We start from the raw sequence: 56,403 nt of genomic DNA on the forward strand, positions 1-56,403 counted from the left end.
GGCATATTTCCAAGTTCCTTCCATGATCATGTTCGGACGATTCGGTTCAGTCAACAAGCCCCGGCCCATATGGATGAAATCGCATAGGCCCTGCGCTAGGGCGCCTTCAGCCAGTTCTGGATCATAAGTCCGGCCGCCGGAAATCAGGGGAAGGGTAATGGCCGGAACACCGCGGCCTTCCAGATTTGGGCGGTCTTCATTTTCCGCAATCGTTGCTTTGCGGATCATTCCGGCTAATGGGAAAGTCATGCCTTTCGCCTGGCCGCCGGCGGGAATATCTTTCAGCGTTGCGACATCGCTCCAGTCGCAGGCGATGACTTCAATCGCATCGGCTCCGGCCTGCTGGACTAAATAACAGTTCAGCAAGCCGTCCATAACGCTGACGCCGCCGTTTAAGCCGCCGTCAACAACATTCATTTTGATCAGCACTGGGAAATCCGCACCGCACCGGGCTTTGATTTTGCGGATAATATTGCACGCGAAGCGGGCGCGGTTGAAAGCATTTCCACCGTATTCGTCAGTCCTTAAATTCGCCGTGGCTGAGAAAAACTGCGCGACTAAATAGTAACCGGCGCCATGCACTTCGACAGCGTCATAGCCAGCCTGCTTTGCCCGATAGGCCGCATCGGCAAATTTATCTTCCAGAGCCACGATTTCATCGTGCTCAAAGGCCCGCGGCGTTTCTCCGGTCAGACCGGTCAGAAAGCTGTACGGCATGGCAACGGCAGAAGGGGCAACCGCCGGCTGATGAAGCTGATGCAGGACATCCAGATTTGCCCCGCGGCCAGCATGGCTGAGCTGTATCGCGCATTTTGAACCATATTTGTGAATCACATCGGTGATCCGGCGGAATCCCGGAATATACTTGTCGTCGCTGAGGGCAATGTATTGCGCGGTATTGATGCCTAACGGAGGATCGACACAGGTGACTTCGGTAATGATCAGGCCGGTGCCGCCTTTGGCGTTTTCGGCATACCGGTTGACGATGGCGTCGGTGACAAACCCGTCTTTTCCGGCGTCGGTGCCCATAGGCGGCAGAACGATGCGGTTTTTCAGTCCAAGCGAACCGATCTTGCCGGGGGAGGTGAGGATAGGGAATAAATTGGACATAAGAATAATTCTCCTTTCTGTGAATGTGATTCACATTTTGTAATTTCATTATATCGTCTTGTGCATAGATTATCAAGATAAATGTGAATTTAGTTCACATTTGATTTCTGAAATCTTCGCAGCGGTTGACACGCAGAATTCGCTGAGCTATAGTTAAGCTCAGAAAAGAGGGATAGTATGCCGCGATCTGCCCGTTACAGCACGACGCACCAGCAGCTGAAAGAACAGGCGCTGGCGTTGTTTTTGGAAAAAGGCTACGAACAGACAGGAATTCAGGAAATAACGGAACGAGCTGGTGTGGCTGTCGGTTCCTTTTACCGTCATTTTTCGTGCAAGGAGGAAATCTTTGTCGAGATCTGGGATGAATACGCGGCCAATAATATTCGCCAGACTTTAGAAAAAGTTTCACATATAGATAATCTGAAAGCTTTTCTGGATATCTTAATGAGCGAAAATGAGAAGTTTGCCCAGGATCCGATCACGGCAGCGTTATACTCCACACAGACTTCGCTGATCAGTTCGCATCGGGTTGAAAGCTTTCCGCAGATCGCAGAATGGTCGATGCGCTATCGGATTGAGATTCAGCGGCAGATTCAGCGCCATCTCCCTTCGCAAAGTGAGCAGGAAGCCGTAACTCAAGCTAATATTGTCCACTGTCTGCTTAACAGCTACGCCATGCGCTATGCGGATCGGCTGCAGCGGTTTACTTATCATGCCCGGCCATTTCGTCAGATTTTATATGCGATGCTACAGCTGGACGAGGATTCGGAAACCTGATTTTTAAACAGGAAGGATCTAAGAACTGGGAAATTTGAAAAAATTTTCCTTTTATGATCCTTTTTTCGTGTTTTTCCTGCATTCGCTGGTTGAAAACGCAGGGGGAATGTGATAATCTAAACATGCTTGTGAATCATCACAGCTAGAGGTGCGGAGATTAAGAGTACGCAGACTGAGGCCGAAAGCCATAGACGTCTGATGGAAAGGATGATCCGCCGAAGCCGTTTTGTCGCAGAAACGGCTGGGGGCCTATCAAACAGGTAGGTCACTGTCTTTGTAAAAAATGCCATTTTACAAAGGAGCACTATCTTAAGGCATATAGGGATGAATGATGATTTCCATTGATCTTTACATGTTTTAGGATGTAAAGATTTTTTTTATTCAAGGAGGAAATTGTATGCGCAGAAAAACTGCCAAATCATTCAAAATGCCCCATACCTACGTTATTATCTTCGGCATGGTGCTGCTTACAGCCCTGTTGGCCAACGTTGTTCCGGCCGGGGAATTTACCCGTGTGCTGGATGAAGCCAGCGGAAAAATGGTCGTTGTTGCCGATTCTTTTCATTATCTGCCGAAAACCGGCTGCAGCTTATTTGAAATTTTCACTTCGATTCAGTTAGGCTTTATTGACGGGGCTCAGATTATTTTCTTCATCGTCTTTGCCTATGCGTTTGTTTATATGCTGTTGAAGAATGGAACTTTTGACGCCGTGGTCGGCGCGGTTCTGCGTAAGATTGGAACGCGCGTGCATCTTCTGATTCCGATCTGCATGATCGCGTTTGGCGTTTTGGGTTCAACGATTGGTCTGTTTGAAGAAACCTATGGACTGCTTCCAATTTTCATTTCCATTGCGATTGCCTTGGGCTTTGACGCCATCGTCGGCGGTTCGATTGTCTACATTGCGGTGGCCGTTGGCTTTGCGGCGGCGACGATCAATCCGTTTACGATCGGCATTGCGCAGGAAGTTTCCCAGGTTCCGCTGTTTTCCGGCTTAGGTTATCGGGTACTCTGCTTTCTTGTTTTCATGGGAATCTCAATTCTTTATGTCTGGCGGTATGCGGAAAAAGTCAGAAAGCACCCGGAAACATCCATTTTAGCGGGCGAACAGCTGAACTTCCGCGAAGTGGGCACGAAGGAAGAACTGATGAAGCGAGACTTCACAATGACGCAGAAAATTTCCGGTTTATGCTTTATCTTCACGGTTGTGATGCTATTGATCGGTACGATCCAGCTGGGATGGTATATCAATGAAATCGCCGCTCTGTTTATTATTATGATGATCGTGATCGGTTTAATCTCCCGTTTTACGCCAAGTCAGATTGCGCAGTATTTTATTGAAGCGGCGAAGGATATGATGTTTGGGGCGCTGATCGTTGGTTTAAGCCGGGCAATTCCCGTTATTATGGACAATGCGCATATCATTGACACGATTGTCTACTGGCTTTCAACGGGATTGGCGCAGTTTCAGGGGATTGCCAGCGCACTAGGCATGTTGTTTGTGCAGAATATCATTAATTTCTTTATTCCGTCCGGCGGCGGACAGGCCGTGGTCACGATGCCGATTTTGGCGCCGGTATCCGAAATGGTTGGGTTAAGCCGCCAGATTGCTGTGCTGGCTTTCCAGTTCGGCGATGGCTTCTCGAATATTTTCTGGCCGACTTCGGTCTTCATGATGTGCGGCATTATGGGACTGCCGGTCAACAAGTGGTATAAGTTTGTAACGCCGCTGTTCGGTTTGTTATTTGCCGCAGAAATTGTTCTGCTGATCGGCGCTGTTCTGATCGGCTATTAACAACAGGAGGTGCACTCAATGGAAATGAATTTAGATGTTCTGCGCGAAGCGCTTTACGCTAGGGAAAATGAGATGGCTGCCCAGTTTGAAGCGGTGCGGGAAGCAATCTACGCCCATCCGGAACTGGGATGTGAAGAAGTCTGGTCGGCTGATTATCTGTGTGAGCTGATGCGCGGCTATGGCTTTGCGGTTACGCGGCCGTATGGTGGGCTGGACACTGCATTTCGGGCTGAACTGAACTGTGGGGAAGGTCCGAAGATTGCTTTTTTGGCAGAATATGACGCGCTGCCGGGCTATGGCCCTGACCATGATCAGAAGGCGCATGCCTGCGGGCATAACTGGATCGCGGCCTCGACGCTGGGCGCTGCGGTGCTGTTAGCGCAGTTTAAGGAGCAGTTCAGCGGTTCGATTGTGCTGATCGGAACCCCTGCCGAGGAAACGCTGGGGGGAAAATGCGATCTGGTAGAAGCCGGCTGCTTTGATGATATCGATGCGGTCTTTCAGATGCACTTGGGGGCTGAAAACAATATTCATGTCGTTTCGCTGGCCATGGATTCGCTGCAGTTTGATTTTGTCGGCAAGGCCGCGCATGCGGCAGCTTATCCGCATTTGGGCATCAATGCACTGGATGCCGTGCAGCTGACTTTTGCGGGGATCAATGCCCTGCGTCAGCACATGCCCAACGATGCGCGGGTGCATGGGATTGTGACCAACGGCGGAGCAGCCGCTAACATCGTACCGGAAACGGCATCCTGTCAGTTTTATATCCGGGCTAAGACCCGCGAAACGCTGGAAACCTTAACTGAGCGGATCATCAACTGTGCCAAAGGCGCGGCGCTGATGACAGGGGCGTCCCTGAATGTTCACAATTTTGAGAATTCCTATGATGATCTGGTTTACAGCGAACCGCTGCGGAAGCTGTTAAAAGAAAATCTGGAAGCGCTGGGGGTAACGAACTTTGTTCCTGAATCCAATGAAGCTTCCGGCTCCACCGATATCGGCAACGTTTCCCATGTCTGCCCAACGGTTTACTGTGAAATTGAAACCGGTGCCTGTCCGCCGGTCTATGCTCACAATGAAGATTTTCTGGCTTTTGTGCATGGCGTCAATGCCGATTCGTCGCTGCATACGGCGATCAAAGCGATGGCGTACAGTGCTCTGCAGGTTTATCGCCAGCCGCAGCTGCTGAAAGAATCAGCTTTGCCGCGTTAAACCGGACGAACCTTAGATGAAAAAAGACTGCCTTGATTTTGCATCAGGGCAGTTTTCTTGTTTTGATAATGCTGCAAGTCAAACTCTTACTGTCATTGGATACGAACTCTTTCTATACCTCCTTTTGATTCCTGATCCACCTTCAGCAGCAAGAAAAAGAAGCAGATTGGGCAGGCAGAAGCTTGTGTTTGGTCTGCCGGATGTTTATAATCTTTTTAGAGTCGTCAGACTTCAAGGAGGACGAGAAATATGAAGCGAATTGTGACCATTCAGGATATATCCTGCGTCGGGAAATGCTCGCTGACGGTGGCGCTGCCGATCCTTTCCGCGATGGGTGTGGAAACGGCGATCATTCCGACAGCAGTGCTGTCGACCCATACGATGTTTCAGAACTATACGTTTCATGACCTAACGGATGAAATTCAGCCGATTGCTCAGCATTGGAAGCAGGAAAAGCTGGATTTTGCGGCGATTTATACAGGCTATCTGGGATCGAAACGCCAAATCGAGCTGATTTCTGATTTTTTTGATCAGTTTAAAACGGAAGAGAATCTGATTTTTGTCGATCCGGTGATGGCGGATAATGGCAGGCTGTATCCGTTGTTTGATCTGGACTTTGCCCATCAGATGGCCCGACTGTGTGCCAAGGCGGATATCATTGTTCCAAATTTAACCGAAGCTTGTTTTCTGACCGGAACAGAATATCGGGAGGATTATGATGAAGCTTATATCGAGGCTTTGCTTAACAAGCTGGCGGCGTTGGGAACCCAACGGGCGGTAGTGTTAACGGGCATCGCTTTCCAGCCGGGAAAAAACGGCGTTGTTGGTCTGGACATTCAAACCGGGGAAAGAATCGCGTATGTTCATGATCGCATCCCGGTCAGCTACCATGGTACCGGTGATATTTTCTCCAGCACGACTGTCGGTGCATTGACCTTGGGAAAAAGTCTGCAGGAAGCGCTTGAGATTGCGGCGGATTACACCGTATCCTGTATACGCGAAACGATGGAGCATGATCAGCAGAAAAAGTATGGCGTTAATTTTGAATTGATGCTGCCGCAGTTAATCCATCGGCTGGGTCATTAGGTTCACTTTCCCGAACGTCTGTCCCGGAAGGCGGGCCTGAAAGGTCAATCAACAGTAAAAAAAACTTGAAAATCAGCGGTTGGATCGGTAAAATTACATTGACTGGAAAAGGCCGTTGTGCTATTATTATCACGTTGTATGCCCCTCTGATGGCTGCAACCGCTCATAACAGGGCTTTAAGACAAAAGCTTGTCCCCTGCGTTGGCGAGTCTCTTTCAGAAATACATGAATAAATGAACGGAGGTGCAAGTCATGTACGCAGTAATTGAAACAGGCGGAAAGCAGCTGCGCGTTGAAGTCGGCCAGTCTATTTTCGTAGAAAAGCTGGACGTTCAGCCGGGTGAAGAAGTTGTCTTCAACACCGTTGTGCTTTATGCCAACAGAACAACAAAAATCGGTACGCCGTATGTCAAAGGTGCTAAGGTAACCTGCAAAGTTGAGAAACAGGGTAAGGAAAAGAAGATCACGGTCTTCAAGTACAAAGCCAAGGACGGTTCTTCTCACCGCAAACAGGGTCACAGACAGCCGTATACGAAGCTGACCGTTGAAGCCATCGAAGCTTAAGACTTTATGATTCGGATCAAGATGACTGAACGTCAGGGAAAGGTGGAAACCTTGCTGGCGGAGGGTCATGCAGGCTACGCCGAAATGGGACAGGATCTTGTCTGTGCCGGCGTCAGCTGCATTACGATCGGAACCAATAATGCTCTGGATGAATTGGCTCCCGGGACGTTTCAAACGGAAACACGGGAAGGGTTTTTGAAAATTCGGGTTTTAAATCCCGAGGATCCGAAGACTCAGCTGATTCTCCGAACAGCCTGGATTCAGCTGCAAACCATTGCAGAGAGTTATCCAGAATTTATAAAACTTAAAAAACAGGAGGTGTAAGCCATGAAGTTAGTATTGAACATTCAGTTGTTCGCTTCCAAAAAGGGTGTCGGTTCTACAAAGAACGGCCGTGATTCTCAATCGAAAAGACTGGGAGCTAAGAAAGCGGACGGACAGTTTGCGACAGCGGGTTCAATCTTATACCGTCAGCGCGGCACAAAGATTCATCCGGGTGTGAATGTCGGACGCGGCGGCGATGATACCTTATTCGCAAAAGTCGACGGAACTGTAAAATTTGAACGCGTAGGCAAGGATAAGAAGAGAGTTTCTGTTTATCCTGCAGCGTAAGTCAACAAAATCCCCGGTTGGGGATTTTTGTTTGAGGCATAACGATCAAGGTTATTCTAAGAAGAAAGGAGGCGTTTTCCATGTTTATAGATCGTGTTAAAATGAAATTGAAAGCCGGTAACGGCGGCAACGGCTTAGTTGCTTTCCGGCGTGAGAAATATGTTCCGTTAGGAGGGCCAGCTGGCGGAGATGGCGGAGATGGCGGCGATATTATTTTTGAAGCTGACAGCAACAAATCAACATTGCTGGATCTGCGCTATTCCAAACAGCTCGTAGCCGGCAACGGAGGGGTTGGAAAACCCAAGAAGATGCACGGCGCGGATGGCGACGATGTGATCGTCAAGGTGCCGTTAGGAACGCTGGTCAAGGATCTGGCGACAGGCGGACTGATCGCCGATTTAACCAAACCCGGACAGCAGGCGGTCATTGCCAAAGGCGGCAAAGGCGGCCGGGGCAACTGGCATTTTGCTTCAGCCCGCAATTCGGCGCCGGAGTATTGTGAGCAGGGAGAAAATGGCGAAGCCAAAGAAATTCAGGTGGAATTGAAACTGTTGGCGGATGTAGGACTGGTGGGTTTTCCTTCCGTAGGGAAATCAACCTTGTTATCAGTCGTTTCCAAAGCCCGTCCGGAAATTGCGGATTATCCGTTTACGACGATTACGCCGAATCTGGGAATGGTTCAGGTTCCTGACGGCCGTTCGTTTGTCATGGCCGATCTGCCGGGTCTGATCGAGGGCGCCAGTGAAGGCAAAGGACTGGGACATCAGTTTCTGCGGCATATTGAACGCTGCCGGGTTATCGTTCACGTCGTGGACATGGGCGCCAACGACGGTCGGGATCCGTTGGAGGATTACCGGATCATCAACAAGGAATTAGAACAATATGAGCTGCGGTTAATGGAACGGCCGCAGATTGTATTGGCGAATAAGATGGATCTGGAGGGTGCGGAAGACAACCTAAAACGATTTAAAGAAGCCTATCCTCAAGTGCCTGTCTATCCGGTCATTACTTTGATCGCAGAGGGTCTGGATGAAGTGCTTTACAAAGTTGCTGATTTGCTGGAAACAACGCCGGAATTCCCAATGACCGGCGAAACGGAAACGGAGGAGGGCGTCTTGTATAAATTCGTACCGAAGGCTCCGGATTTCACCGTTACCAATTTGGGCAACCATCAGTGGCGTTTGGAAGGCCCGAAGGTCGAAAAGCTGTTCAAGATGACGGACTTTGAAGTGGAATCCCAGGTGTACCGCTTTGCCCAGTCGCTGCGCAAGCTGGGGGTCGATGAAGCCCTGCGGCAGAAAGGGGCAGAAGACGGCGATCTGGTATTTATTCAGGATTACCAATTTGCTTTTGTTGAATAATCAATCAGAGGTGCATTGCGCCTCTTTTCCTTTGATCAGAGAGGAGCTGAGTTGATGACGATTTTACGGCTGGCACAGAAAACAGATTTGCGGGCGTTATTAACCCTGTATACATATTTAGGCGACAATCCAATCCCCCAGGATCGGGATAAGCTGGCGCGATGTTGGCAAACGCTTCTCAGCGATGAGCGGACCTCGATCATCCTCGCTCAAACGGCAGATCAGGTGGTTTCGACATGCACGCTGACCGTGATTTTGAATTTGACGCATGATCTGCGTCCTTATGGATTCATCGAAAACGTTGTCACCTTGCCGGCATATCGCAAACAGGGGCTGGCAGGGCAATGTTTGGCGGAAGCCGTGCGGATAGCTCAAGCTCAGAATTGTTATAAAGTTGTGTTAACGACCGGTTCAAAAAGGCCTGAAACGTTGAATTTTTATCGGAACGCCGGATTTAATGATTCGGATAAGACCGCTTTTGTTCGCTGGCTGTAAAACGTTCTGAGTTTTTGATTAGGTCCGGTTTCCAATTCACGTAAAGAAGAAGGCTTTCCGGCATTCTTCCAGGACGTTTTTAATGGAAAAGCTTGGCGGCCGGAAGCTTGATCTTGGCTTTGGATTGCTGCTTGAGTACGTAGGATCTAAAAAGGCAGAATTAGGACAGCGGGGGAATTGCAGCGCCGATGGATAAACGTATGGTGTGCGGCATGAAATTATGGTAAAATAAACGGCAGGTGATAACATGATAGCAATGATTAAGGGAACGGTATTTGCCGTGGGTTTGGATTGGATCATCATCGAGAACCAGGGCATCGGATATAAAGTGTTCTTTTCCCGCCCGGAAACGGTAAGATTAAACCAGGAAGTCCGCGTTTTTACATATCAGCACGTCCGTGAAGATGAATTCAGCTTGTTTGGGTTTTTATCTATGGATGAACAGGATCTTTTCGTCAAGTTGATCTCAGTAAAGGGATTGGGACCGAAGACGGCGATGAATATGTTGGCGGCGGCTACCTACCAGCAGATGGTGCAGATGATTGAACAGGGCGATGTTGCGGCGCTGAAGAAAATGCCGGGAATCGGGGCCAAGACAGCCTCGCAGATCATCCTTGATCTCAAAGGCAAGCTTGTCCGGGAAGAAACGAACGAGGGGACTGCCAGCCAGGCGATCGAAGATGCATTGGAAGCGCTCAAAGCTCTGGGATACAAACAGAACGAATTAAGCGGCTTGTCTAAAATCATGCGCGAGCATCCGGATAAGACGACCGACGAATATGTAAAGCTAGGTCTGCAGCATCTGCTGCAGCGGAAAAGAGGAGGATAACGGATGGATGAGGAACGGCTGCTTTCCGCCTTGCCGGAAGCTGGGGAAGATGAATCATCACTGCGCCCGCAGCGGCTGGCAGACTATATCGGCCAGACCGGTTTAAAAGAGAATTTAAAAGTCTTTATCCAGGCCGCTTTGCAGCGCAATGAAACGTTGGATCATGTTCTGCTGTACGGGCCTCCGGGATTAGGCAAAACGACCTTGGCTTACATTCTGGCCAATGAAATGGGCGGCAAGGTCCGTACGGCCAGCGGCCCCAGTATTGAACGCAGCGGGGATCTGGCTGCGATTTTATCGACGCTGGAACCGGGCGACGTCCTGTTTATTGATGAAATTCACCGGCTGCCGAAAATGGTGGAAGAAGTGCTGTATCCGGCGATGGAAGATTTCTGCATTGATATCGTAGTCGGCAAGGATTCCGGCGTGCGTTCCATCCGTTTGGATTTGCCGCCGTTCACCTTAGTCGGAGCTACGACACGAGCCGGAGATCTGACCGCTCCGCTGCGCGATCGGTTTGGGATCGTCAATAAGCTGGAATATTATGATGAAGATCAGCTTTCCCAGATTGTATCGCGGACTTCCCGTGTGCTCAATGTGGAAGCGGCGCCGGAAGCAGTGCGGGAGATTGCCAAGCGTTCGCGCGGGACACCGCGAATTGCCAACCGGCTGCTCAGACGGGTGCGCGATTTTGCGCAGGTTCTCAATCATGGCGTGATCTCGCTGGAGGTCGCCCAAACCGCTCTGGATCGGCTGCGCGTCGATTCCCTGGGACTGGATGATGTGGATATTCGCTATCTGCGGGGCATTATCGAACGTTTCCGCGGCGGACCGGTCGGTCTGGAAGCGCTGGCTTCCAGCATTTCAGAAGAGCCGATGACGCTGGAAGACGTATATGAGCCATATTTGATTCAAATCGGGTTTATCAATCGGACTTCCCGGGGTCGGGTTGCCACGCCGAAAGCCTATGAACATTTAAAAATCGCTTATCATGATCAGCTGTTTGATCTGTAAGCGAACAAATTAGAATTAAGCTGCAAGCGAAAAAGAAAATGAAAAGGGTGCTGATCTATTGAAATCAGCACCCCTTTTCATTTTGTGGATGGAAGTTCGCTTTGTGCAGACATCCTTTGTTCCTTTATTTCTGCAGCCTGTTGGCTTATCCGGCCGGACTGGCCTGCAGCTTGCTGACGCAATGCAGACGATCTTCACCCCGGCAATAGCGCAGGGCATTTTCCTCGCTTAAAATTACCGGCATGCGGTCGTGAATGGATTCCAGTTCAGGCAAAGCAGGGCGGGTCATGATGACAAAATGCGGACCATCCGCTTCTTCATGATAGAAGCCAGCCATGCACAGCAGAGTCTGGTCCGGCATCGTAAACAACATTTTCCTGCGGCTGGGCTTTTCCCATTCATAGTAGCCGCTGGCACAGATGACACAGCGGCGATGGCGCAGACTTTCGCCGAACATCCGCGAGCGCGGTGCTGTTTCAGAGCGGGCGTTGATCACCAGCCTTTTTTGCGTCGGATGGGAAAACCCCCAGCGCATCGGGGTCGGCGTCAGTTCATCTGCCTGTTCTGACAGAAAGCAGACCGGCGTGAGCTGAGAGGGAAAAACCTCGCCCAAGCTCAGTTCTGAAAGCTGTTCTTCGCCGAGCTGCATTTCAAGCAGCGCCAGCAGCGAACGAATCCGCGCATTGTTCTGATCAAAAAATAAATAACGTCCGCACATGATTTCATCCTCATTTCTCAATAAACCAGCGATTTTCGCAAAAGTACAGGTACCGTCGCTGCCCCTGGGAAAACAGACAGGTGTAGCGCAGGCCGGCGCCGCCGCTTTTCAGGGAAGCCGCAGGACAACGCTGAACGATCTTCTCTATCTTATATTTTAACCCATTTTCCCAAAGAATAAACAACGGGATAAAGCTGCCGTCCTCTTCCCAGTTCCCATTGACTCGTACATACTGCTTTTCCATGAAAATATCGCTCCTCTCTGTTTCTTATTTTACTTGAAAACTATTCAATATCAAGACTTACATGAACAAATTTAAAGGATAAACCTGGAATACTTGAAAAAAGTTCCGATAAGCCGTTGAAAAAACAGGAAGATTCCGTTACAATGAATCCAAGGTGGTGATTCCGATGTATTTTAAGGAAAATCTGAGATATCTCAGAAAAAAGTATCATATTACACAGAATGACCTGGCAGAAAAATTCGGTTATAAATCATTTACAACCATTCAGAAATGGGAAGACGGCACTTCGATGCCGAAGATGAGCATCCTGCAGCAGCTGGCGGATTTCTTCAATCTGACGATTGAGCGGCTGATCAATCAGGATCTGACGCGCGATGAAATGTCCGGCGTGCGGGTGCCGGTTTTGGGCAGTGTCAAAGCGGGATATGATCACTTTGCGGAACAGATCGTTGAAGATTACGAATGGGTCAGTCCGGATGAAGCGAGGGGCGGCGAGTATTTTTATCTGGACGTTGTCGGGGATTCGATGAAGAATGCCCGGATTGAGGAAGGCGACCGCGTTTATATCCACCGGCAGAATTCTGTCGATAACGGTCAGATCGCGGTGGTGCTGCTGGAAAATGATGAAGTGACGCTGAAGCGGGTCTTTTATAAAGACGGAGATATGATTCTGCAGCCGGAAAATGACGCGTATGAACCGATTGTCGTACCGTTAAAGGACGTCATGGACCGCAGAGTACAGATTTTGGGCCGGCTGGTGCACAATAAAATCCGCTATTGAGGAATGGGAAAAGCCAAGAGGCAAACATGAAGATCGTTCGGTTCTGGATGAACTGGGCGGTCTTTTCAATTGAGCTTGTGTTGCAATGACAGCGGTTTCAAGGTAAACTTATACAAGAAACGAAGGTGGAAAGAATGGAAAAATATATTCTGGCGATCGACCAGGGAACGACCAGCACCCGGGCGATTTTATTTGATCATGCGTGTCAGATCCGTGCTCAGGCGCAGAAAGAATTCACGCAGTATTTTCCCAAGCCCGGCTGGGTTGAACATGATGCGACAGAAATCTGGCTGAGTGTTCTGGCAGTGATGGCCGAGATCGTCATGGCCAGCGGCATTGATCCGGCGCAGGTGGAAGGGATCGGCATTACCAATCAGCGTGAAACAACGGTTGTCTGGGATAAGCAGACCGGTCTGCCGATTTATCATGCGATCGTATGGCAGTCACGCCAAACGGATAAAATCTGTGATCAGCTGAAAGCGGAAGGCTTAGAAGAGTGGATCCGGGCGAAGACCGGGCTGGTGATCGATCCGTATTTTTCAGCGACAAAAGTGAAGTGGATTCTTGATCATGTGCCGGGGGCACGTCAGCGGGCGGAAAACGGCGAACTGCTGATGGGCACGATTGACACCTGGCTGGTTTGGAAATTAAGCGAAGGCCGTTGTCACAGTACGGATTATTCCAACGCTTCGCGAACGATGATGTACAATATTTTCGATCTGAAATGGGATGCGGAAATTTTGGCAAAATTAGATATTCCAGCCAAGATGCTGCCGCAGGTACAGCCTTCCAGTCAAATCGTCGCCATGACGGCGCCGGTGCATTTTTTCAACCGGGAAGTCCCAGTGGCGGGGGTTGCTGGGGATCAGCAGGCCGCGCTGTTCGGGCAGGGCTGCTTTGAGGAAGGCATGGCTAAAAACACGTATGGAACCGGCTGCTTCCTGTTGATGAACACCGGTGAACAGCCGGTGGTTTCCCGGCATGGTTTAGTCACGACGCTGGCCTGGGGTGTAAATGGGAAAGTCAGCTACGCTCTGGAAGGCAGTATCTTTGTCGCCGGCAGTGCGATTCAGTGGCTGCGCGATGGCTTGAAAATGATCCGAACAGCCGCGGAAAGCGAAGCCTTGGCCACCTCGGTGGACAGCAGCGAGGGCGTGATTGTCGTTCCGGCCTTTGTCGGACTGGGCGCTCCGTATTGGGATGACAAAGCCCGCGGGGCGATCTTCGGGCTGACCCGCGGCACAACCCAGGCGCATCTGGCGCGGGCGACGCTGGAGTCGCTTGCTTTTCAGACTCGGGATGTGATCGAAGCGATGCAGAAAGATTCCGGCATCCGCTTAAAGACGCTCAAAGTCGACGGCGGGGCAGTCCGCAACAATTATTTGATGCAGTTTCAAAGTGATCTGCTTCAGACTCCTGTGGAGCGCGGCAAGATCAATGAAACAACAGCGCTGGGCGCGGCGTTGTTAGCGGGCTTGGCCGTGGGATTCTGGAAAAACCGGCAGGAAGCGCTGGCAGGGCTGCAGCTGGATCACCGTTTTGAGCCGCAGACCAGCGCGGCGCAGGCAGACCAGGATTACCATCGCTGGCAGCAGGCTGTGGCGTGCTGCTGTCACTACCATCCAGAAGGATAATCACTCAGAAAAAGGAGCGTATTAAATATTTATGGTGCTGAATCAGGAAGGTTTCAATCAATGGGCGGCGAATTATGATCAAAGTGTCGCACAGTCCCAACAGGAACAAAGCTATCCGTTTGCCGGCTATGATGAGGTTCTTGCGAGGATTGAAAAGCGGATTGCGGCGCATCCCGGAGCCTTGGTCTTGGACGCGGGTTTTGGTACCGGCGTTCTGACCGAACGTCTGGCTAGAGCCGGCGCTGTGCTCAGCGGATTTGATTTTGCTTCAGCCATGGTCGATTCAGTTAAGAAAAAACTGCCGCAGGCTCAGCTGTTTATTCATGATTTCAACGATGGCTGGCCGGCCGTTCTGGCCGAAGATCAGTTTGATTTCATTGTGTCTACTTACGCGCTGCACCATTGCGGCATGGCGGATCAGATCGACTGGATTCAGGCAATGACTGCGCATCTGAAACCGCAGGGACAGGTTCTGATTGGCGATATTGCCTTTGAGAATGAGGAAGCGTACAAGCTTTGCCGCAGGCAGGCGGCCTCACGGTGGGATGCGGAGGAAACGTATCTGACACGTGAGCAGCTTCAGTCCATTTTCGGCGGTCAGTTTACATGGGAGCGCTGTTCTTTCTGCGCGGCTTTGATGATCTTCAAAGCTTGTTAAGTGTTTAATTGAAATCGGAAATAGCTAAGAAAAGGGGGTAAGGTTATGCAGGCATTCATCTTTGATATGGACGGGGTTATTATCGACAGTGAAAAGGTGTATGAACAGGCCGATCAGAAGTGGTTTGCGGAAAACGGCATTCAAACCGACCGCATTGCGCTGCGGCAGTGTTTAGGATGTACGGATGATGTTAATTGGGGCATGATCGCGAAGTGGAATCCGGATCGGGATATCCCTGAAATTTATCGGCAATATCGTGAATTCTGCAAGGAGATCCGAGTGAATTACCGTCAAATTTACCGACCGTACGTACAGACGCTGATCGATCAATGTCATCAATATGGAATCCAGACAGCGCTGGCTTCCAGTTCGCCGATGGACAACATTCTGACGGTCATCCGCGACTGCGGCCTAGAGAATCAGTTTGATTTGATCGTCAGCGGCCGGGATCTGCCGCAAAGCAAACCCGATCCGGCGATCTTTCTGCAATGTGCCAAGCAGCTGGGCATAGTTCCGGCAGCGTGCGTGGTGATTGAAGATTCGTATAACGGCGTAACGGCCGGCAAACGCGCCGGTATGACGGTCATCGGTTTAGATGATCCGTATTTTGGTCAGGATCTGAGCGAAGCGGATGTTCGCGTTGAGGTCTTGGAACAGATCGAAATCACAGCTCAGGGTTTCGGCATCAAGGCCAGGGCTGCGTTATGAAATTATTGTTCGTGCGCCATGGTCATCCGGATTATTCTGAGCCCAAAGCGCTGGGATATCCGGGCTTCGGCAATGATCTGGCGCCTTTGGATGTATTAGGCCGGACACAGGCTGAACAGGCAGCACAGGATCCGCGGCTGAGACAGGGGCAGCTGATCGTCGCTTCCCCATTTACGCGCGCTCTTCAAACGGCGGCGATTCTTTCCCGCCGACTGGATCTGGATCTGCGCGTAGAAGTGGGACTGCATGAATGGCTGCCGGATCTAACCTATACGTATACGCAGATTGAAACGGTCGAGCAGGCCAGAGCGGAATTTGACGCCGTGCACGGCATTGCCGAGGCAGAAAGAAAAGGACAATGGGAAACGTGGGAACAGATGCGTTTCCGTGCGGAACGGGCACTGGCGCGCTATGCTGGTTATGAATGCCTGATCGTGGTCTGTCACGGACTTTTGATGCAGTGCTTTGTGGAGGAAAAAAAGATTCCCAACGGCGGGTTTTTTGAGGTACAATGGATGCCTGGACACACGCGTTGAGGGGAGGCGCAAAGCATGGAACGAATTTGTATTATCGGCTGTCCCGGCAGCGGCAAGAGTACGCTGGCATCCCGATTAGCCGCCGCCACAAACATCCCGGCGATTCATCTGGATCAGCTGTTCTGGAAAGAGAACTGGGTTCAGCGTACCGACGAAGAATTCGATGAGCTGTTAGCCGAGGCTTTAACACAGCCCCGCTGGATCATGGACGGCAACTTCGCCCGTACCCTGCCGCTGCGGTTGGGCTTTGCGGATACGCTGATCGTTTATGATCTGCCCAAATGGCGCAGTGTCGCCGGCTATTTTCAACGGCTGCGGCGCTATCGCGGAAGCACCCGTCCTGACATGACGGAGGGCTGTGCGGAAAAGCTCGATTGGGAATTTGTAGGCTACATCTTAAAATTTAAAAGACCGGATCTGACGGCTTTGCGGCGGGAATTTCCGCAGCTGACGATACTTCGGCTGCACTCGCACCGCCAGGCAGAAAGCTGGCTGGCGCAGCTGGAAAAACAGTTTAAATCGTAATAGCGACAGCCTCAGTCAAGGATTTTGAAAGTTTGTCAGAAAGAAAGAGGGTGAATATAATGCTTGAACTACGTCCATTGACAACCGCAGACGGCGAAGCAGCCTATATGTTTCTGCAGGCTTTCGCGCCGGATGAAAACGGATTTGAAAATCCCTATCGCGGCTGTTCAAAAGAAACCTTTTTAACCCAGGAGCTGCCGTTGATTTTAGATCATGCTCAAGGGCGGAATCTGAAAGAAAATTATGTTCCGGAAACCTGGTATTTTCTGTGGGACGACGATCAGATGGTCGGTCTGTTTCGGATTCGGCATTATCTGACGGAAGCGTTGGCCCAGGGGGCAGGCCATATCGGTTACGGCATTCATCCGGATCACCGCGGCAAGGGCTACGCGACGCGCGGTTTGGCGCTGGCCGTCGAAGAAGCGGCGAAACTGATTCCGGAGGATGAAGTCTATCTGTCCTGTCACAAGGATAATCCGGCTTCGCTCAGGGTGCAGCTTAAAAACCATGCGCGGATCGATCATGAGGATGAAGTGGAATATTATACGCGGATTCCGCTGCCGAAACACCTGCATCGTTAATCTAAAAGTCTGGCGGAATCAGAAGAAACACCCTTCTGTCCGCCAGACCTTTTTACGGATTCTTTTTTGGATTTAACGCGGTTAGAAATTGTGATTTAGCTTAAACCAGCGAATCAAAAAGGCGGCAAACCAGCTGACCAGAACCTCCTGCGCCATCATTGGCGCAAGCCAATGCAGCTGCTGAAGCAGGGAATTCTGACGGTGCAGCATCTGATCGCAGAGGCTGCGGCATAACAGGATGCGGTCAGCTTTGCCGATCAGCGTCAATAACGACTGCCGGGTTGTCTGTTGAAGCAAACTCTGATACAAGGAACGCTCAGTCTCCAAAGCTGGACTTCCGGCGCTGAAAAATTTCGCGGCTTCAATAAGAAAGGTTTGCGGATCGAGAAGTGTCTGAGCCTCTTTTTTCATGAGCTCAGCGGCAAGCTCCATCATCCGGACAAACAGCGTTTCAAACGAATCGCCTGGCGCTTTGAGAATTTTATCCAGCAGGACGTTCTGCGGCCACAGCGTATCAATAAACGGATGATCGGAGTCATCCAGCTGACATTGAAATAAAGTCAGCTCGCGCACCAGAACTTCGGCCAAAGTTTGAAGCGAAGGGGTCAGGGGAGTAAAGACATACCGCTCACCGATCCGTTGGCCGAGAAATTTCTGCGCGTCAAGCACGCCCAGCTCACGGTTGCGTTTCAGGATCATCGGATCAAAGGATAAAAAGGATCCAAGATCGCGCGACGGGCTGAGAACCTTGACCTGCGGCAGTTTTTCCAGCGTTGGATGAATTGGACTTTGATAATGCAGATTGACGGCGATGACCCGTTCCGCTCCCATCCGTAACGCTAAGGCAATCGGCAGGTTGTCCTGATAGCCGCCGTCGATATATTGCTGCCCGGCGAATTCGTAGACAGGAAAAGCGGGAAAGCAGGAAGCTGAAGCAATCAGATAATCCTTGATCTGACCTTGGGGAATTTCCTGCTTTGTCAGCTCGACTGCCTGCAGGGAAGGATAGCGCACCGTGACGAGACCGAAATCAATCGGGGACTGCCGCAGCTTCGGCTCGTCGACTAACCGGGCGATCCTGTCTTTTAACGGCGTGTTGTCAGCGCCTTTGGCATTGACGTATTTTTTCAGAAATGGCGCGATTTTCTGTTTGTTCTCCATGATCGCGCTGAGCTCCAGATCCATTCCGTCCTTTATCACATCATCAATCCGCAGATTTTCCCATAAGTCGAGAGCCGCCTGGTAGTCCTGCTGGACAATCAGCGCGCCGTTTAAGGCTCCGATGGAGGTGCCGGTTACGATATCCGGCGTCATGCCGGCTGCCCGAAAGGTCTGCCACACCCCGATTTCATAGGCTCCCCGTGAACCGCCTCCGCATAACACCCATGCTGTTTTCATCGTTAATCTCCTTTTGATGTTCGATTGTTTTCTCCTGCTATGTATTATATAATAACGGCGCAGGTTTCGATACGCTGAATTGTTCTTTAGATGTTGAACCCTGAGTTTCATTGAAGGAAAGGAGCGGATGGCGTTGAAATTAATCCATCACGCGGTCTATTTTATCAGCTGCATGGCGATTTATATTGCTTTGTTCTGGATCGAATGCCAGGTTGTGCCGGTCGTACTTCAGCTGTGTCTGCCATCAGGATGGCTGGGAGTGCAGTGGGCTGCGCTGGGCTTGTTTTTACTGTTTCCCAATCCGCAGCTGACCTGGATTTTAGGTAATTCGATTTCCCGCCGACTGTCGCCGGGCGCTTGATTTGACATCAAGTTTCACTTTCTTCGTGCATACGCTGTACGGGAGGTGAAACTTTTTTATGTTCCATCGAAAAAACAGGCTGCTTTTGATCGAAGTGCTGACGCTGGTAGCCGCCGGGTTGATCATGATCGCCTCCAGCTCGGTGTACTGGGCGGAGTTTAAATATCACAATCCCTGGTATTTTGTGCAGCGTCAGGCGTTATTTGCGGTTTTAGGATTGTTTGCGATGAATCTGACCAGCCGGCTGAACATTCAGAAGCTGCGGGAAAAACAGAAACCGATTCTGATCGGCTGTTACATCGCTTTGGCGCTGGTGCTGATTCCGGGGCTGGGCGTGCAGCGCAACGGATCGCGCAGCTGGTTCGGCGTCGGCAGCTTTTTGATCCAGCCCTCTGAGTTTTTCAAGCTAGCGCTGATCTTGTCAGTGTCGGATTATCTTGCCAAGAAGGATCGGATCAAGAGTCTGCGCAAAGATTTGCTCGTCCCGTTGTTTCTGACGATGCTGGGGTTTGGCTTAATTTTGCTTCAGCCGGATTTCGGCAGCGGTCTGGTCATGGTCTGCAGTATCGTTGTAATTGTTTTGGCAGCCGATGCCCCGTTTAAATATTTCGTGCGGCTGGGCTTATTGGGCGCGGCGGGATTAACGGCTTTGATCCTGGCTGCCCCTTACCGCATGGCGCGCATCATCTCCTTTCTTGATCCTTGGAAGGATCCGTTAGGCAGCGGGTTTCAGATTATTCAGTCGCTGTTTGCGATTGCCCCGGGCGGGTTGTTGGGAGCCGGCTTAAACCGGTCGATGCAGAAGCATTTCTATCTGCCGGAGCCGCAGACTGACTTTATCTTTGCGATCACGGCGGAGGAGCTGGGCTGGATCGGCGCGTCGTTAATCATCGTCATTTACCTATTCATCATATTGGAAGGCGTGCGGATCGCTAAAGGGGCGCATGATCCATTTCTGTGCTATGTTGCGGTCGGGATCATCAGCTTATTTGCGATTCAGGTGATGATCAACCTCGGCGTCGTCGTCGGATTGTTCCCTGTTACCGGCATCACGCTGCCATTGATGTCCTATGGAGGCAGTTCCTTAGTTATGATTATGGCGTCTTTGGGTATCTTAATGAGTATTGCGAAGGCATAAGCGACATGCGGGTGGGCGTGAAGGGGGATGTATGCTATAATAAGGCAGATAAAAAAGAAAACGGAAAAAGGAGTGAAACGCAAATGCGCGTATTAATTGCGACCGGCGGTACCGGCGGTCATATTTATCCGGCGCTGGCGCTGGCGGATGCGATGAAGGAAAAAGATCCGAAAACGGAGATTCTGTTTGTCGGTACGGCCAACCGGATGGAAGCCACGGAGATTCCCAAGGCGGGCTATCGCTTTGAAGCGATCAAGGCCAAGGGCTTAAATGGTTCAGCGCTGGCCAAGGTGCAGGCGATCGTTCAGCTGGTTCATGCTTATTTTGCCTGCCGTAAAATTGTCCGGCAATTTCGTCCGGATTATGCGATTGGTTTTGGCAACTATATTAGCGCCCCGGTCATTCTGGCAGCGCATTTCGCCCATGTGCCGACGATGCTGCATGAACAGAATTCCTATGCCGGTAAGGCCAATCGGTTTCTTGCGCAGTACGCTGATAAAATTGTCGGCTGCTATCCTGAGAATCTGCAGCAGTTTCCGGCTTCAAAAACCCGGATTCTCGGCAATCCGCGGGCCAGCGTTGCGGCGCAAGCCCAGCGGGATCCGCAGGTCGTTCGGCAGCTGGGCTTGGATCCAACAAAACCGTTGATCGTTGTGGTCATGGGTTCGCTGGGCTCGGAAAGCGTCAATGCCGTGATGGTTAAAGCCCTGAAGTCAATGGCCGGCAAGGCCTATCAGGTATTGTATGTCACCGGCCGGGCGGCTTATCAACAAGTTCAAAGCCAGGGCCTGGAATGCGCAAACATCAAAGTTGTTGAGTATATCGACGGGGTGCGCGTGATGGTCAATGCCGATCTGGCCGTTGTGCGGGGCGGGGCGACCACAGCTGCCGAAATCACGGTTTTGGGTCTGCCGGCGATCATTATTCCCAGTCCCTATGTTCCCAATAACCACCAGGTGCTCAACGCCAAAGCGCTGCAGGAGGCAGGGGCAGCGCTGATGATTGAAGAAAAAGACTTGACAGATGCGGAAATTACCGCAAAAATAGAGGGTGTTATTTTTGATCCGATCCGTTTGGAAGGGATGCGTGCTGCGGCGAAGCGGTTAGGCCATCCGGATGCAAACGAACAGATTTACAACTGGATTCAACAAGGATAAAAGGTGATTCTAACGATGAGAGACAGCTTGGAAAGACTGCGGTGCTATGGCGATGTGGCGGAAAATGTTTCGATGTCGACGCTGACAACGCTGCGCATCGGCGGCAATGCCCGCGCCATTGTCTATCCCAAGACAATGCTGGCGCTGACGCAGGTGCTTCGCCTGCTGGCCAAGCAGGGGATTCCGTTTAAAATTTTCGGCAAGGGGAGCAATTTGCTATGCTCCGACAACGACTATGAGGGCGTGATCATAAAACTTGACCGCTATCATGATGATTTTTATTTTGACGGACAGACGGTTGTCGCTGAGGCGGGCTGTTCCATTATTGCTTTGTCGTATGAAGCGATGAAGCATTCGCTGTCCGGGCTGGAATTTGCCAGCGGCATTCCCGGAACAGTCGGCGGCGCTGCGTTTATGAACGCGGGCGCTTATAAAAGCTGCATGGCTGAGGTTGTCAGCGAAGTGTTTGTGCTGCGTGAGGGACGTTGCGAATGGCTGAGTCCGGGAGAGTGCGGTTTCAGCTATCGGACTTCGATTTTTCAAAGTCATCCCGACTGGGTGATTCTGGCGGTACGGTTTCATTTAACCACACAGGATCAGGCGGAAATCCGGGATCTGATGGATCGGCGGCGGCAGCGAAGGATGGAATCTCAGCCGCTGGATAAACCGAGTGCCGGCAGCGTGTTCCGCAATCCCAAGGATCGTCAGGCCTGGCAGATGATTGATGAGCTGGGCTATCGCGGCCATCGCGTCGGCGGGGTTTCCGTCAGTGAGAAGCACGTCAATTTTATCGTCAACGATCAACAGGGGAAGGCGCGGGATTTTATCGAACTGGTTGAAGAAATTCAGGATCAGGTACGCCGTAAGTATGGCGAGGAACTGATTCTGGAAGTGGAGAAGTTTAACTGGTGATGCGCAAGCCCGCTCCGGCATCTCCGGATAACAAGACCTCGGTCGATCTGTTGATTGAACAACGCAAGCGTCAGGCTCAGCAGAAAAACTTTCGCCGCCAGAAACGCCGGCTGTTCAAAGCAGCCATCGGCTGCGCGCTGATCGTCATGGGAACAGCGTATTATTTCAGCGATGCCGCGTTGGTCAAAACCGTCAGCGTTCAGGGCAACGTCAGCTTAAGCCGCAGCGATGTGCTGGAGCTGGCCGGGATCACGGCCCATTCACGCTGGCTGACGGTATTTACGCCGCAGGTAAAAAATGCACTGCAGCAATATCCGCTCATCGCCTCAGCCTCAGTGCGGCATGAGCGCGGCAATCAGATTGTGATTGAAATTGAAGAACGGGAGCCGGTTGGCTACCGCTACATCGAAGAACCTGAAATTTTATTGAAGGATGGCAGCATCGTTAAAATGGATGAGAGGATGATGGGGCTGATTGCCCGGATTCCGCTCATCGTCGGATTTCAAAGCGCGGAGCAAAGCGCGGATCTGGCGATGGCTTTCCGCAATGTATCGGCGGGGATGATCTCCTTAATTTCCGAGATTCAGCAGTTTGAGGTTTCTTATGACCCGAATATGATCCGTTTGATCATGCATGACGGCAACCAGTTTTTTTCCAGCTACTATTCGATGGACGTACTCAATGAGTACAACAGCATCGTTTCCAATCTCAACAAGGCTCAATCCTGCATCTATGTCGACGAGATGTCCAAGTCTGCCTATACCCAGCTGTGTCCGGGGGAAGTGGATCCCAACGCGCCGGCGGAAGGCGATTCAGATGAAAATTCTGACACAAACGGCGCAGAAAATGAGTAAAATTTGAAAAGTACAAATAGTTTGATATAATAAATAAAGCGAAGGAGGAATCGTTCATGTCTATAGAACGTGTAACCAGCTACGGCAACATCAACATCTCGCAGGAAGCGATCGCAACTTTAGCCGGAGGCGTCGTCAGCGAATGCTACGGCGTAGTCGGTATGGCTTCCCAGAAGTTAGTGAAGGATGGCTGGGCCGAATTATTAAAAAAAGAAAATTATTCCCGCGGGGTTGTCGTCAGAAAGACCGAAAAGGGAATGGAACTGGATCTATATATCGTCATCGGCTTCGGGGTTAAGGTTTCTGAAGTTGTCAGTGAAGTACAGAAGAAAGTGAAGTATGTCCTTGAGAAAACTCTGGAGCAGGATTTTGCAGCCGTCAATGTCTATGTGCAGGGTGTCCGGGTTATTGGTTAATCGGAGGGTATCATGAATAGAATTAACGGAACGGATTTTAAAGAAATGCTGCTCAGCGGAGCGGCTCATTTGAGCAACCGCCATGACGCGATCGACGCTCTGAACGTTTTCCCAGTCCCCGATGGTGATACGGGAACGAACATGTCGATGACGTTTACCTCCGGGGTCAAAGAAGCGATGCAGGCCTGTACCGATGATCTCAGTGTATTGGCGAAGACGTTGTCGAAGGGTCTGTTGATGGGCGCGCGGGGAAACTCCGGCGTCATTCTGTCGCAGATTTTCAGAGGCTTTTATCAGTCCATCGAAGGCAAGAGCGAACTGGCTCCCGCCGATCTGGCTGCGGCGTTTGTCAACGGCAGCAAGGTTGCCTATAAGGCGGTCATGCGGCCGGTAGAAGGAACGATTCTGACCGTGGTCCGGGAAGCGAGCGCGGCCGGGGATCAATACATGAAGGAACATCCGGAGGCGACGATCGAGGATGTGTTTAATTGTATTCTTGATGAATCGCGGATTTCTCTGGCCAACACGCCGGAGCTGCTTCCGGTCTTAAAGGAAGTCGGCGTCGTGGACAGCGGCGGAACGGGCTTGGTCGTCATTTTGGAAGGTTTCAAAGCGGCGATGGATGGCCGGCCGTTTGTCATGGAAGAAAAAGAAAGCACCACCGCCAAAGCGGCGATGGAATTGGAAAATGAAGAGTTCGGTTACTGCACTGAATTCATTCTGCGCTTAAGCGAACAGGGGCAGGTTACATTTACCGAAGAGAAGATGAAGAAGGCGCTGGCCCGCTTAGGCGAGTCCATCGTCGTCGTTCAGGATGAAGATTTAGTCAAGGTGCATGTGCATACACTGACTCCCGGCGACGCGTTGAACTACGCTCAGCGGTACGGTGAATTCGTCAAGCTGAAAATTGAAAATATGCAGGAACAGCACAACACGATCATGAATGAAACGCTGCCGCCCAAAGCCGAGGAACCGGTTCAGGAAAAGGATTATGCGCTGATCGCGGTGGCGGCTGGGGATGGCTTGAAAAAGCTGTTTGAGGAGTACCGTGTAGACGTCGTGATTTCCGGCGGACAGACGATGAATCCGTCCACTGAGGATTTTGTGGCGGCCATCAAACGGGTGAAAGCCAAGCATATCTTTATTTTGCCGAATAACTCGAATATCATCTTAGCTGCGCAGCAGGCTGCGGCGGTGATGGAAGATCAGGATATTCGTGTGCTGCAGACCAAATCCATTCCGCAGGGACTGTCGGCGTGCATTATGTTCAATCCGGAAGTTTCCGCTGATGAGAATGAAGCGGAAATGACAGCGGCGTTGGAGCATGTCAAAACCGGACAGATCACCTATGCGATCAAGGATACAACCTTTGACGGCATGGAAATTGTGGCGGGTGATTACATGGGCATTGCAGAGAAGTCAATCGTGATTTCAACACCGAACAAGATGGATGCTTGTCTGCGGTTATTGGATAACCTGATTGATGGGGATTCAGAGATTGTTACCGTGCTTGCCGGCGAAGATGCCAGCGAGGAAGAAACGGCGCAGATTGCCCGTTATATCGAAGATCAGTTCGGTGTGGAAACGGACATTCAAGCTGGCGGTCAGCCGGTCTATGCCTTTATTTTCGGTGTTGAATAAGCGTTGAAGCTGAAGCATAAAACGTAGGCAGCCATTGGGCTGCCTTTTGTCTAGCCGAAGCGCTTTTTCTAAACGGAAAGCGAAGGGCAGACGGTAGGAAAAAGTATCGCAAAGTTCCAATCTCAATGATACAATAAAAGCACCGTAAAAAAGACATAAAGGAGAATTTCAATGATACTGTCAGATAAAACATTAATCAAAATGCTGAACGACCATTCACTTGTAGTGACGGACTTAGAACCAGAACAAATCCAGCCCGCAAGTATTGATATTCGAATCGGAAACACGTTCTGCATCGTTGAGGATTCGCCTTCTGGAATCATTAATTTAGAGGATGAAATCCAATACAAGCAAATCACAGCTGAAAAATATACGCTGCTTCCCGGCCAATTTGTCTTGGCCACCACGATGGAGTATGTTGAATTGCCGGATGATCTTACCGCCTTTGTGGAAGGCCGCAGTTCATTAGGTCGCATGGGATTGTTTATCCAGAATGCCGGATGGGTAGATCCGGGCTTTAAAGGCGAAATTACGCTGGAATTATTTAATGCGAATCGCTGTGCAATTGAGTTATGCGCCGGCCGCCGGATCGGACAGTTGGTCTTTGCCCAGCTCGATGAAAAAGCCCTGAATCCTTACCGCGGGAAATATCAGGGCCAAAGAGGGGCCACGGGATCCAAAGTGTTTTTAGATTCAAAGAAGTGAAGGGCTTCCTCAATGATTAAATACAGATGTTCATCGCTTTTCGGCAGAATAACCAAAGGGAGGGTGTTATGAAATTTACACGAAGTCAGTTTTCCAAAACCTTTGGCATCAGTATGGAATCACTGCGGTATCTGGAAAAGAACGGCAGCATCCAGATCGCCCGCAACCAAGAAAATCAATATATGGAATACACGGAGGAACAGATCCCGATCATTTTGTCGATCAAGAAATTTCAGCAGGCCAAAATTCCGCTGGAAGAAATTCTGCCGCTGACGGGTCAGCAGGTTCCTGATCATATCGCTTTTTTGGATCGCTGCATTGGCGAGTTGAAGCAGCAGAAGGAACAGATTGAGGCTTCTTTAGGCTATCTGCAGTTTATTCAATCGGTGTATCAGGAAGAGATTCAGAAAGTAAATCAGCTGCAGTTAAAATGGGAAGGGGAATGCTTTTATCTGCGTTTTGATCCCAAGGGCCGGAATAACGCGTTAATCCGTGAGGCGATGCAGTATCTTCCGCATGTTGATCTGATGACGATTCTGGATCTGGATCAGCTTGATGAGGAACAGCCCAAAGTTCAGCTGGGATTGAATCTGCCGCTGTATATCGACAGCTGCAAGCCTCTGATTCAGGCTGTGGAACATTCCAATCAGCTGCATAAGACTGCGGATGGAACGTATCTTTATAAAGTGATATTCAAAACGAATATTCTAAAGATCTGCCGCTCGGACATTCAGGATATGCTCGATTATGCCGCGCAGCATCATTTCACCCTGCAGCAGGAAATTTTCGGCTTCGTGATGGGACCGGAAATCCGCAATCAGGAAAAAGGATATTATATCCGGTTGTACTGTCTGATTCAGAAGGACGCTGAATAAGTTATCCCTGAGAACAACCTAAAAAGAACGAAAGTTTGGGTCTGCCCCAAACTTTTTGCGTTAAGGGAAGTAAAAGAATGAAAAATTTATAAAAGAATGGGATAAAAATCACAAAATCACCCTCTTGACTCTGGGGCTGCCCCAAAAGCTAAGATAAGGCTATTAGAAAAGAGGGAAAATGATGAAACAGAAACAAATTTCACGCCGGGCCTTTTTGAAAGGAACGGCAGCTGGAGCCTTAGGCATCGCCGCGGCGGGGTTGTTGAGCGGCTGTGCGAATGAAAACGAACAAACCGCCGTACCGACGCCTGGATTGGATGATCAACCGCAGAGCACCTCAAGTGACTGGCTGGGCAGCGCCCCAGTGATTGATGAGAAACAGATTGTCGCGACCTACGATTGCGACGTCGTTGTCATTGGAGCGGGAACGGCAGGCTTATTTGCCGCCTGTGCCGCCGCTGAGGAAGGCGCCGATACAATCCTGGTTGAAAAATTCGGGGAAGAATATGGCGGTTCAGGAATTCGCGATACGCTGGCAGCGGTGAACTCCCGGCAGCAGATCGAAAACAACGACAATCCGGATCCGTTTGATGTGATGACGGAAATGGTTCGTCAGTCCAATGGTTATGGCGATCAGCGGCTGTATAAAGTCTGGGCAGAGCATTCCGGAGAAACGATTGACTGGTATGCGGATCTGCTTCAAGCCAACGGTCTGCGGCTGCGCCACGAGGTTGACAATCATACCGAGTCTGTCCGCTATCCGATTTATGATGTCGGTCATTCCCTGCAGATGAGCGATACGCAGGGGGCCGAAGGTGTCACGGCCAAAATATTAAAAGATTACGGCGTCGGTCTGGGACTGTCGATTCATTACAATACTGCACTGACATCCCTGGTTAAAGATGGTGAACAGGTCGTCGGCATGATCGCCGCTGTGGAAGGCGGATATGCCCGCTACAATGCGAAAAAAGGCGTCATTGTCTGTACCGGGGGCTACAGCCTGAACAAAGAGATGCTCAATGCCCTGCAGCCGGAAACCGTGAAAATGACGAATATCAATTATTCTTATCCAGGCAGCACCGGCGATGGCATCAAAGCCTGTCTGTGGGCAGGGGCGGCAATGGATGAAACCCATGCTGCGATGTTGTTTGACCGCGGCGCAATCAAACCGGATCAGGTTGGATGCGATGAACAGGGCGTGCTGTTCTGGATGGGATCGCAGCCGTTTTTGAAGGTGGATCTCAACGGCAACCGCTTCGCCAATGAAAGCGGCTGTTATGATCATATTCTGCATGATGCGTTTAATCTGCCGCAGATGACGTATGCGATGGTGTGGGACGCTAATTACATTCAGGATATGGAACGCTTTGATACCCATGGCTGCAGCCGGATGTTCCCGCATGCCAACGGAGCAGAATCCGTTTGGCCGCTGGAATTCAACGAAGCTGTATTTATGAGTCAGTATCGTGAACAGGGTATTGTTGTGTCCGCGGAAACGATTGAGGAACTGGCTGACAAGCTGGGCATTCCGCAGGAAAACTTAAAAGCTACAGTACAACGGTATAATGAGCTGGCGGATAAGCAAAAGGATGAGGACTTCGGTAAGGAACCGTTCCGTCTTTCCCATCTGCGTCAGGCACCGTTTGAAGGCGTCCGCATGAGCGGCGGCTACTTCATCTGTACGCTGGACGGGATTAAGATTGACGTCAATATGAATGCGATGACACCGCAGGGAAAACCGATCGAAGGTTTGTATGTGGCCGGGGATTGCTCAGGCGGCTACTTTGACGGCAGTTATCCGAATTTGTTGGCAGGCTGTGCCGCAGGCCGCTCAGTCACCTTTGGCCGTTTGGCGGGAAAACTGGCGGCGCACCGCGAAGGGTAAGCGATCATCCTCTGAAATAAGATCAGGAATCTGTTTCCGCGTTAAAACAGCGTGTGGAACGATTCCTTTTTTTGTTTGATATGGCGAACGGCTGCAAGCGATTCAAAAAAAATTAGAAGATAAGCAGCAGAGACGCGAGCATCCCGTCAATATGAACTTATTGGAAGCAGAATTGGCTTTTTTCCTTTCGCAGAAACAAGCTTTTTCAAGTTCGTTTGGCGCTGACTTGAAAAATAAGGTATAATAAAAATATTCCTGTTTGAAGGGAGGAAGAACGGATGGCGCTGACGCTGAAACAATTAAAAATGACTCCGAAGCGAACGGAGTTGTTAGAAAAAATGGGCCTGACGGACAGCGATGCAATTTTAATGTGCGTCCCGCTGCGTTATCAGTGCCGTGAGGTCGTTCCTTACGAACAATGGCAGGTGAAAAGCGAAGTGATTCTGGAAGGGCAGATCGTCCGTCCGGCGCGGTCCATGCGGATCCGCGGCGGCAAAACCATGACGAAATTCCAGCTGGAAAATGAAGACGATTGTTTTGAAATTACAATCTTTAACCGACCTTGGGCAAGCAATTTGTCCGTCGGCCAGCGGATCACGGTGATCGGCTATTATCAAGGCGCGGGCAAGATCACCGCGACAACCTATAACAGCCAGCCGCTTCAGGAACAGTTGGGCGTCACGCCGGTTTATCCGCTGAAAGAGGGCATGACCCAGAAAATGATGCAGGAAATCATCAGAAAAACATTCCTTACCGCCCAATCTCATATTGAAGAATTAGTTCCGCCCTCGCTGCAGAAGCAATATCGCCTGCTGCCCAAGAAAACCGCGCTGCGCTGTCTGCATTTTCCCCGTTCCATGGAGGAAGTCTATCAGGCGACGCGGACGCTGAAATATGAGGAATTTCTGAAATTCCATCTCGTGCTGGAGATGATTCATCGCCAGCAGACGGAAACGGTAACGAAGAAGGCGAAGCAGTTTGATGCGGAACAGGTCTACGCGCTGGCGAATCATCTCGCCTTTGCGATGACGCCGGATCAGTTTAAGGCTGTGCGGGATATCTTGGCTGACATGGGCAGTGACAAAATCATGTACCGGCTGATTCAGGGCGATGTGGGATGCGGCAAAACGTTGGTGGCTTCCCTGGCTCTGTATGCCTGCGTGCTCAGTGGTCATCAGGGGGCGATCATGGCGCCGACCGAAATTCTCGCTCGTCAGCATGCCGTTTCCTTGAAAAAGCTGTTTGCCGGACTGCCGATCAAAATCGACGTGCTCTGTTCGTCGCTGCCGGCGGCGAAAAAGAAAGAAGTGCTGCAGGCGATGAAGGACGGTACGCTGCATCTGGTTGCCGGAACGCATGCTTTATTTCAGAAGGAAGTTGAGTTTGCCAAGCTGGGATTGGTCGTTGCGGATGAACAGCACCGCTTCGGCGTGCAGCAGCGCAAGGCCTTAAAAGAAAAAGGCGAAAAGGTCGATTTCCTGTTGATGAGCGCGACGCCTATTCCGCGGACGCTGGCCGCGACTCTGTATGGGGATATGGACATTTCAACGATCATGACAATGCCGCCGGGACGCAAGCCGATCCAGACGCAGCTGATCGAGAAAAATACGCTCAGTCCGATCATGCCGCAGCTGCTGGAGCAGTTAGCACAGGGCGGTCAGATCTACATCGTGTGCAGCGCGATCGAAGAAAATGAAAATTTTGACGGTCGCAATGTTCTCGATATCTTTGAAAGCTTAAGCAAGGCATTTGCCGGCAAGGCTAAGCTCGGATTGATGCACGGACGGATGAGCAGTGAAGAAAAGGAACAGGCGATGCATGACTTTGAGGCCAACAAGACGCAGATTCTTGTTTCAACCACGGTCATCGAGGTCGGCGTCAACGTTGTCAACGCCTGCTGCATGGTGATTTACGACGCCCATCGGTTCGGACTTTCCCAGCTCCACCAGCTGCGCGGCCGGGTCGGACGGGGCAATCGGCAGGGCTATTGCTTTCTTCTGACTTCCAGCAAAGATCCGGAAAGTCTGGCGCGCTTGAAGATCATGGAACAGACGACGGATGGATTTGAGATTGCGATGAAGGATCTGGAGCAGCGTGGCCCGGGTGAACTTCTGGGAACTCGCCAAAGCGGTGTACCGGGGTTGATTTTGGGCGATTTAGTGGCGGATACGAAAATCATTCAAACCGCTCGGCAGGACGCGGCCAACATCTTAAACAACCCGGAGAATCCAGAGTATCAGCCGTTGTTAACTAAAATCCGGAAAGAAAATGAATCCGCTATTTCTTATATGGATTAATCACGATATAATAAAACAAGAGAATCAGAAAGGAAGAAAAAAATGAAAATATGCGAATGGCTTGAAGCACGAGGAATTCATTGCAAAGACAGCCGTCTGATCGAGCAGGCTTTTGTGCATTCCTCGTATGTCAATGAACATAAGCAGCTGAAACACGATAACGAACGTCTGGAATTTATGGGCGACGCGGTGCTGCAGCTGTGGGTATCGGATAAATTATTCCGGCTCGATCCGCCGTTGGATGAAGGCCGCATGACGACGTTTCGGGCGCAGTTGGTCTGTGAGGAAGCGCTGGCGATCTATGCTCGGCAGCTGCAGCTCAATTCGTTTTTAAAGCTGGGCGTGGGCGAAGAGAAAACCGGCGGCCGCGAGCGGGACTCCATCATCGCCGATATGTTTGAAGCGATGCTGGGCGCCTTGTATGAAGACGGCGGAATGGCGCCGATTGACAACATTCTGACGGAGGTGATCATGCCGCATTTGAGTCATCCGGAAGAACCGATTATCGTCGATTATAAAACCAAGCTGCAGGAATATGTTCAGTCGGATTCCCGCAAAACGGTAACCTATGAAGTTATTAATACAACCGGCCCGTCCAACAAGCCGGAGTTTGAAGTTCAGGTCAAGCTGGAAGGAATTATTCTGGGTACCGGCAAAGGCAACTCCAAAAAGAAGGCGGAGCAGAAAGCCGCTCAGAATGCTTTTGAAAAGATGGTGCTGTAAGGATGAAACAGGGATATTTCGGAACACTGCAGGACGGCCGTTCGGCCCAATGGCTGGAAATTGAAAATGAAAAACTCAGAGTGCGCGTCAGTGATTATGGCGCAACTCTGGTTTCGCTGTGGCTGAAAGACGCGCAGATTGACGCTGTTCTGGGATTTGATGAGGTCAGTGGCTATCAACAGTCGGTCAAATACATGGGCGCGATGATCGGCCGGGTGGCCAACCGCATTAAGGATGGTCAGTTTACGCTGAACGGTCAGGTTTATTCATTGTACCGCAACGATAAGGGCAATACGCTGCATGGCGGTCAGGAGGGCTTTGACGCAAAGCTGTGGACAGTCATCGAACAGCGCGAGGATACACTGACGCTGAGTTTGTGTTCACCGGCGGGGGAGGAAGGCTTTCCTGGAGAATTGACCGTGACGGTGACCTATGCGTTAGCCGGCTGTCGGCTGTCGATCACAACGCGGGCCGAAAGTACGGCAGATACGCCGGTCTCACTGACCAATCACGCCTATTTCACCCTCAGCGGTTCAACACTGTCGCTCAAAAACCATTGGATTCAGGTCGATGCCGATGAAATCGGACTGCTGGATCCCAACGGCTGTACGCGTCCGGAAACGATGGAGGTCGAAGGCACGGTCTTTGATCTGCGTGAACCCCAATGCATTATCGAGGTGCTGAAGCAGCATCACAGTCAGCTGGAAATTGCCGGGGGACTCGATCATAACTATGTCCTCAACGGGATCGGATTCCGGCCCGTTGCCAGTTTGCACAAAGGCGCGCTGACGATGCGGGTGCTGACGGATATGCCGGATATGCATGTCTACACGGCGAACTTCTTAAACAGTGACTGCGGCCGCGGTGGGGCACAGTATACGCCGCATTGCGCGGTTTGCTTTGAAACTCAGTATTATCCTAACAGCGTCAATGACCCATCCAAGATTTCCTGCATTCTGCATCCAGGTGAAACGATGGAGCATTGCACAGCGTTTGAATTTGATCAGGAGGAACAGGCATGAACAAGACAGAACTTAAAGCTTTGCTGAATCAGAACCGTTCGCGGCTTGGCAGTCTGTATGGCCAGACTCAGATCGAGCGGCAGATTGACCGGTACTCCCAGCTTATTGATGCCTATGAGGCAGCGTTCAACGATCAGGACTGCGCGCTGTTTTCTGCCCCGGGACGCACGGAGGTCGGCGGCAATCATACCGATCATCAGCACGGCCGGGTTTTGGCCGCCAGCGTCAATATGGATGCCGCTGCCGCCGCAGGCAGACGGGAAGGGGAAGTTGTTTTTCATTCGGAAGGCTTTGCGATCAAACCGGTTTCGTTGGATGATCTTTTTGTCCATCCAGAAGAAAAGAATACATCGGAAGCCCTGATCCGCGGTGTGTTGGCTGGATTCGTCCAGCGCGGTTATAAAATCGGCGGTTTCCAGGCGGTGTCCAACAGCACTGTGCTGAAAGGCTCAGGCATTTCTTCATCCGCGGCCTTTGAAGTGCTGATCGGAACGATTTTGTCACATTTATATAATGACGGTCAGGTTTCCGCCCAGGAGATTGCCAAGATCGGTCAGTATGCGGAGAACGTTTATTTCGGCAAGCCAAGCGGTCTGCTCGATCAGATGGCGTGTTCGGTCGGCAATTTCGTGACGATCGATTTCAAGGATCCGCAGAACGTTCTTGTCGAGCAGGTTGATTTTGATTTTAACCACAGTCAGATCGCGCTGTGTCTGGTCGATACGCGGCAGGATCATGCGGATCTGTCTGATGAATATGGCCTAATGCCGGCGGAAATGCGGCAGGTGGCGGCGTATTTTGGCTGCGAGGTGCTGCGGCAGGTGGATCCGGCCGATTTTTACCAGCATATTCAGGCGGTACGCGCACAGGTTCAAAATGATCGGGCCCTACTCAGGGCAATTCATTTCTTTGAGGAAGACGCGCGGGTTCCGTTGCAGGTACAGGCTTTGAAGGATCAGGATCTCAGCCGATTCTTTGAACTGGTTATCGAATCTGGTCATTCCAGCTTCATGTATCTGCAGAATGTAACCAGTCCAAGCGATATCCGTCATCAATCTCTGGCACTGGCGCTGGCCTTATCGGAAAAGGTGCTGAAAGGCCGCGGGGCATGGCGGGTTCATGGCGGCGGCTTGGCAGGAACGATTCAGGCGTTTGTGCCGCTGGATCTTTTGGACGCCTATCAGCAGGTGATGGACGATTGCTTCGGTGCCGGCAGCTGTCATGTTTTATCTATCCGTCCGGAAGGCGGAGTCCGATTGCTTTAGAAAGAACCGTTTGGTTCTTTTTCTTTTGTCAAGATAAATGAATTCCAAGTCAGACAATTTCGTTAAAATGATAATTGTGAATAATGAAATTAATTGAACTTGTTGAATTCAGGGATACTTCGCTATATACTTAAATTATGAAAGGGATTGCAGAAAGGATGAGAGAATATGGTTGATATTTTAGAAGCTCGTGTCCTGAACCCACAGATTACGCTGCTGAAATTAAAAGTAGAACGGATCGCTAAAAAGGTTCAGCCAGGACAGTTTGTGATTCTTCATCAGGACGAAAAAGCAGAAAGGATCCCGTTAACGATTGCCGATTCCGATCCGGAAGCGGGCACGATCACGGTCATCGTGCAGGCTGCCGGGGAATCAACGAAGCGTTTATGTGCGCTAAAGACGGGAGATCAGATCCGTGATGTGGTCGGTCCGTTAGGTCAGGCGACAGATTTTGAAGGAGCGCAGAATATCTGCGTCATCGGTGGCGGTGTCGGCTGTGCGATTGCTTACCCCAGTGCGAAAGCTTGTCATCAGCGGGGTGCGCATGTTGATCTGATCGCTGGCTTTAAGGATGAATCGCTGGTGATTCTGAAAGAGGAAATGGCGGCGATTGCCGATGAATTCACGCTGATCAGCGACGACGGCAGCACTGGAAAGCAAGGTTTTGTTACCGACGCGTTAAAAGAAAAATTAGATCAGGGAAAGAAATATGATCTGGTGATTGCGATTGGCCCGATCATCATGATGAAGATGGTCTGCAAGGTGACCGAAGCCGCCGGCATTAAAACATTGGTCAGTCTGAATCCGATCATGATTGATGGAACCGGAATGTGCGGAGGATGCCGGGTCACGGTGGGCGGCAAAGTAAAATTTGCCTGTGTTGACGGTCCGGATTTTGATGGTCATCAGGTTGATTTCGACGAGCTGATGCAGCGCAATCGAACCTATATGGAAGATCACCGCTGTCACCTTGAGGAGGTGAAATAAGATGCCGAATATGCAGAATGAAAAAACACCGATGCCGCTGCAGGAGGGCTTGGTGCGGATTACAAATTTTGATGAAGTTGCGCTAGGATATACCGAGGAACAGATGATGAATGAAGCAGAGCGTTGTCTGCATTGCGTCAATCATCCATGTACCGCGGGCTGCCCGGTTTCGGTCATGATTCCCGATTTTATCAAAGCTTTAAAGACAGGGAATATTGATGAAGCTTACGGTGTGATTACCAAGACTAATAGCTTCCCGTCGATCTGCGGCCGTGTCTGCCCGCAGGAAAACCAATGTGAAAAGAACTGCGTTCGGGCTATCCGCGGAGAAGCGGTGGCGATTGGCCGGCTGGAACGATATGTCGCAGATCATCATACCCCAAGCGTACCGGAAAAGCCGCAGGCCAATGGAATAAAAGTGGCGGTTGTCGGTTCCGGTCCGGCGGGTTTGGCATGCGCCGCGGATCTGGCCAAGGAAGGCTTTGCGGTTACGATTTATGAAGCGCTGCATGAAGCCGGCGGCGTTCTGCGTTATGGGATTCCGGAATTCCGTCTGCCGAAGCGGATCGTTGACGAACAGCTCGACCAGCTCAAGCAGTTGGGCGTGACGATTGAAACCAATGTGATCGTCGGCAAGACCTTGACGATGCAGGAGTTAGAAGAGGATGGTTTCCAGGCCGTCTTCATCGGCAGCGGCGCGGGTCTGCCAAAGTTCATGGGGATTCCGGGCGAAACTGCCGCTGGGGTATTCAGTGCCAACGAAGTGCTGACGCGCGTCAATTTGATGAAGGCCTATCGTGAGGATCATCTGACGCCGTATTATCAAAGCAATCATACGATTGTCGTCGGTGGCGGTAATGTCGCAATGGATGCGGCTCGCTGCGCCCGTCGTTTAGGCAAGAAGGTAACCGTGGTTTATCGTCGGTCACTGGCGGAAATGCCGGCCCGGAAAGAAGAAGTCGAACATGCGATGGATGAAGACATCACCTTCATGACACTGCATAATCCAGTTGAAATTTACAAGGATGAAAAAGGCTTTGTGAAAGGCGTGAAGCTGGAAAAGATGGAACTGGGCGAGCCGGATGAACGCGGACGCCGCTCACCGGTGCCGACCGGGGAAATGATGGATTTAGTCTGCGACTGCGTGATCATGGCGTTAGGAACCTCCAGCAATCCGCTGCTGGTTCGCAGTGAACCGCGCTTGCAGACAAATCCGCGGGGCTGTCTGATCGTGGATGAACAACAGGAAACGACGATGAAAAACGTCTATGCCGGCGGTGATGCGGTCAGCGGCGCGGCAACGGTTATTCTGGCGCTGGGTGCTGGCAAGCGGGCAGCCGCTTCGATCATCAAAGCCCTGACCCCAAACAAAGCATAAATAAATGATCTTGCTGCGTTGGATTATCCAAACGCAGCTTTTCTTGTTGCAGGATAAAGGAAAATGGAGAAGAATTCATGCAGAACATCAAAGCAGTTCTATTTGATTTTGATTACACACTTGGGGATTCGAGCTCAGGAATTGTCATCAGCGTCAATTACGCCTTAAATAAGTTGGCTTACCCTCCTGCAGAACCGCAAGTGGTTTGTTCTACTATCGGTTTATCTCTGCCGGAGACTTTTCTGTGCCTAACAGGCTGTCATGACCCCTTGAAAACCGCAGCATTTGCCCAATTTTTTAAAGAAAAGGCAGATGAGGTGATGGTCGCGCATACAAATCTTTATCCAGGGGTACAGAATTTACTTGTTTCATTACGATCACGACAGATTTGTATCGGGATTGTCTCAACAAAATATCATTATCGAATCAATCAAATTTTAAGTCATAATCAGATTTCCAAGCTCTTTGATGGAATCGTAGGTGCTGAGGATGTTGTCAATCCCAAGCCAGATCCGCAAGGTGTGCTGAAGATGATGGAACAGTTCGCAAGTACACCGTCAAAAACACTGTATGTTGGCGATAGCCTAGTGGATGCGCTAACGGCCCAGAATGCTCAGACTTTGTTTGCAGCGGTATTATCAGGCGCGACTTCCGCCGAAGCATTTCAAGTTTTTCATCCCCTCGCTGTAATGTCGAATTTATCTGAAATTTTAACATTGCTGGATTAAAGAAAAGTGCAAAAATCCAGAACTTGAGCGCGGAATCGAAGCTTTGAGATGATCAAAGAAAAAGGCCGCTGACATTCTTTGATCAGAACGCAGCAGCCAATTTTGAATAAAATAAGAGTTCGCTTCATTCACTCTGCGGTTTGAAATGCAGTGTGACCCGCAGCACTTCACTGTCTGTTCCCAAGCGAAACGGCAGGCCCCATGTACCGGTTCCGCTGGTGACGAAAGCCTGCGGTGAAGTATCACAATGACCAACAACACAGGGATAGGCTATTCTGACAGCTAGGGAAAACGGGACAACCTGCCCAGCATGCGTATGGCCTGACAATTGCAGTAGCACAGCCGGGTTTTTCTCTTTCAGCTTCGGCTGATGATCTAAAACAATCCAGTCCTCTTTTGAATTGCCAATCAGTTCATCAAGAGATTGACGCGGCTGAGATCGATCCTGCCGCAGCAGCAGCTTGAGATGCTCGCCGAGGCTTATGCTCTGATCGCGCAGCAGCTGAATGCGGCTGGCTTGGAGCTGCTGGAAATAAGCTTCATGAAAACGCTGATGGTATTCATGATTACCGGCAATCATATAAATTGTTTTTAGTTGGGACTGGTTGATTTTGTCAATGAACTGCTGCAGCTGGGAGGGTGTTGTGTATTCATCAAATAAATCCCCTAATATCAGCACGGGCTGATCCGGCGTTTCCTCTAAGATCCGGATCAGTGAATCAATCTGCTTTCCTTGAATCGCGGTGCCTAAATGCAGATCAGAGATCACTGTGAAATGCAGATCATCATGGTTAAACTGTGAGGTTAATGTCAGCTGTGTTTCATGGACGACAAGGGTACGGGCCTGCTGCCAGCCGATCAGTCCCACGCCCGCGCTTAAAAGGGCGCTGCAGAGCAGCCAGCCGAGTACCCAGACAGTTTTTCCGCTGCACCAGCGCTGGACTAATACCAGAATCAATGTGGAGATCACAAGCATAATCAGGCAGGCCAGCGCCAGTATTTGAACCAACTCCGTTGAGCCTAAGGGCAGCGGCATAAATCGGGCGATAAGGACAAAAAAGGCCAAACAATCGAAAATCTGAATCTGTCTGCGGATCTTTTCTGAAACTCGGCAGCGCTGCAGCACCCGCTGCTGCAGCACCAAGCCCGCCAGAATTCCGATTAAAACCAAGATTAAAATGAATTTGAGCAGCATGTTATCACTTCCTATGAATTAGGATACCAAAGAAAATGAAAAATCTTCGGCAGAAAAATGAAAGAATTTTAAAAAGTTTGTGGATTGCAGGAAAAGAAACGAAATGGAAAGAAATTTCTCTTTTGAAAAATGTTTCATGATGAAATTGAAAAAAGATCATCAAGAAGTCAAGGAAACCCGGGAAAAGACTTTAAAAGCCAGGCATTTTTTTCTATAATGAAGATCAGAATTGGAGTTGAAATCATGAAAATACTCGATTTGCGCAGTGATACGGTGACCCAGCCGACACCGCAGATGCGCGAAGCGATCGCCAATGCGGTCGTCGGCGACGATGTGTATGGCGATGATCCGACGATCAACGAGCTGGAACATCAGGCAGCACAGCGGCTGGGCAAGGAAGCGGCACTGTTTGTTTCCAGCGGGACGATGGGCAATCTGCTCGGCGTTCAATCTCAGACCCAGCGTGGCGATGAAGTGATCCTAGGGGCGCGCAGCCATATTATTACGCATGAAGTCGGTCATCTCGCTCAGATCTGTCAATGCATGGGACGGACGATTGACAATGCCGATGATCGGATTTATCCGGAAGACATTCGCAAGGCGCTCCGCCCCGATGACATCCACGAACCGCCGACCACGTTGGTATGTCTGGAAAATGCGTTGTCCAACGGCACAGTTGTGCCGCTTGCGCTTATGCAGCAGGATTATGCAGAGGCAAAAGCGGCCGGATTGAACGTCCATCTTGATGGCGCACGGCTGTTTAATGCCGCAGTGGCCTTAGGCGTTGACGTGAAAGCGTTGGCGGACTGTGCGGATTCAGTCACATTCTGTCTGTCGAAAGGCTTATGCGCGCCGGTCGGTTCGATGCTGTGCGGAAGTCGGGATATGATCGCCCGTGCGCGGCGCAACCGCAAACGGATCGGCGGTGGCTTGCGGCAGGCCGGTTTTCTGGCGGCGGCGGGATTGATTGCCATGAATGAGATGAGCCTGCGTTTGGATGAGGATCATGCCAATGCCAAAGCCTTAGCGCAGAAGCTTGAAGCGCTGGAAGGCGTGGAGGTTGCTCAGGATCAGCTGGATATCAACATGATCTTTTTCAGGCTAACGAATTTGGCGGATTCATCGCGGTTTGTCAAAGCGCTGAAAGAGCAGGGAATTTTGATTAACGATGCGGATCACGGTATTTATCGGCTGGTGACGCATTGGGGCATTGAAGCCGCGGATTTGCCGCGGATTGCGGCAGCGATTGAACGCTGCAGAAAGGAAATGTAATGGATTATAAAACACGCAGAACCCGGGTCATGGAAGCGATGCCGCAGGGTTCGCTAGCTTTGTTTTTTTCCGGAAAAGCTCCGGTGCGCTCTTTGGATGAAGCGTATCCGTTTTCAGTGAACCGGAATTTCTACTATCTGACGGGTTTGGATCGTGAAGCGATGACCTTGGCGCTGATTAAAAACGGGGATCACGTGCAGTCCGTGCTGTTTATCGAACCGTTTGATCCGCTGCAGGCCCGCTGGGTCGGCGGCCGGATGAAGCCGGAGGAAGCCCAGCAGCAGGCGGATGTCGATGCGGTCTATCCTAAAGATGAGATGCTGGATTTCATTCATCGTCAGATGAAGCTGAACCGCGGCAACCGGCGGATGAGCGTCGGTCTGGATCTGGCCAAGGAAAGCTGGGAAGAGCCGGATGATGCCGCTCATCAGTTTGCCGGTCATATCCGGCAGCATTATCCAAGCGTGGATTTGGTCAATCTGCATGCGGCTTTAGCGCAGTTAAGAATGATCAAGGATGAGGATGAACTGAATTTGATGCGTCAGGCACAGGAAGCGACAATCACTGCAGTGAAGGTGATGATGCGGCATTGCGCCCCGGGCATCAATGAAACAGAACTGGAAGGTGTTTTCGATTTTGCATTAATGAAGCAAGGCGTGCGCGAACATGCGTTTCCGACGATTTGTGCTTCCGGCGCGAATGCAACGATCCTGCATTACAGCCGCAACAACGAGCTGATCGAAGACGGAGATCTTGTTCTGTGCGATCTGGGCGGGGCAATCGGTCATTATTGTGCCGATATCACGCGAACCTATCCTGCAAACGGCCGCTTCACCCAGCGGCAGAAACAGATTTACGATATCGTGCTGGAAGGTCAGCGGCGGGTGATCGCTGCGATTCGGCCAGGCCGCACGCTGCGGCAACTCAATCAGGTGCTGGTCGACTTTTATGGCGAACAGCTTGCGGCGATCGGCTTATTGGAGCAGGGCATGACTGTGCGCGATTATTACTTCCACAGCGTATCGCATCATCTGGGACTCGATACTCACGATGTCAATATTGCGAATCTGCCGTTAGCGGCCGGCATGGTGATTACGGTTGAGCCGGGGCTGTATCTGGAAGCAGAAGGTATCGGCATCCGCATCGAGGACGACATTCTGGTAAGCGAAACCGGGGCTGTGAATCTCAGCGAAAAGCTGCCGCACACAACCGAAGAAATTGAAACGTTCATGAATAAGGGGGAATAAACAATGGACAAGATTCAACGTGATGAATTTTACAACTACCGCTTTTTATCCAATCTGACCGTATCACCGGAAAAAACGGCGGCGGCTCTGACAGTCTGGCAGGCTGATCCGAAAAACAACGGTTACACCAGCAACATCTGGATCCGTAAGGATCAGGGTTTTGTGCAGCTGACAGCGATGGATAAGGAAAGCAGCTTTATCTTTGAGGATGAAAACACAATCCTGTTTGCGGCCAGCCGTGACAGTCAGGATGCAAAGAAAGTGGAGGCCGGAGAACCTTACACAGCCTATTATCGCATTCCATTAAACGGCGGGGAAGCGGTCAAAGCCTTTTCCGTTCCGTTAAAAGCGAGCGGAATCTGGAAGCTGGATGCGGATCTTTATCTGGTTAAAGCGCGTACGGATGCAGCCATCGGTGATTTTGCGGCGATGAGCGACGAACAGCGTGAACAGGTTATGAAGACTAAGAAAGAGAATGTTGATTATGAAGTCTTTGATGAGATTCCGTTTTGGGCCAATGGCGGCGGCTTTACCAATAAATTAAGAAATACGCTGTATGTTGTCGACGTTCAGGCCAATACCTGCACACCGATCACCGCGCCGTTGTTTATGACCGGCGATGTCGATGTGAAGGCGGGTCAGGTTCTGTATACCGGTGAGGAATATACGAGCCGGCCGCAGCGCAAGGCCTCCGTCTATCTGTATGACGTGAAGACCAAAACAACAAAATGCGTTTACGATAAGAAAGAATATTCAATCCATGAAGCTCGTTTCTTCAAGGATCAGATTGCTCTGGCAGCGGCGACTACAACACGCCATGGCAACAACGAAAACCCGTATTTGTATAAGCTCGATCCGGCGACAGGCGAAGTCACGCTGTGGGCAGAATATGAGTACAGCATGGGATCTTCTGTCGGCTCTGACTGCCGTTATGGCGGCGGCAACGGTTTTGCGGCAGATGATCAGGCTCTGTATTTTTTAACAACACGCGAAGACAGCTCGCATTGCTATAAGATGGGAGAATGCGGCTGCATTAAGCCAGTGATTGAACTGACCGGTTCGATCGATCATTTTGCTTTGGCAGACGGCAAGATTCTGTTCGCGGGCATGATCGGTCAGAAGCTGCAGGAGATTTATGAATATGATCTTGAAACTCAGACAACAACGCAGATTTCAGATTTCAATGAAGCGGCGTTAAAAGATAAGTATGTGGCTGTGCCGCAGCGCGTCAGCGTGGCTTCTGAGGGCACGACGATCAACGGCTGGGTGCTGCTGCCGAAGGATTATGATCCGGCTCAGAAATATCCGGCAATTCTGGACATTCACGGCGGACCGAAAACGGTTTACGGCGAAGTGTTCTATCATGAAATGCAGGTCTGGGCCAATGAAGGCTATTTCGTCTTCTTCTGCAATCCGATCGGTTCGGATGGCCGGGATAATGAATTCGCTGATCTGCGCGGTAAATACGGAACCTGCGATTATCAGAACATCATGGACTTCACCGATGAGGTGCTCAAGCGCTATCCGGCGATTGATGAGCAGCGCGTCGGAGTTACCGGCGGCAGCTACGGCGGATTTATGACGAACTGGATCATCGGCCATACTTCCCGCTTCGCGGCGGCCGCCTCCCAACGCAGCATCGCCAACTGGATTTCCTTCTACGGCGTTTCCGATATCGGCATGACCTTTGGTCCAGATCAGCAGGCCGGCAACATCTATGATGATAATGAGAAGCTGTGGGAACATTCACCGCTCAAATACGCCCGTGCCTGCACGACGCCGACCTTGTTTATTCATTCGGATGAAGATTATCGCTGTCCGATGGCGGAAGGTCTGCAGATGTATACAGCCTTGGTGGATCTGGGTATTGAATCCAAACTTGTCTATTTCAAGGGTGAGAATCATGAACTGAGCCGTTCCGGCAAACCGCTGCATCGGATGAGAAGACTCAATGAAATCACCGATTGGATGCAGTCCCATTTAAAATAAACTTTTATTTCAGTAAAACGGCATGCCTTTCCACGGATGCCGTTTTTCTAAAATTTGATCAGAAAGCAAAATCAAAAATAGGATCTGTCAATGGATACAAGATAGCGTATAATTAAACTAAGCAATAAACCAAAGAAGAATAGATGGAAGCCGTTTTGGCTTTTAATTCTTAAAGCTGAGTTATTTCTTATCTTTTTAAGGAGGTCAGGATGGACAATCAGACAAAAGATCAACTTCGCTCTGCGATTGTTGGTTTGGCGATTGGGGATGCCTTAGGTGTACCGGCAGAATTTCAGCCGCGGCATACTTTCCATATCAGTTCCATGACCGGCTATGGAACGCATCATCAGCCGCCAGGTACGTGGTCAGATGATACAAGCATGACGTTGGCGACCTGTGATGCAATTCGGATGTGCGAAGGTCGTGTCGATCCGGAAAGAATTCAAGAAGCCTTTGAAAATTGGCTCTTTCATGGAAAATATGCGATTGACGGAATTGTGTTTGACTGCGGGTTTACAACCGGGCAAGCGTTGTCCCGCGGCCGGGGCTTTGATGATTTTAAGTCCAACGGCAATGGCTCACTGATGCGGATCCTGCCGCTGGCTTTTACGAATGCGGATACGGCGATGATTGAAAAAGTCTCTGCGATAACGCATGGTCATGCGATATCCGTGCGGGCCTGTCAGATTTACATTCAATGTGCCCGGTGCCTGCTTGCCGGTGAAAGTCTGGAAGCAGTGATTTTGTCCTTATCCGAGAACGAACCGTTCGAGCGCTTAGGACACTTGTTTCAAATGAAAGAAGCAGACATTCGATCCAGCGGATATGTTGTAGATACGCTGGAGGCGGCCTTGTGGTCTTTGGCCCAGAGTCATAGCTTTGCCGAAACAGTGCTGACGGCAGTGAATCTGGGGGAGGATACCGATACTATCGGAGCCATTGCGGGAGGATTGGCTGGCATTCTTTATGGAATAGAAGGCATTCCGGCACAATGGCTGGATCAGCTGCGAGGCAAAGAGCTGATTGAATCCTGTTTGTTTTAAGCCGCATAGAGCAAAAATCGCAGAAGAAAAGAGGAGAAGGAAAAAATATGGAAGTGACAATTCGTGAACTAAGAAAAGATGAATATCCGCAGTTAACAGATTTTCTCTATGAAGCGATTTTTGTTCCGCCGGGAACGCCAAAACCTGAGCGGGAAGTGATCCATGAACCTGAGCTGCAGGTCTATGTTGAAAATTTTGGAACAGGAATAGCCGACTTTGCTTTGGCCGCAGAAGTAGAAGGGGGCTTAGTCGGCTGCGCCTGGACGCGGATCATGAACGATTACGGACATCTTGACGAACAAACGCCTTCGCTGGCGATCGCTGTCTTTGAGCAATATCGGGGCAGGGGAATCGGGACGAAACTGCTTAAGACCCTGTTGATTCAGCTGCAAGAATCGGGTTATTCCCAAGTGTCCTTATCGGTGCAGAAGGCGAATTATGCCGCTCAGCTCTATCAGAAACTGGGATTTCAGATCGTTAAGGAAAACGCGGAGGAGTGGATCATGGCTGTTACACTCAATCCAAAGAAAAAAGAAACGCTTTGACGGGTTCGCTAAATCCGTTCGCTGCGTTTCTTTATCTTTTGGTTATGTCACAAGCTATTCCTGGGGGTTTTCTTCCGGCTGATCCTGCGGTTCTTCGGGTGCATCATTCGGATCTTGCTCGGTGGAATTCCCGTTGTTGTCCGGCTCGGAATCCTCATCCGGAACCTCACTTGGCACAGGTTCGGCATGGACAAGACGATAAACAACAATTTCGGCCGGGGAGAACAGACGCACATCCATGCGCGTAGTGCCAGTACCGTTGGTGATGTCTAAGAGAATATCATCGACCTGGTGCTTGCCGCGATAGTAAATCTCCGCATAATTAGCCCGATAAAAGGTTCCTAACAAGGGGATATAGACCTGACCGCCGTGGCTGTGTCCTGCCAGCATCAGATCGGTCTGATCCTGCGGCAGCTGCAAAACCGTATCCGGGGTATGGCATAAGGCAATCGTAAAGCTGTCCGGAGAAATGTTCTGATAGGCCGCTTCCGGATTTGGGTTGCCCAGCATTTCACTTTCCAAACCGACTAAAGAGATCGACTGCGTTCCCCGATTGCGGATTTTGACGGATTGGTTATTCAGCACCTCAAAGCCCGCTTCAAACAATAAATGACTGACCATGTCTGCGCTGCTTTGGGATTCCAGATCATGGTTGCCTAAGACTGCGAACTTGCCCAAAGGCGCTTTGAGCTGGGTTAAAGCCCCTTTCAGCGTATCCATCGTCTGATCATCTGGCCAGTGGTTGGCAGGATGATCAAACAGATCGCCGCCGAATAAAATCACATCGGCTCCCACGCTGTCAATTTTGGAAATCAAAGCTTCCAGCCGGACTTCGTCAACGAAGGCGTTATAATGAACGTCGGAGAAAAATAAAATTTGCAGTCCGCTGAGGGCTTCCGGAATCTTTTCGGAACTTATCGTTTCCGTTCGGATGCGGATCTGTTTGGGGGCGATCTCTGTGGCGTCCAGATAAAGTACGCCTGCTCCGGCAAGCAGAAGCAGCACGATTAAGATTATTTTCAGGATTTTCTTCATGAGAACTCCTTTCGTCACTCTATTTTATCATAAGCTTACGGTAAAAAGAATCGCGAAATCTGGGGAATTTACGGAATGGCTGTGAATGATACTAAAGCGTGGGGGAACACTAAATCCGAGGTGGATTATGAAGAAAAAATCAACTGCCGCCCGTTTTAACGGGCTGTTTCTGTTTTCTTATGCAGCCGGAGCGATCGGGACGACGCAGACCATTCCCTATCTGGTATCGATGGGTTTTGAAGGTGTGCAGAAGGGAATTATTCTGTCCGGCATGGCAATCTCAACGCTGGTGACACAGTTCCTGTTCGGTTATCTCTCCGATAAATTTAAAGGCTGCCGCTGGTTTTTCTTAATCAGCTTCGGCATCTTCTTTGTCGGCGATGTCGTGCTGTTTGGATTTCGCTGGCCGCAGTTCTGGTACTTACTGGCGATGATTTCGCTGACCGGCGGCATTGCCCGAACCTGGCAGGGGCTGGAAGATACCTGGGTGCTGCAGATTGATGAAACCAAGCCGGTATACAGCCGGATCCATGCCTGGGGAGCCTTTGGCTGGGCGATTGGCAGTTGGACCGCTGCGATTTTGTTAAATTGGCTGGATTTCCCAGTGATTGCCGTTTTGGTCTTTTTCAGCAGTGGGGCAGCGCTCTATTTTGCCTGGAATCAGGAGGATGCCAAGCGGGCCAGCGGCAAGGTTGTCAAGCTTGCGGATTTAAAAGAGCTGGTTAAAAATAAAGCTTATATTCTGCTGGTGTTGATTCTGCTGGTGTTGTTTGGCATGGGCACGGCAGATATGTATATCGTTGTCGACAAGGTGATGGCGATTGGCGGAACCAGCTTTCACGTCGGGGCAAAGTGGGGTCTGCAGTCGCTAATGGAGATTCCCATTCTGTTAGTCGGTGATAAACTAATGAAGAAATATGATCCGGCCAATCTGATGCTGGGCGCTTCCGTGCTGTTCGGCGTTCGCTTTGTCGTTTACAGTCTGATCCAGAATCCCTGGTGGATGATCGCGGCGGCCGTCTTTCAGATGGTTACCTTTCCAATCATCATTATCAGCTCCAAGCTGATGATTGATGAGATCATTTCGGAAAAGCTGAAATCCAGCGGTCAGATGGCAGCGATGAGCGTCTATATGGGCATCTCCCTGTTAGTCATGCCGGTGTTCTGCAGCAGTTTGTCGGAAGCGATCGGCTGTGATCCGGCCCTGCTGGTGGTCGCCGCGTTTGCTTTGGTGGCGATTGTCTTGATTTTGATATTTAAAAAGGTTCGCGGACCGCTCAAAAAAGGAATGCAGAAATAAGTTTTCAGCCGGTGCTCATCCGGCTTTTCTTTTGCTTGAAAGCCGATGAACTTTATGATACGCTGTCCAAGGTAAAGTAAAGGAGCGAAAGAAGATGACAAAAAAATGCTACCTGCTGGATCTGGACGGCACGATGTATCGTGGCACGGCGATTATCGAAGGGGCGAAAGTGTTTGTTGATCATTGTTTAAAGGAACATCTTCCTTTCTTATTTTTGACGAACAATTCCGGCCGGACACCGCGCCAGGCTGCCGATCACATGTTAAAAATGGGCTATCGGGGAATTGAACCGAAGCATTTCTATACCTCGGCGATGGCGGCGAGCGATACGATGATCCGCCGCTTTCCGGAAAAGAAACGGGCCTATATGGTCGGTGCTGAGGGTCTGCGCGAAGCCCTGCTGAACAATGGTTATCAATTAGTTCAGGATCACGCGGATCTGGTTTTTATCGGATTGGATAAGGAAGGAACCTGGGAAAAGTATTCGCTGGCGCTGCGTCAGGTGCTGGCGGGGGCAATCCTGGTCGGCACTAACAATGACCGGATTTTGCTGAGTGAAGAGGGAGCCAACTGCGGCAATGGTTCAACTGTCGCCTTGATGGAATATGCCAGCTCCCGGGAAGCGGTCAAAATCGGCAAGCCCCATGAAGCCATCATCACCGGCGCTCTGGCCTATCTGGGCTTGCGGAAAGAGGACGTCGTCATTGTCGGCGATAATATGGAAACGGATATCTTATGCGGCGTTCAGGCCGGAATTGAAACGATCTTAGTGACGACCGGCGTTCATGACCGACAGGCCGCGGCGGCATATTCCTTCGCTGCGGATCATATAATTGAAGACCTGAGGGAACTCATGGACTAAGGAGGAGGATGCCTATCGGCGTTCTGGAATGGATAAAAAACGGCGGACTTGTACTGTATGCCTGTTTCAAGGCGTTTCTGCCGCTGCCTTCACTGGAGGTTGTGCTGATTCCGCTGATTCTGAAAAACCCGGATGGCTGGCTGCTGTATGCGCTGGAAGGCGCGGTGGGGACAGCTGTGGGCGGATGGATCGGCTATCAGATCGCACGCCAGGCTCAGCAGGCTGTGCTCAGAAAGTTTGCCAGCGAAAAGCAGATTGCAGCCGGGAAAGAATTGATGGACCGCTATGGCGTGCTGGCTGTGTTTATCGGCGGGGTAACCCCGATCCCAGATTTTCTGTTGGCGTATCTGGCGGGCATGACGCAGATGGCGCTGATTCCGTTTCTGCTCAGCGATGGAACCGCGCGGTTACTGCGCAGTGTGCTGATCGGCTGGTGTATACGCTCACTGGGTTATGTGGTGGATATTGAACGCTGGGGCACGGTGATTTCCTTGGTGATGATCGCCTGGCTGCTGCTGCGCTGGGCGCGCAGCGATGAGTAAAGCCAAGAAAAAAGGCCTCCGTTCCAAAAGGCCTTTTTCCTTGTTTATAAGGGGATAGAATGTTCTGTACGATAATTTTTAAAGGGGATATTATGTTAGTTCGTAGGAGAAGAGGTTATCGTACAGGCAAGAGGTCTTCTCTTTCTCTTGCTGGTATAAATATACCAAAGAAGTATAGGCGAAATATGTCGAAATTGTGTTAAAATGTGTGATTTTTTTAAATCTTTGATTATAATGAAACAGAAGAATAGAAATGAGGATAAAGAAATGAAGAAACCGATGATTGCTCTGACTGCCCGAAGCGGCGATTTTGACGGACAGACGCGAATCTTTGACAATCAGACTTACTTTGATGCGATTGCGCAAGCCGGCGGGATTCCCGTCCTGGTCACCTATGGCGATGATGAAGATTATAAGATGATTGCAGAGCGCTTTGACGGTTTGATGGTGACAGGTGGGGAGGATCTGGATCCGGCGCTGTTTCATCAGCCGGCACATCCTTCGCTGGAGCTGACAGATCCGCGCCTGGATACGCTGGATCTCAGGCTGATTCAGCTGTTTGCCGCCAAGGGAAAACCGATCTTAGGTATCTGCCGGGGGATTCAGAGCATTAATGTCGCATTTGGAGGCACGCTGATTCAGGATCTCAATACCCAGTATCCAGCGATGCGCGCGGCCGGACATCAGCAGCACAAGGCGGTGCCGAAGCCGGCCATGGATGCAACGTTTCATGACAACACGTTTGTTGAGGGGACGAAGCTGTACGCTATGTTTGGCCCACGCCATGCGGTCAATAGCTATCATCACCAGAATATTGATCAGGTTGCGGATGGATTTGTCGTTTCTTCCTGGAGTGAGGACGGTCTGGCCGAAGCGATTGAAAAAGATCAGATTCTGGCCGTGCAGTGGCATCCGGAACGGCTGAGTGCTGATCCGTGTCATCGGGCAATCTTTGAATCTTTTATTCAGGAATGTCGGAAATAAAATTTATACAAAATCCGTAAAGTGTCTATAAAAACCGTTTAGTTAAGCCTTTTTTCAGAATTTGTATTGACAACGAAGCGTAAATTCAGTAAGATTCTATCAGGTCGAAGGACCTGGATTGATTCATCTGTTATTGTTTTTCCCCCACCCATTCAAACAATAATAGATCCCCCCCAAGAGATCGAATCAATTCTGATAAGGACATCTTCGGATGTTCTTTTTTTGATTTGAAGAAGGAGGAGAAGGCATGCGGTGTCTTGGCGTTTTTGAAGATACAGTCGATCCAGAACAGCCGATTTTAACCCTGCGCAAAACAGCGCGGGTATTTGTCATCAATCCGCAAGGGAAAGTCGGGATGATTCATGTCAAGGGAGAAGATGAGTTTGGCCGGCGTGATCATCTGGAAAGCTGCGGCGGCGGAATCGAGAAGGGAGAGAATCCCGTTCGGACCATGCTTCGGGAAGCCCGCGAAGAGCTGGGCGCCGTGCTGCGGGATTGGGTTGAATTGGGCTGGATCGAAGATGAATATCATCGGCTGCAGCGGCGCAATCACAGCACGTTTTTTGCGGCTCATTGTGAAGCTGACTTCTTGCCGAGAAACCTGACGCCGATGGAACGGGCGATGATGGCGGATCCGGTCTGGCTAAGTCCGCAGGAAATTCATCAACGGCTGGATCCTAAGAATAATCTGGGCATTGCGCTGCTGATCGGGCAACGTGATTTCTGCGCTTGGCAGGAATTGCTGCGGCGTAAAATCATAGTATTCAATTAAAAAGAATCCTTACGGTCAGGATTCTTTTTTCGTAGAAAAAGGATTTATTTCCATCCGGCGCAGATGATACAGAATCGGCGCTTGCGGCCGTCCGTCGGTATAGGTGCGGACGCTCCAGGAGGAGTCCAGCTGTTCGATCCAGCTGACAATCGCCTGCCACTCTTCCATGCCGCCCGCATGACCTCGATAGCAGGCCAGAGATAACAAACCATCGGGTTTCAATAAAGACCGCGCGGCATCCAGGGCGGGCAGGGTAGTCTTGGGGGTTGTAATCATCGGACTGCAGGAATGCGGCAGATATCCAAAGTTGAAAACAATAATCTCAGCCGGATGGTCTGTCCAGCGCGTCAGCTCGGCATGATCGGCTTGCACCACGGTGATATTGGGGAACGCTGCGGCTTTTTTGCGGGTTTTGGTTACCGCTTCCGCCTGAATGTCTAACGCCAGTACCTCGGTTGCCAGCGCCGCCAGAAAAACGGTGTCGTTGCCGCCGCCGCAGGTGGCATCGATGGCAAATTCAACATGGTCAAAGGCTTCCCGAATCCAACGGTGATTGACAGTATTGATGTTATCGGCCATTGGACACCAGCTTTCCCTGCCATGTATTGAGGTTTGCCATCCGCTTGTCAATTTCATTCAGGACGATTGTCTTTTTCTTTGTCCATTCCGGAGCGATCAGCGCTTCACCAGCGCCGTCGCCGGTCAGCCGCTGGATGATGATTTCCGGACGCAGCCGTTCCAGCTGATCCACGACAATCGCCACGTATTCATCGCGTGTCAAAAGTGGGAAGGGTTGCTGCATGTATGTGTCAGCCAGCTGCGTATCCTGCATCAGATGAAGCATGTGAAGCTTGACGGCATGGATCGGCAGCTGATTGATCTGACATGCGGTCTCCAACATCATCGCAGCGTCTTCACCCGGCAGTCCGTTGATCAGATGAACGCAGATTTTAAGCGGCGTGCGGGCTAAGCGGGTAACGGTTTCAACGACCTGGGCATAGTCATGACCGCGGTGAATCTGCCGGGCGGTGCGGTCATGAACACTCTGAACGCCGAGCTCCAGCCAGATTTCCTTCTTTGCACAGCACTGGGCGAGCCAGTCAATTTTCTCCTGTTCAAGACAATCGGCGCGGGTGGCAATCGCAATGGCTGCGACTTCCGGCCGGTCTAAGAAGGGGGTAAGACAGTCCTGAATTTTGCTGAGGGGACCATAGGTGTTGGTATAGGCTTGAAAATAAGGGATAAAGTCGGCGTCCGGCCATTTATGGCGCATCATTGCCTGACCTTTAGCATATTGGCTCAACAGCGGCTCAGCCCGATCTCCGGCAAACTCTCCGCTGCCAGAGCGGGTGCAGAACGTACAGCCGCCTGTACCGCAGGTGCCGTCGCGGTTAGGACAGGTGAAGCCGCCGTCTAACGGAACTTTGGCCACCTTTTTTCCGAATTGATGGCGCAGATAATAGTTCCAGGTATGATAACGCTTGTTGTCATCGGAATAGAGAAAGGGATTATTGGTCTTCATAACACTCCTTCAGCGGTACGGTTTTCAGTTCGCTGATCAGCTGAACGAGGAGCTGGCTGATGGCTTCCAGCATCGCTTCACCCCATTGGGCAGTTGCGGTTTGCGGATGATCCGGTCCCGTCCAGCCGTTATCGCAGAGGGCGGCAACGGGCTGGGGCATCGTCAGAGTGACACCGTGAAACTGAACAGTTTTAAAGCCAGTCGTCTGAATGTTTTCGCTGACAGGTTTTAAAATGGAATCCCGATATCGTTCAGGATGCACGATTTCCGGACAAATTGCCAACATCGCCGCTGTTTCTTCCCCGCCGCCATGGCCTCCGCCCCAGGCCGGATCGATCTCTTTGGCCATCTGCCACCAGTTGGCAATGACGCCCAGATCACCCTGGGTATTCAGCCGCAGTGCGACTTGTTCCAAAGCCGGCAAATTGCCGCCATGACCGTTCAGAAAAAGAAACCGGCGGGCACCGTGAGCGCGCAGGCTGTCGACGATTTCCTGGACAACGCAGCGCAGTGTTTCACTGCTGAGACTGACCGTGCCAGGATAGCCTTTCAGATAATCGCAGTAGCCAAACGGCAGGGCCGGCAGCACCAGAATTTCGCTCTGCTTTTCAATCCGCTGAGCCAGGGCCTGCGGCACCAGCGTATCTACACCCAGCGGATTGTGGACGCCATGACATTCCAGACTTCCAGTGATGATCATGACGCATTCGTTGGTTTTAAAATAAGCCTGAACCTCAGGCCAGCTTGTTTCCATACAATACATGAGCTGATCTCTCCTTCTCTTTCGATTAAGTGTAAGCGATCTGATCATTTTTTTCAACTTGATTGAGGATTGCGGCTTCTTTGTGGGAAGCAGAAGCGATATAATAAAGAAAAGAATGGGGGAGAAACCTGAATGAATCGAAATGAAGTCTTAAACGCTGCGGTTGAGGAACAAGCCCAGCTTATCTGCAAAACGGCCGAAGTGATCTGGAAATATCCGGAAACCGGGTTTAAAGAATGGAAAACAAGCGCTTATTTGGAACAGATTTTTACCGACCTAGGTTATGAGCTGGTCAAACCGGAAGGCATTCCGGGCTTTTATGCCGATCTGGAAACCGGCCGGCCGGGACCGAAGCTGTGCATCATGGGCGAGCTGGATTCTTTAATCTGTGCGGAACATCCGGATTGTGATCCGCAGACGAAGGCGGTTCATGCCTGCGGCCATCATGCCCAGGCAGCGGGTCTTGTGGGAGCCGCGGCGGCGCTGAAAGAGCCGGGGGTTCTGGATGGATTGTGCGGCTCGATTCGGTTAATGGCCGTACCGGCTGAGGAGCTGATCGAAGTCGGATATCGAGAAAAGCTGCGGGCGGAAGGAAAGATCGAATTTTTTGGCGGCAAGGTCGAATTTATGAACCGCGGTTATTTTGAAGATGTCGATCTGTGCGTACTGATTCATACCTTTGACGATCCAGGCTTGAAGCATGTCTATCAACTGGCGCATGGCAACAATGGCTGCATTGTTAAAAACATTACGGTGCACGGTTTGGCTTCGCATGCGGGTGGATCTCCGGATAAGGGAATCAACGCGCTGTATGCGGCAATGCAGGCCTTGCAGGCGGTCAATGCTCTGCGTGAAACCTTCCGTGACGACGAGCATATTCGTTTCCATCCGATCATTACCGAAGGCGGCCAAGCCGTCAATGCGATTCCGGATGAAGTCAAGATTGAAAGCTATGTCCGCGGTGCTTCGCTGGAAGCGATTGATCAGGCAAATCGTCGGATCAACCGTGCGATTGCGGCATCGGTGGCGGCAATGGGAGCCACGGTGACGCTGCAGGATCGGCCCGGCTATTGCCCGATGCATGATGACGAGCTGATGAACGAAGCAGCGCTGGCTGCCATGAAGCGGATTGTCAGCGAAGATGAAATTTTGATTCAGACGCAATGGGGTACCGGCTGTACGGATATGGGCGATCTGTCCGCGGTGCTGCCGACGATCCAGCCAGGTTCCAGCGGCTCCATCGGGGCTTACCACGGCAAGGATTTTCAGATAGTTGATCCGGAAAAAGCCTACATCATGCCGGCCAAGGCACTGGTCTTTATCGCTGATGAGCTGCTTCAGAATGAGGCTGAAAAAGCCAAGGAAATCATGGCCCAGTTTAAGCCGCTCTATGCTTCTCAGCAAGCCTATCTGGCAGATGCCCGGCGGCGCTTTCTGGATAAGGAAGCAGTACGGCAGAATGCGGATGGAACAATCACGCTGGATTTTCAGAACCTGGAATAGCTGTTTATAAAACAGTTCACATCAAACTGAAACCGGGGAGCTGACAACCAGGGTACAAATCAAAACAGGCGTATCGTCTAAATTGCGATAGGCCTGTTTTGTTATGCAGCAGAGGTAGTGTGAATATAAAACCTTATTTATCTTCCTTATGCTTTTATAAAGCAGCATCACTATTTCTCATTTTCGGAATGGTTTATCAGCCTTTTACTTTCCCAAACTCTGCTTTTGAAATAGAACAAACCAACGATAGCGGGTAAAAGCGGGGAAACAGCTTGTCCGATATAGACACCTGAAGATCCGATATTCACGATGAAAGCCAACAGCCAGCTTACAGGAAGCCGGACGATGACCGCATCTAAAAGGGCATTTATCATAGCAACATTGGCGGAGCCAATACCAATGGCAAAGGAGTCAAATGTATACATAACTGCATAAATCAAGCTGTTTATTCCGCAGCATATTCTTAAATACAGTATGCCGTCTTCAATCACTTCCTGGTTTACTGGGTTAAACAGCATAATGACTTGTCTGGCAAATATTTGAACAAATAGGATTACGATCAGTGTAATCATAATATTGAAGTACAGTCCTATTTCTGTTGTCTTTTTGACGCGTTCTATATGATTTGCGCCCATATTCTGCCCAGCCATAGCTGTAACGGCCTGCCCGATTGCCCAACAGGGCATACCCGCAAATGTGTTGACTTTCAATCCAACGCCAGATGCGGCAGCCACCGCCACACCAAAATGATTGAAGCATACCGGTGATCATAAGATAAGCAATATTGACAACTACCATCTGAATAGCCGTAGGCAATCCTACTTTTAAAATAATGACTAGCATTTCTCGTTTAATCGCAAAGTGTCGTACCTTAAAATCAAAGATAAGTTGTTTCTTTTTAAATGAATGATTGAAATTAAAAGGGAAGCTCCTTGTGAGAAAATGGTAGCATAAGCCGCGCCTTTTGTCCCCATGCCCAAAGATCCAACCAAGATGACGTCCAGCACAATGTTTACGAGTGTCGCTATTGCGATAAAATAAATTGGACTCTTGGAATCCCCAAAGCCTTTCATAATGGAACAAACAGCATTATAGCCAAAGACAAATACAGTGCCATAGCAAATAATTTGCATATATTCGCAAGCGTCCTTCATCGCAATGGCGGGTACATTTAGCAGCCTAAAAAGAGGCTGATATACGAGTAATCCTAAAATGGTAACGATCAGCGAAGCGATGAGGGATATTGTAAATAGTGTTCCGACTGTTTCACTTTGTCCTTGTTCGTCATTCGCTCCTTTAAATTGGGCAACTAATACAGTGCCGCCCATGGTAACGCCAATACAAATTGAATTGATGATAAAACTTATCATTGATGCATTACTGATGGCGGCAAGCCCTGTTTCTCCTACAATTCTGCCAATAACCAACATATCGACAATACTGTAAAAGGATTGTAATAGATTAGCAAGCAGCATAGGAAGGGCAAATAGGATTAACGTTTTCGATACATTTCCAGTTGTTAAATCCTGTTTTTCTTTCATGAGACAATTTCCTTTCTTAACGCAAAAAAAACAAAGGGTAAGCACGAGAATGTGCGCCCTTTGTTTATTAAAGCATAGCAGTTATAAACAAAAGGCCGCAGATAAAACGTTGTCTGCGACGCGATGAGTATAAAAAATTATCTATGAATAAGAACAAGTCAAAAACTACTTCTCAGTCTAGGAATAAGTCTTTTCATAAAATGTTTTTATATTAGGCTCCGCACAATGTTTTGTAATATACAGTTGTTCGGAGCTACCTTCAATACAAAATTTCCCGTATAACTTCATTGTGCTCACCCTTTCCTTTAACTTTTGCATTTCAATTATAAACACACTCACTCAATGATGTCAATTTATTATCTTAAACCATACAAACATATGATTTTATTGATAATAAAATAAAGTTGATAGGTAATTCAAATCAAGCTCTGTTACCGAAAATCAAAAAAACTCAAAAAGTGGGAATAGAGACAGTATTTGGCACACTTGATTTTGTTGTAAAAAAGGAAATGAACAAATCTATATTCAGGTCAGTAATAGTATTTCCGATGATAAAATATTTGTTCGTAAAATTACATCACTCTTGGATATTCGCGATGTTTTATTAAAAATATTAATTGCTAGAACACGACACGAAACTTATCAATATGAAGGGGGGTACAAATCATTGATATTTGTCGTTGGTTAAGTGAATAATCTATTACCACCTTTTGAAAAAATCTTTATAAGTGGTAATGAACATCCATAATTATGTTAAAGGATTGTAGTAGATTCGCTCCCGTTGTTCAATCCGGCTTTTCTTGCATTGAACAATTTCCTTTCTTAACATAAAAAGGCGGAGGGTGAACACGAGAATGCGCATCCTTTGCTTCTTAAATCATAGGCATTATAAACAAAAGGTCGCAGATTATCTGCGACCCGATTAGTATAATTAAACTACTTATCAGCAACGTACGAAAGTAGCTTAATCACTCGTTGAGGACGCTTTCATGTTTATCGGCTAGGATAACAACGCTGAAAGAAAGTTCATTACAGCAGAGGAATCCAGTTTTCCAATGGAACACAACACAACAGCGTAAAGCTAGTGATGCTGTACAAGACAGTCCAGCGGGCAGCTGGAACACTTCGAAACAAACCAAGAAAAGCAAGCAGGGTGGCTGCGCTGAGCACATTCAATGCCCAGACAGCCAGGATCCGACGCAGTGTCAAACCAAAAACGAACGCGTAAATACCCAGCTTAACCCCGGCCAACAGCACGAAGGCGAGTGTGCACAGACAGAACAACTTTGCTGCCGCATGCAGCCGTTTG

General features: G+C 50.1%; 59 protein-coding genes, 1 riboswitch and 1 other annotated feature (2 of these 61 running past the window's edge). Of the genes, 47 read left to right on the forward strand and 12 right to left on the reverse strand.

The genetic code is table 11. The features are described 5' to 3' along the window. Positions 1–1,110, reverse strand: partial view of an oxidoreductase gene (locus BN162_RS01870; protein WP_020223358.1) — the 5' portion only. Its footprint begins 909 nt before the window's first position; 1,110 of the gene's 2,019 nt are visible here — the first part of the coding sequence; its start codon is at positions 1,108–1,110; the stop codon falls past the left edge of the window. A gap of 177 nt (positions 1,111–1,287) precedes the next feature. Between BN162_RS01870 and BN162_RS17585 the strand changes: the two genes are divergently transcribed. The 12 genes from BN162_RS17585 to ruvB all read left to right on the forward strand — a co-directional run bounded on the left by BN162_RS17585 (position 1,288) and on the right by ruvB (position 10,852). Then, on the forward strand, positions 1,288–1,887 hold the full coding sequence (locus BN162_RS17585; protein ID WP_020223359.1) for a TetR/AcrR family transcriptional regulator: 600 nt from the start codon (positions 1,288–1,290) through the stop codon (positions 1,885–1,887). A gap of 135 nt (positions 1,888–2,022) precedes the next feature. Then, positions 2,023–2,202, forward strand: a riboswitch (Lysine riboswitch). Between the two features lie 82 nt (positions 2,203–2,284). Then, entirely contained in the window at positions 2,285–3,679 is a 1,395-nt protein-coding gene (locus BN162_RS01880) for a YfcC family protein (protein ID WP_020223360.1), read from the forward strand. Positions 3,680–3,697: 18 nt separating this feature from the next. After that, positions 3,698–4,891 carry a M20 family metallopeptidase gene (locus BN162_RS01885; RefSeq protein ID WP_020223361.1) on the forward strand — a complete coding sequence of 398 codons (1,194 nt, stop codon included), beginning with the start codon at positions 3,698–3,700 and terminating at the stop codon, positions 4,889–4,891. Positions 4,892–4,907: 16 nt separating this feature from the next. Further along, positions 4,908–5,144, forward strand: coding sequence for a hypothetical protein (locus BN162_RS18510; RefSeq protein ID WP_147612129.1), 237 nt, complete (start codon positions 4,908–4,910; stop codon positions 5,142–5,144). Beyond that, entirely contained in the window at positions 5,141–5,977 is an 837-nt protein-coding gene (locus tag BN162_RS01890) for a pyridoxamine kinase (RefSeq protein ID WP_020223362.1), read from the forward strand. Before BN162_RS18510 ends, BN162_RS01890 begins: the two co-directional genes overlap by 4 nt. Positions 5,978–6,124: 147 nt before the next feature. Then, positions 6,125–6,199, forward strand: a sequence feature (ribosomal protein L21 leader region). Positions 6,200–6,229: 30 nt separating this feature from the next. Next, positions 6,230–6,541, forward strand: a complete 312-nt coding sequence (gene rplU, locus BN162_RS01895) for a 50S ribosomal protein L21 (RefSeq protein ID WP_020223363.1) — start codon at positions 6,230–6,232, stop codon at positions 6,539–6,541. Between the two features lie 6 nt (positions 6,542–6,547). After that, a complete protein-coding gene (locus BN162_RS01900) occupies positions 6,548–6,865 on the forward strand; it encodes a ribosomal-processing cysteine protease Prp (protein WP_020223364.1) in 318 nt (105 codons plus the stop codon). 3 nt (positions 6,866–6,868) lie between these two features. Continuing rightward, positions 6,869–7,153 carry a 50S ribosomal protein L27 gene (gene rpmA / locus BN162_RS01905; RefSeq protein WP_020223365.1) on the forward strand — a complete coding sequence of 95 codons (285 nt, stop codon included), beginning with the start codon at positions 6,869–6,871 and terminating at the stop codon, positions 7,151–7,153. 80 nt (positions 7,154–7,233) lie between these two features. Continuing rightward, positions 7,234–8,514 (forward strand): GTPase ObgE, encoded by a 1,281-nt coding sequence (gene obgE, locus BN162_RS01910; protein ID WP_020223366.1) that lies wholly within the window; start codon positions 7,234–7,236, stop codon positions 8,512–8,514. Positions 8,515–8,568: 54 nt separating this feature from the next. Next, positions 8,569–9,009: a GNAT family N-acetyltransferase gene (locus tag BN162_RS01915; protein ID WP_020223367.1), complete on the forward strand. Its 441-nt coding sequence runs from the start codon at positions 8,569–8,571 to the stop codon at positions 9,007–9,009. 247 nt (positions 9,010–9,256) lie between these two features. Continuing rightward, positions 9,257–9,838, forward strand: a complete 582-nt coding sequence (gene ruvA, locus BN162_RS01920) for a Holliday junction branch migration protein RuvA (protein ID WP_020223369.1) — start codon at positions 9,257–9,259, stop codon at positions 9,836–9,838. 3 nt (positions 9,839–9,841) lie between these two features. Continuing rightward, positions 9,842–10,852: a Holliday junction branch migration DNA helicase RuvB gene (ruvB, locus tag BN162_RS01925; RefSeq protein ID WP_020223370.1), complete on the forward strand. Its 1,011-nt coding sequence runs from the start codon at positions 9,842–9,844 to the stop codon at positions 10,850–10,852. A 145-nt stretch (positions 10,853–10,997) separates the two neighbouring features. Here the strand turns inward: ruvB and BN162_RS01930 are convergent, their stop codons facing one another. Next, positions 10,998–11,570 carry an SOS response-associated peptidase gene (locus BN162_RS01930; RefSeq protein ID WP_020223371.1) on the reverse strand — a complete coding sequence of 191 codons (573 nt, stop codon included), beginning with the start codon at positions 11,568–11,570 and terminating at the stop codon, positions 10,998–11,000. 10 nt (positions 11,571–11,580) lie between these two features. Next, positions 11,581–11,814, reverse strand: a complete 234-nt coding sequence (locus BN162_RS01935) for a hypothetical protein (protein ID WP_020223372.1) — start codon at positions 11,812–11,814, stop codon at positions 11,581–11,583. 166 nt (positions 11,815–11,980) lie between these two features. On the opposite strand from BN162_RS01935, the gene BN162_RS01940 reads away from it, so the two are divergent. The 7 genes from BN162_RS01940 to BN162_RS01970 all read left to right on the forward strand — a co-directional run bounded on the left by BN162_RS01940 (position 11,981) and on the right by BN162_RS01970 (position 17,237). Continuing rightward, positions 11,981–12,595, forward strand: coding sequence for a LexA family protein (locus BN162_RS01940; protein ID WP_020223373.1), 615 nt, complete (start codon positions 11,981–11,983; stop codon positions 12,593–12,595). Between the two features lie 134 nt (positions 12,596–12,729). Then, positions 12,730–14,229, forward strand: a complete 1,500-nt coding sequence (glpK, locus tag BN162_RS01945; RefSeq protein ID WP_020223374.1) for a glycerol kinase GlpK — start codon at positions 12,730–12,732, stop codon at positions 14,227–14,229. 31 nt (positions 14,230–14,260) lie between these two features. Further along, complete coding sequence (locus tag BN162_RS01950) at positions 14,261–14,887, forward strand: class I SAM-dependent methyltransferase (protein ID WP_020223375.1); 627 nt, start codon at positions 14,261–14,263, stop codon at positions 14,885–14,887. Between the two features lie 45 nt (positions 14,888–14,932). Beyond that, positions 14,933–15,595 carry an HAD family hydrolase gene (locus BN162_RS01955; protein ID WP_020223376.1) on the forward strand — a complete coding sequence of 221 codons (663 nt, stop codon included), beginning with the start codon at positions 14,933–14,935 and terminating at the stop codon, positions 15,593–15,595. Beyond that, positions 15,592–16,131 carry a histidine phosphatase family protein gene (locus tag BN162_RS01960; protein ID WP_020223377.1) on the forward strand — a complete coding sequence of 180 codons (540 nt, stop codon included), beginning with the start codon at positions 15,592–15,594 and terminating at the stop codon, positions 16,129–16,131. Before BN162_RS01955 ends, BN162_RS01960 begins: the two co-directional genes overlap by 4 nt. 15 nt (positions 16,132–16,146) lie before the next feature. Beyond that, positions 16,147–16,656, forward strand: a complete 510-nt coding sequence (locus tag BN162_RS01965) for an AAA family ATPase (RefSeq protein WP_020223378.1) — start codon at positions 16,147–16,149, stop codon at positions 16,654–16,656. Positions 16,657–16,715: 59 nt separating this feature from the next. Continuing rightward, complete coding sequence (locus tag BN162_RS01970; RefSeq protein ID WP_020223379.1) at positions 16,716–17,237, forward strand: GNAT family N-acetyltransferase; 522 nt, start codon at positions 16,716–16,718, stop codon at positions 17,235–17,237. Between the two features lie 81 nt (positions 17,238–17,318). On the opposite strand, the gene BN162_RS01975 is transcribed toward BN162_RS01970, so the two are convergent. Beyond that, positions 17,319–18,635 (reverse strand): patatin-like phospholipase family protein, encoded by a 1,317-nt coding sequence (locus BN162_RS01975; protein WP_020223380.1) that lies wholly within the window; start codon positions 18,633–18,635, stop codon positions 17,319–17,321. Positions 18,636–18,762: 127 nt separating this feature from the next. On the opposite strand from BN162_RS01975, the gene BN162_RS01980 reads away from it, so the two are divergent. From BN162_RS01980 to BN162_RS02060, 17 genes are all read left to right on the forward strand, one after another. Beyond that, positions 18,763–18,996 carry a hypothetical protein gene (locus BN162_RS01980; protein ID WP_020223381.1) on the forward strand — a complete coding sequence of 78 codons (234 nt, stop codon included), beginning with the start codon at positions 18,763–18,765 and terminating at the stop codon, positions 18,994–18,996. A gap of 58 nt (positions 18,997–19,054) precedes the next feature. Beyond that, positions 19,055–20,134, forward strand: coding sequence for a putative lipid II flippase FtsW (gene ftsW / locus BN162_RS01985; protein ID WP_020223382.1), 1,080 nt, complete (start codon positions 19,055–19,057; stop codon positions 20,132–20,134). Positions 20,135–20,217: 83 nt separating this feature from the next. Further along, the gene (gene murG, locus BN162_RS01990) at positions 20,218–21,291 is read left to right on the forward strand and encodes an undecaprenyldiphospho-muramoylpentapeptide beta-N-acetylglucosaminyltransferase (protein WP_040451328.1); all 1,074 of its coding nucleotides are present in this window, start codon (positions 20,218–20,220) and stop codon (positions 21,289–21,291) included. Between the two features lie 15 nt (positions 21,292–21,306). Further along, positions 21,307–22,203, forward strand: a complete 897-nt coding sequence (murB, locus tag BN162_RS01995) for a UDP-N-acetylmuramate dehydrogenase (RefSeq protein ID WP_020223384.1) — start codon at positions 21,307–21,309, stop codon at positions 22,201–22,203. Continuing rightward, on the forward strand, positions 22,203–23,057 hold the full coding sequence (locus BN162_RS02000; protein WP_020223385.1) for a cell division protein FtsQ/DivIB: 855 nt from the start codon (positions 22,203–22,205) through the stop codon (positions 23,055–23,057). Before murB ends, BN162_RS02000 begins: the two co-directional genes overlap by 1 nt. Before the next feature lie 56 nt (positions 23,058–23,113). Next, the gene (locus BN162_RS02005) at positions 23,114–23,473 is read left to right on the forward strand and encodes an Asp23/Gls24 family envelope stress response protein (protein WP_020223386.1); all 360 of its coding nucleotides are present in this window, start codon (positions 23,114–23,116) and stop codon (positions 23,471–23,473) included. 12 nt (positions 23,474–23,485) lie between these two features. Beyond that, a complete protein-coding gene (locus tag BN162_RS02010) occupies positions 23,486–25,114 on the forward strand; it encodes a DAK2 domain-containing protein (RefSeq protein ID WP_020223387.1) in 1,629 nt (542 codons plus the stop codon). Between the two features lie 171 nt (positions 25,115–25,285). Continuing rightward, positions 25,286–25,819, forward strand: a complete 534-nt coding sequence (dcd, locus tag BN162_RS02015; protein ID WP_020223388.1) for a dCTP deaminase — start codon at positions 25,286–25,288, stop codon at positions 25,817–25,819. A gap of 68 nt (positions 25,820–25,887) precedes the next feature. Further along, positions 25,888–26,694 (forward strand): MerR family transcriptional regulator, encoded by an 807-nt coding sequence (locus BN162_RS02020; protein ID WP_020223389.1) that lies wholly within the window; start codon positions 25,888–25,890, stop codon positions 26,692–26,694. A 181-nt stretch (positions 26,695–26,875) separates the two neighbouring features. Continuing rightward, a complete protein-coding gene (locus BN162_RS02025) occupies positions 26,876–28,579 on the forward strand; it encodes an FAD-dependent oxidoreductase (protein WP_020223390.1) in 1,704 nt (567 codons plus the stop codon). 278 nt (positions 28,580–28,857) lie between these two features. Next, a complete protein-coding gene (recG, locus tag BN162_RS02030) occupies positions 28,858–30,876 on the forward strand; it encodes an ATP-dependent DNA helicase RecG (RefSeq protein WP_020223391.1) in 2,019 nt (672 codons plus the stop codon). Between the two features lie 42 nt (positions 30,877–30,918). Then, entirely contained in the window at positions 30,919–31,599 is a 681-nt protein-coding gene (gene rnc / locus BN162_RS02035) for a ribonuclease III (protein WP_020223392.1), read from the forward strand. 2 nt (positions 31,600–31,601) lie between these two features. Then, the gene (locus BN162_RS02040; RefSeq protein ID WP_020223393.1) at positions 31,602–32,621 is read left to right on the forward strand and encodes an aldose epimerase family protein; all 1,020 of its coding nucleotides are present in this window, start codon (positions 31,602–31,604) and stop codon (positions 32,619–32,621) included. Then, positions 32,618–33,886 (forward strand): galactokinase, encoded by a 1,269-nt coding sequence (locus BN162_RS02045; RefSeq protein WP_020223394.1) that lies wholly within the window; start codon positions 32,618–32,620, stop codon positions 33,884–33,886. Before BN162_RS02040 ends, BN162_RS02045 begins: the two co-directional genes overlap by 4 nt. 168 nt (positions 33,887–34,054) lie before the next feature. Next, on the forward strand, positions 34,055–34,873 hold the full coding sequence (locus BN162_RS02050; RefSeq protein ID WP_020223395.1) for a sulfide/dihydroorotate dehydrogenase-like FAD/NAD-binding protein: 819 nt from the start codon (positions 34,055–34,057) through the stop codon (positions 34,871–34,873). A 1-nt stretch (position 34,874) separates the two neighbouring features. Beyond that, complete coding sequence (gltA, locus tag BN162_RS02055; protein WP_020223396.1) at positions 34,875–36,251, forward strand: NADPH-dependent glutamate synthase; 1,377 nt, start codon at positions 34,875–34,877, stop codon at positions 36,249–36,251. A gap of 77 nt (positions 36,252–36,328) precedes the next feature. Then, the gene (locus BN162_RS02060; protein WP_020223397.1) at positions 36,329–36,979 is read left to right on the forward strand and encodes an HAD family hydrolase; all 651 of its coding nucleotides are present in this window, start codon (positions 36,329–36,331) and stop codon (positions 36,977–36,979) included. 124 nt (positions 36,980–37,103) lie between these two features. On the opposite strand, the gene BN162_RS02065 is transcribed toward BN162_RS02060, so the two are convergent. Next, complete coding sequence (locus BN162_RS02065) at positions 37,104–38,174, reverse strand: metallophosphoesterase (RefSeq protein WP_020223399.1); 1,071 nt, start codon at positions 38,172–38,174, stop codon at positions 37,104–37,106. A 243-nt stretch (positions 38,175–38,417) separates the two neighbouring features. Between BN162_RS02065 and ltaE the strand changes: the two genes are divergently transcribed. From ltaE to BN162_RS02090, 5 genes are all read left to right on the forward strand, one after another. Further along, positions 38,418–39,446, forward strand: coding sequence for a low-specificity L-threonine aldolase (ltaE, locus tag BN162_RS02070; protein WP_040451333.1), 1,029 nt, complete (start codon positions 38,418–38,420; stop codon positions 39,444–39,446). Then, entirely contained in the window at positions 39,446–40,693 is a 1,248-nt protein-coding gene (locus tag BN162_RS02075) for an aminopeptidase P N-terminal domain-containing protein (protein WP_020223402.1), read from the forward strand. The genes ltaE and BN162_RS02075 overlap by 1 nt, the downstream gene beginning before the upstream one ends. 3 nt (positions 40,694–40,696) lie before the next feature. Then, on the forward strand, positions 40,697–42,682 hold the full coding sequence (locus BN162_RS02080; RefSeq protein ID WP_020223403.1) for an alpha/beta hydrolase family protein: 1,986 nt from the start codon (positions 40,697–40,699) through the stop codon (positions 42,680–42,682). 209 nt (positions 42,683–42,891) lie between these two features. Then, positions 42,892–43,725, forward strand: coding sequence for an ADP-ribosylglycohydrolase family protein (locus tag BN162_RS02085; RefSeq protein ID WP_020223404.1), 834 nt, complete (start codon positions 42,892–42,894; stop codon positions 43,723–43,725). A 47-nt stretch (positions 43,726–43,772) separates the two neighbouring features. Next, complete coding sequence (locus tag BN162_RS02090) at positions 43,773–44,270, forward strand: GNAT family N-acetyltransferase (protein ID WP_020223405.1); 498 nt, start codon at positions 43,773–43,775, stop codon at positions 44,268–44,270. Positions 44,271–44,324: 54 nt separating this feature from the next. On the opposite strand, the gene BN162_RS02095 is transcribed toward BN162_RS02090, so the two are convergent. Next, positions 44,325–45,305 carry a metallophosphoesterase gene (locus BN162_RS02095; protein WP_020223406.1) on the reverse strand — a complete coding sequence of 327 codons (981 nt, stop codon included), beginning with the start codon at positions 45,303–45,305 and terminating at the stop codon, positions 44,325–44,327. 127 nt (positions 45,306–45,432) lie between these two features. Between BN162_RS02095 and BN162_RS02100 the strand changes: the two genes are divergently transcribed. From BN162_RS02100 to BN162_RS17595, 5 genes are all read left to right on the forward strand, one after another. Then, complete coding sequence (locus BN162_RS02100) at positions 45,433–46,605, forward strand: MFS transporter (RefSeq protein ID WP_020223407.1); 1,173 nt, start codon at positions 45,433–45,435, stop codon at positions 46,603–46,605. Between the two features lie 94 nt (positions 46,606–46,699). Continuing rightward, positions 46,700–47,467: an HAD-IIA family hydrolase gene (locus BN162_RS02105; RefSeq protein ID WP_020223408.1), complete on the forward strand. Its 768-nt coding sequence runs from the start codon at positions 46,700–46,702 to the stop codon at positions 47,465–47,467. Between the two features lie 8 nt (positions 47,468–47,475). Further along, a complete protein-coding gene (locus tag BN162_RS02110; RefSeq protein WP_020223409.1) occupies positions 47,476–48,009 on the forward strand; it encodes a YqaA family protein in 534 nt (177 codons plus the stop codon). 267 nt (positions 48,010–48,276) lie between these two features. Beyond that, positions 48,277–48,993: a gamma-glutamyl-gamma-aminobutyrate hydrolase family protein gene (locus tag BN162_RS17590; RefSeq protein WP_020223410.1), complete on the forward strand. Its 717-nt coding sequence runs from the start codon at positions 48,277–48,279 to the stop codon at positions 48,991–48,993. 247 nt (positions 48,994–49,240) lie between these two features. Continuing rightward, on the forward strand, positions 49,241–49,765 hold the full coding sequence (locus BN162_RS17595; RefSeq protein ID WP_020223411.1) for an NUDIX domain-containing protein: 525 nt from the start codon (positions 49,241–49,243) through the stop codon (positions 49,763–49,765). Positions 49,766–49,780: 15 nt separating this feature from the next. Here the strand turns inward: BN162_RS17595 and mnmM are convergent, their stop codons facing one another. Genes mnmM through BN162_RS02135 form a run of 3 tightly spaced genes read right to left on the reverse strand, consistent with a single transcriptional unit; the run spans position 49,781 to position 52,050 of the window. Next, positions 49,781–50,344: a tRNA 5-(aminomethyl)-2-thiouridylate-methyltransferase MnmM gene (gene mnmM, locus BN162_RS02125; protein ID WP_020223412.1), complete on the reverse strand. Its 564-nt coding sequence runs from the start codon at positions 50,342–50,344 to the stop codon at positions 49,781–49,783. Further along, positions 50,334–51,287 (reverse strand): tRNA modification radical SAM protein MnmL/YtqA, encoded by a 954-nt coding sequence (mnmL, locus tag BN162_RS02130; protein ID WP_020223413.1) that lies wholly within the window; start codon positions 51,285–51,287, stop codon positions 50,334–50,336. The genes mnmM and mnmL overlap by 11 nt, the downstream gene beginning before the upstream one ends. Continuing rightward, entirely contained in the window at positions 51,274–52,050 is a 777-nt protein-coding gene (locus BN162_RS02135; RefSeq protein WP_020223414.1) for a creatininase family protein, read from the reverse strand. Before BN162_RS02135 ends, mnmL begins: the two co-directional genes overlap by 14 nt. Positions 52,051–52,182: 132 nt before the next feature. Here BN162_RS02135 and BN162_RS02140 point away from each other — a divergent pair, with 132 nt between their 5' ends. Further along, a complete protein-coding gene (locus tag BN162_RS02140) occupies positions 52,183–53,553 on the forward strand; it encodes an amidohydrolase (RefSeq protein ID WP_020223415.1) in 1,371 nt (456 codons plus the stop codon). 170 nt (positions 53,554–53,723) lie between these two features. On the opposite strand, the gene BN162_RS18835 is transcribed toward BN162_RS02140, so the two are convergent. The 3 genes from BN162_RS18835 to BN162_RS02150 form a co-directional block, all read right to left on the reverse strand. Then, a complete protein-coding gene (locus BN162_RS18835) occupies positions 53,724–54,293 on the reverse strand; it encodes an MATE family efflux transporter (RefSeq protein ID WP_222704898.1) in 570 nt (189 codons plus the stop codon). Positions 54,294–54,389: 96 nt separating this feature from the next. Beyond that, positions 54,390–55,094 (reverse strand): MATE family efflux transporter, encoded by a 705-nt coding sequence (locus BN162_RS18840; RefSeq protein WP_206671269.1) that lies wholly within the window; start codon positions 55,092–55,094, stop codon positions 54,390–54,392. A gap of 1,029 nt (positions 55,095–56,123) precedes the next feature. Beyond that, positions 56,124–56,403: the 3' portion of a DUF4153 domain-containing protein gene (locus BN162_RS02150; protein ID WP_315969563.1), read on the reverse strand. The gene runs 851 nt beyond the window's last position; 280 of the gene's 1,131 nt are visible here — the last part of the coding sequence; the start codon falls outside the window, past its right edge — the gene reads right to left on this strand; the stop codon is at positions 56,124–56,126.

The sequence above is a fragment of the Holdemania massiliensis AP2 genome, assembly GCF_000327285.1.
Classification (GTDB): domain Bacteria; phylum Bacillota_I; class Bacilli_A; order Erysipelotrichales; family Erysipelotrichaceae; genus Holdemania; species Holdemania massiliensis.

Bases quoted from the DNA above. Each gene is read 5' to 3' on its own strand.
- BN162_RS17585 (WP_020223359.1), top strand. From the start codon at position 1,288: ATGCCGCGATCTGCCCGTTACAGCACGACGCACCAGCAGCTGAAAGAA.
- BN162_RS01880 (WP_020223360.1), top strand. From the start codon at position 2,285: ATGCGCAGAAAAACTGCCAAATCATTCAAAATGCCCCATACCTACGTT.
- BN162_RS01885 (WP_020223361.1), top strand. From the start codon at position 3,698: ATGGAAATGAATTTAGATGTTCTGCGCGAAGCGCTTTACGCTAGGGAA.
- BN162_RS18510 (WP_147612129.1), top strand. From the start codon at position 4,908: ATGAAAAAAGACTGCCTTGATTTTGCATCAGGGCAGTTTTCTTGTTTT.
- BN162_RS01890 (WP_020223362.1), top strand. From the start codon at position 5,141: ATGAAGCGAATTGTGACCATTCAGGATATATCCTGCGTCGGGAAATGC.
- rplU (WP_020223363.1), top strand. From the start codon at position 6,230: ATGTACGCAGTAATTGAAACAGGCGGAAAGCAGCTGCGCGTTGAAGTC.
- BN162_RS01900 (WP_020223364.1), top strand. From the start codon at position 6,548: ATGATTCGGATCAAGATGACTGAACGTCAGGGAAAGGTGGAAACCTTG.
- rpmA (WP_020223365.1), top strand. From the start codon at position 6,869: ATGAAGTTAGTATTGAACATTCAGTTGTTCGCTTCCAAAAAGGGTGTC.
- obgE (WP_020223366.1), top strand. From the start codon at position 7,234: ATGTTTATAGATCGTGTTAAAATGAAATTGAAAGCCGGTAACGGCGGC.
- BN162_RS01915 (WP_020223367.1), top strand. From the start codon at position 8,569: ATGACGATTTTACGGCTGGCACAGAAAACAGATTTGCGGGCGTTATTA.
- ruvA (WP_020223369.1), top strand. From the start codon at position 9,257: ATGATAGCAATGATTAAGGGAACGGTATTTGCCGTGGGTTTGGATTGG.
- ruvB (WP_020223370.1), top strand. From the start codon at position 9,842: ATGGATGAGGAACGGCTGCTTTCCGCCTTGCCGGAAGCTGGGGAAGAT.
- BN162_RS01930 (WP_020223371.1), bottom strand. From the start codon at position 11,570: ATGTGCGGACGTTATTTATTTTTTGATCAGAACAATGCGCGGATTCGT.
- BN162_RS01935 (WP_020223372.1), bottom strand. From the start codon at position 11,814: ATGGAAAAGCAGTATGTACGAGTCAATGGGAACTGGGAAGAGGACGGC.
- BN162_RS01940 (WP_020223373.1), top strand. From the start codon at position 11,981: ATGTATTTTAAGGAAAATCTGAGATATCTCAGAAAAAAGTATCATATT.
- glpK (WP_020223374.1), top strand. From the start codon at position 12,730: ATGGAAAAATATATTCTGGCGATCGACCAGGGAACGACCAGCACCCGG.
- BN162_RS01950 (WP_020223375.1), top strand. From the start codon at position 14,261: ATGGTGCTGAATCAGGAAGGTTTCAATCAATGGGCGGCGAATTATGAT.
- BN162_RS01955 (WP_020223376.1), top strand. From the start codon at position 14,933: ATGCAGGCATTCATCTTTGATATGGACGGGGTTATTATCGACAGTGAA.
- BN162_RS01960 (WP_020223377.1), top strand. From the start codon at position 15,592: ATGAAATTATTGTTCGTGCGCCATGGTCATCCGGATTATTCTGAGCCC.
- BN162_RS01965 (WP_020223378.1), top strand. From the start codon at position 16,147: ATGGAACGAATTTGTATTATCGGCTGTCCCGGCAGCGGCAAGAGTACG.
- BN162_RS01970 (WP_020223379.1), top strand. From the start codon at position 16,716: ATGCTTGAACTACGTCCATTGACAACCGCAGACGGCGAAGCAGCCTAT.
- BN162_RS01975 (WP_020223380.1), bottom strand. From the start codon at position 18,635: ATGAAAACAGCATGGGTGTTATGCGGAGGCGGTTCACGGGGAGCCTAT.
- BN162_RS01980 (WP_020223381.1), top strand. From the start codon at position 18,763: ATGGCGTTGAAATTAATCCATCACGCGGTCTATTTTATCAGCTGCATG.
- ftsW (WP_020223382.1), top strand. From the start codon at position 19,055: ATGTTCCATCGAAAAAACAGGCTGCTTTTGATCGAAGTGCTGACGCTG.
- murG (WP_040451328.1), top strand. From the start codon at position 20,218: ATGCGCGTATTAATTGCGACCGGCGGTACCGGCGGTCATATTTATCCG.
- murB (WP_020223384.1), top strand. From the start codon at position 21,307: ATGAGAGACAGCTTGGAAAGACTGCGGTGCTATGGCGATGTGGCGGAA.
- BN162_RS02000 (WP_020223385.1), top strand. From the start codon at position 22,203: ATGCGCAAGCCCGCTCCGGCATCTCCGGATAACAAGACCTCGGTCGAT.
- BN162_RS02005 (WP_020223386.1), top strand. From the start codon at position 23,114: ATGTCTATAGAACGTGTAACCAGCTACGGCAACATCAACATCTCGCAG.
- BN162_RS02010 (WP_020223387.1), top strand. From the start codon at position 23,486: ATGAATAGAATTAACGGAACGGATTTTAAAGAAATGCTGCTCAGCGGA.
- dcd (WP_020223388.1), top strand. From the start codon at position 25,286: ATGATACTGTCAGATAAAACATTAATCAAAATGCTGAACGACCATTCA.
- BN162_RS02020 (WP_020223389.1), top strand. From the start codon at position 25,888: ATGAAATTTACACGAAGTCAGTTTTCCAAAACCTTTGGCATCAGTATG.
- BN162_RS02025 (WP_020223390.1), top strand. From the start codon at position 26,876: ATGAAACAGAAACAAATTTCACGCCGGGCCTTTTTGAAAGGAACGGCA.
- recG (WP_020223391.1), top strand. From the start codon at position 28,858: ATGGCGCTGACGCTGAAACAATTAAAAATGACTCCGAAGCGAACGGAG.
- rnc (WP_020223392.1), top strand. From the start codon at position 30,919: ATGAAAATATGCGAATGGCTTGAAGCACGAGGAATTCATTGCAAAGAC.
- BN162_RS02040 (WP_020223393.1), top strand. From the start codon at position 31,602: ATGAAACAGGGATATTTCGGAACACTGCAGGACGGCCGTTCGGCCCAA.
- BN162_RS02045 (WP_020223394.1), top strand. From the start codon at position 32,618: ATGAACAAGACAGAACTTAAAGCTTTGCTGAATCAGAACCGTTCGCGG.
- BN162_RS02050 (WP_020223395.1), top strand. From the start codon at position 34,055: ATGGTTGATATTTTAGAAGCTCGTGTCCTGAACCCACAGATTACGCTG.
- gltA (WP_020223396.1), top strand. From the start codon at position 34,875: ATGCCGAATATGCAGAATGAAAAAACACCGATGCCGCTGCAGGAGGGC.
- BN162_RS02060 (WP_020223397.1), top strand. From the start codon at position 36,329: ATGCAGAACATCAAAGCAGTTCTATTTGATTTTGATTACACACTTGGG.
- BN162_RS02065 (WP_020223399.1), bottom strand. From the start codon at position 38,174: ATGCTGCTCAAATTCATTTTAATCTTGGTTTTAATCGGAATTCTGGCG.
- ltaE (WP_040451333.1), top strand. From the start codon at position 38,418: ATGAAAATACTCGATTTGCGCAGTGATACGGTGACCCAGCCGACACCG.
- BN162_RS02075 (WP_020223402.1), top strand. From the start codon at position 39,446: ATGGATTATAAAACACGCAGAACCCGGGTCATGGAAGCGATGCCGCAG.
- BN162_RS02080 (WP_020223403.1), top strand. From the start codon at position 40,697: ATGGACAAGATTCAACGTGATGAATTTTACAACTACCGCTTTTTATCC.
- BN162_RS02085 (WP_020223404.1), top strand. From the start codon at position 42,892: ATGGACAATCAGACAAAAGATCAACTTCGCTCTGCGATTGTTGGTTTG.
- BN162_RS02090 (WP_020223405.1), top strand. From the start codon at position 43,773: ATGGAAGTGACAATTCGTGAACTAAGAAAAGATGAATATCCGCAGTTA.
- BN162_RS02095 (WP_020223406.1), bottom strand. From the start codon at position 45,305: ATGAAGAAAATCCTGAAAATAATCTTAATCGTGCTGCTTCTGCTTGCC.
- BN162_RS02100 (WP_020223407.1), top strand. From the start codon at position 45,433: ATGAAGAAAAAATCAACTGCCGCCCGTTTTAACGGGCTGTTTCTGTTT.
- BN162_RS02105 (WP_020223408.1), top strand. From the start codon at position 46,700: ATGACAAAAAAATGCTACCTGCTGGATCTGGACGGCACGATGTATCGT.
- BN162_RS02110 (WP_020223409.1), top strand. From the start codon at position 47,476: ATGCCTATCGGCGTTCTGGAATGGATAAAAAACGGCGGACTTGTACTG.
- BN162_RS17590 (WP_020223410.1), top strand. From the start codon at position 48,277: ATGAAGAAACCGATGATTGCTCTGACTGCCCGAAGCGGCGATTTTGAC.
- BN162_RS17595 (WP_020223411.1), top strand. From the start codon at position 49,241: ATGCGGTGTCTTGGCGTTTTTGAAGATACAGTCGATCCAGAACAGCCG.
- mnmM (WP_020223412.1), bottom strand. From the start codon at position 50,344: ATGGCCGATAACATCAATACTGTCAATCACCGTTGGATTCGGGAAGCC.
- mnmL (WP_020223413.1), bottom strand. From the start codon at position 51,287: ATGAAGACCAATAATCCCTTTCTCTATTCCGATGACAACAAGCGTTAT.
- BN162_RS02135 (WP_020223414.1), bottom strand. From the start codon at position 52,050: ATGTATTGTATGGAAACAAGCTGGCCTGAGGTTCAGGCTTATTTTAAA.
- BN162_RS02140 (WP_020223415.1), top strand. From the start codon at position 52,183: ATGAATCGAAATGAAGTCTTAAACGCTGCGGTTGAGGAACAAGCCCAG.
- BN162_RS18840 (WP_206671269.1), bottom strand. From the start codon at position 55,094: ATGAAAGAAAAACAGGATTTAACAACTGGAAATGTATCGAAAACGTTA.